Origin of the sequence: Fictibacillus solisalsi (assembly GCF_900103485.1) — a bacterium.
Classification (GTDB): domain Bacteria; phylum Bacillota; class Bacilli; order Bacillales; family Fictibacillaceae; genus Fictibacillus_C; species Fictibacillus_C solisalsi.
Window position 1 is genome coordinate 3,047,474 of sequence record NZ_FNHW01000001.1, and the last position, 57,671, is coordinate 3,105,144.

Sequence of the window (57,671 nt, forward strand, 5' to 3'; positions counted from 1 at the left end):
CCGGTCTCAAGTTTTCAAATATGGGGATGCGTTTTTGTTGCTCTGTAACTTTGTGTATATGGATTGCTGCTGTTATGGCCTCTTCTTGGTCTCTCCCCTCTGCTATAATGTTTCCATTTGGATCAATGACCATTGAATGTCCAGCGTATGTGTTGCCGACATGATTTTTATTATTCACTTTCCCCACACTGTTGCATGCAGCAACATAGACACAATTTTCTATACCTCTTGCCCTCAGAAGGGTTCTCCAATGGTCTATATTTTTGGCAGTCCATTGTGCAACGTAGAATATTATTTTTGCACCTTGAGACGTTGGATAGCGTGTGATCTCCGGAAAACGTAAATCGTAACATATAATTTGACTGGCTTTGATATCGTTAATCTCAAATACTTCTGGAACTTTATCTCCACCTGTCAGATAACGATTTTCATCCAACATCGGCACGAGATGTATCTTATCTTTTTGATAGAGCAGCTCACCGGTTTTTGATACCGCAAAGGCGGTATTATAAATGTTGTCATTCCTTTTATTCGAAACTGAACCTGCAATGATGTTCACTTGATGTTTGGTTGCTAAACTTTGAATAAAAGGAAAACTTCTTTTTAAATCAATATCTGCTTTTTCGGATACATTTTTTAAATCATAACCCGTATTCCACATTTCAGGTATCACAACAATATCAGTGTCTACATCCAGCTTCTCTTGGAATAAGGATTGAATACGTCGTTCGTTTTGCTTAACTTTTCCTTCTATAATTTCCATTTGAAATAATTGTATTTTCATTTTTCTATCTCCTATTCATATATAAATTTATAAATGGTATATAAATCATGTTTGTATTTGACATCTTCACCATGTGATGAAGAAATGATAGAAGGTTGAATTTTATCTATTACTCGCCCGCTATTAATATTTTCATCCATATTATTTGTGAACTTTCGAATCGGTGGATGTAATGATTCTGCATTAGAAAAGAATAAGTCTCCAGTTAGCAACACATTGTCATCTTTATGGTGGTATATTACATGTCCCGGTGTATGACCGGGTGTTAAATATACATCTAAGGGCAGCCTTTTAATGATCTTGTCACTTAAGCCTTCAACTTGATATTCCACCCCTGTTGTTTCCTCTTCTATTTTGTTTGGATATGGCTTTTCACCATTGATAAACGGAATTTCAATTTCGTGCGCGTAAATAGGAATATTTAAATGATTTCTTAAATACTTGGCACCATTAATGTGATCCAGATGGCCATGTGTCAATAAGATACTTTTGGGAGAACCTAAAGATTTTGCCGCATTCAATTGCGCACCTGCATAGTCTTCCATTCCGGTATCAATGATATAAACATCTTCCCCTTCCACTACGTACCATGTATTGATTTTAACTCGGATACCAACAACGGTTTCAGAAGTAAGCTTATAAACATGTTCAGAGATTTGAACAAATTCCAATGCATACACCTTCTCCTTATTTATTTGGTATCATAAGTTTAGTAAGAAAAAAAAGGCGTAACAAGAAGGCACAATTTTGTTACTACCCATTGAGGTGAGAAAATGTCAGAATTTAAAAGTGATCAATACGGCCCTTGTACGGTAACCATAAAGCATGGTTGTCCAATTGAATTAGCGATGCATATTATGGGTGGTAAATGGAAAGGTATCATTTTATCCTTATTATCAAAATCACCCATGTATTATAATGCAATACGCCGTGAGATACCGGGCATTACTCAGCGCATCCTTACCCTGCAGCTTAGGGACATGGAAAAAGATGGATTAGTCGCAAGAGAAGAAACAAATGATAGTCCTAAAAGGGTTTTATATTATTTAACAGATCTTGGAGAAAACTTTGTTCCAATACTGAAATCTTTAAAGCAATGGGGCAATATTTATATAGACAAGCAAGAAGAAGGATTAAAAAAGTGATTTCGACTAATAGTTGAAATCACTTTTTTAATTGAATCTATGTTTTTAACCAAAATCAACTCTACGTCTGTAAAAGTATGAATTTCGGTAACAAAAAAAGCTGTAAACAAGCTCTATTTTCATAGAGTTTGTCTACAGCCCGGGCACCATTTGAAAAGGTGCTCATGCAATGGTAACCACTTCATGTTCCTTTGCCGATTGATAGGCGGCTTCCACAATTTTGGTGGCGGCCACCCCGTCCCACGCATTCGCAAGCTCGGTCTGTTGATTTCCAATGGCCAGAACAAAGGCATTCATCATATACAAGTATTCAAAGTCCCCGTAATCGTGGTGAAGGGTCTTCGTATTGTTGTATTGAGCCACCTTCTGTGCGTAGGCCCGCAAATCGACCGCCCCTTGGGTTCCAGTAGCTCTGAGATCTATTCCTCCCCATGTTGGGAACCCTTCCGGCCGTGACCAGCTTGGATCAATATCGGCAATAATACCATTATCAAATTCCAGTTGAACATGTCCCACATCGTCAATGGTAATGCACGGAACCAAAAAGGAATCCGCTTCTGCATACACTTTTGAAACTTCTGCTCCGGTCAGCCATCTCATCAAATCAGCGAGATGCACGATATGATCCATCAGCGCGCCCCCACCTGAAAGCTTTTTATCGATAAACCAGCCTTTCGGGCACTGCCCCGGATTTTTCCCGTGAAAGGCCAGCACTTCTCCGATTAGTTTCTGGTCAATCACTTGTTTCAATTCCATTGCCGGTGTATTGAATCTCAGCGGAAAGGCTGTAGCCAATACCACGTCCTGTTCCACGGCTTTTTTCGCCATCCGCTCCGCACTGACAGTGGAAATGGCCAGCGGCTTTTCACACAAAACGTGCTTATTCGCTTCAATGGACGCAAGCACCAGCTCCTCATGCTTGGCATTCTCCGAACAGACCACCACCGCCTCACATACGGAGAGCGCATCATGGATATTTTCAAAGAAGACCGTCTGAAGATCAGCTGCTTTCTTTTTACCGCGGTGGGCATCGTCGTCATAAATTCCGGCCAGCTCAGTATCCGCGCATTGCTTTACAGCACTGGCAAATGCTTCAAAGTGGACGTGCGCCGTCGATAGAATAGAAATCTTCATCAGGCATTCAACTCCTTTACTAAGGAAATAGGCCGCTTCTCGTCCGCCGACTTCAAGGCCAGCAAAGCCACCCTCGTGCTTTCATAGGCATCCTGAAGTGTAATGGGAACCGGCTGATCGTAACGGATAGCATCAATAAACTCCCGCAGCTCGAGATACCAGGGGGCGTCTCGTAAAAGTACAGCCGGAATCTCGGTGGAATCCTTTGAAGTTAAGACATTCCGATGAACCTGCAACGGATGGACTTCCTGACTGTTGTAGGTAAAGAGCTCATTTTCCTGTGCGATTTCCGCCTCCTGGACAAAGCCTCCGTCATACCTCCAGCTTCCTTCCAGCCGGGTGATGGATCCGTTCTCATGACGAAGGGTCAGTAAAGCGTAGTAATGCTCGGTATCACTTTGAGCAAAGATCCGAGTAACCGGCCCAAACGCCCAGCATGCAAAATCAATGTCATGAAGCAATAGATCCAGAATAACACCTCCACTGTTCTTGCGGTCCAGGGACCAGTTTTTCCCGCTGACCGGCAGCTGTGAACGTCTTGAAAGCAGCGAAGAAGCCGGCTTCCCGGGATCAATCTTATTTTTTAACTGGCGATATTCCGGAAAATAACGAAGCACCTGGCCGACCATGATCTTGACATTCGACCGCTGCTCCAGCTCCAGCATGAACCGGCAGTCTTCCTCGGTATGCGCAATCGGTTTTTCCAGAAAAATATGCTTGCCTTTTGCCACCGCTTTTTCAAAAATCTCTCGGTGCATAAAGGTCGGCAGGCAAATATCCACCACATCCGCCAGCTCCAAGCACTCATCCAGATCGTTGTATACCTTTATTCCCTCAATGCTTCCTGTTTTGGTGGTCGAGTAAATTCCCGCAACTTCGACGTCATTCATTTTTTGATAGGCGTTTAAATGAATCGTTCCAATAAAACCATAGCCCAAGATGACAACTTTCACAGCAGGCACCCCTTTCTTGGCGAAACATCATATATTTTATACATTCCCTGTTCAACCTGGAAGACCTGCAGTATTTTTGAAATGATGGCAGCATTACTCACAACTTTCGTTGGTTTACTCACGGAACTTCTTAATTTACTCACCGTTTAGCCTAGTTGACTTACCAATCCCATTCATATAACAGCCCATAAAAAAATACCGTTCGTAAACGGTATTCCCTCTCATTCTGTTATTTTACTTGTTGCATGCGCCCCTCATACTCCTCTCTAAGAATGCTGTAGTATAAAGACATTACTTCTTTCCCATCCAGCCTCTCTAAAATCTTCTTTTCACTGAACCGGTAAGTAAATCCGCATTTTTTATTCACCCGTTTGGAGTTATGGTTAAAATCAAAATGCCCACACCATACCATATCTAAGCTCAGCTCTTCAAAACCAAATTGGAGCACAGCGTTCACCGCTTCAGGGACATAGCCGTTTCCCCAATAAGCAGGATTAAGCACATAGCCGATTTCTTTTTGCTTCAAATGTACAAGGGAAAGATCGGGTGTACGTTCATGCAGGCCGATACTGCCGATGACCTTTTCTTTTGAAAGCAGCTCAATCGCCCATGTCTCATCTTCTCTTAAAAACAAATCTATGATTTCCTTGCTTTCCTCTTCATCTTTATGTGGCCTCCAGCCGGCATTTGGTCCCACCTTCTCACTCTTCGCATACTCGTATAAATCTTTATAATCGGATGGTTTCCAAGGTCTCAACAGCAATCTCTCAGTCTGCAATTCTATCATTGGTATGCCCCCTGTTATTTTTTTCAATTATATGAACTCTGATTAAAAAAAACAACAATTGGCTTATGCAGTATGGGTACACACCTTTATTGTTTACATTAATATATAACTACTAATCTGAACCAGAAGCGACCTTTAAAAGACCGTTTCTTTTTTGTGCATGATTCTTCCGTTTATGTTTCATGGCTAGGATCTGTCATTGAAGTCTCTGTTACTTCCATAAGTTCGTATATTTTGCGAGTTGTATTGACATTCCTCACGGTTATGTGTCGATATGGCTTTGAACCAACGAGTTTAGTCATGCCTGATTTGGTTATATTCTTTTTTTCGACCGACCATAGAATAGCTCCGGGAACGTACTTCACCGTATCAATCTGTGGGTTGATGACCAGATGATTAAGCACTGACTCATTGTCCATTTCGTCCCATAAGAACAGCACATCACTTCTCATTTGCTGGTCGTTCTTCCATGTTTCTGGAAGGGATTGGATGACTTTTTTAAAATCATCCAAACTACGGACTAAAACTTTAATTTGTAACCCGAAGTCGGTATGTATTGTCTCTTCTAAAAGATGGGATAAGGTTGTTTTTGATTGGCCACTCACCGTGAAAATAATATTACCTGAATTGATATAGGTAACAACAGAGCTCATACCGATTCGTTCAAATGTTTTTTTTAGCAACTTCATGTCAATTTTATTTTTCCCGCCTACATTGATTCCTCGAAGCAGTGCGGCATAGACCATGATCATCCTCCTAAACTAAGTTATTGTAACTTTATCTAAATCAAGGGTTGCTTTTTTATGCTCTCTCATTCTGCTTTCGTTTTCTAGAAAAAACATAATATTCCTCTAAAAATAATCTCTGTGTTTTCATAAGGATCAACCGTTGGATAATTCTTTTAATAAGGACCTTTTTTGAAGATAAGTTTTCCCTAAACCCTTTTTCCTCTTAATCATGGAAAAGGATATGCTATGTTCTTTGAGACTCAAACACTTCGGCAACTTCCTTTTCCAGTTGCACATATAAAGAAAAGCCGCTGACTTTTTTGCGCAGCGCTTCAACAAGTGAGTAGTAATACCATCGCTGCTGGTCCTTTCCTCTGTTAAAATGCTTCCAGACCGCTTCTCCTTGTTTCTTCATGTCCTGTTTCAACGAATGCACATTGTGCAGCTTATCAGCACAAGCGATCTGGCAGACCTCCACGGTTGCCTCCTGTTCAATAAAAGAAATGGTATGTTTTTTTCTTTCTTCCCACGATGCTGATTTATCAGGTTCCGAGCTGCCTTGGACCAAGTTAAGCACGATCTTTCCAAACTTGTCTTCAATATCCTTTTCGGTACAACTCGTATCTTCAATAACGTCATGCAAAATGCCGGCAATTACCACATCCTCATGACAACCGGCATCCATCAGCAGTATGCCTACCATATAAGGATGAGAAATATAGGGCATACCGTTTCCTTTGCGAACCTGTGATTGATGAGCAGCCGAGGCTAATTCAATGGCTGCGGTGAATTTTGTTAACGATTGAATATTCATGAGTACACTTCCATTAGAATAATTGACTTAAAACACACTACGCACAAGGCCGCCATCTACCCGGTAAGCAGCGCCATTAATGGCTGATGATAGCGGGCTGCTTAAGAAAACGGCAAGTTGAGCAATTTCCTCCGGACGAATTAGTCTTTGAATGATAGAAGTCGGGCGGTTTTCTTGCATAAACTTCTTTTCCGCTTCTTCCAGAGACAGACTTTGATCCGGATACAGCTGATTCAGCATCTCTTCTACTCCCTCTGTCAGGGTAGAACCTGGCATGATTGTATTGACGGTAACGTTCGTACCGGTTGTCAATTCAGCCAGGCTTCTGGAAAGTGACAGCTGCATCGTCTTTGTCGCACTGTAATGCGCCATTTCCTGTGACGGCATAACAGCCGCTTCACTCGCAATAAAAATGACCCTTCCCTCTTTCTTTTCGATCATTTGCTTAAGATAACGGCGGCTCAGCCGTACTCCGCTCATTATGTTCACTTCAAAAAACCGAAACCAGTCCTCATCGGGAATGTCAAAGTATTCTTTAGGTTCAAAGATTCCGAGATTATTGATAAGAATATCAATTTCCGGATACTGGCTGAGTATCTTTTCACAGCCTTCTTCTGTTCCCAGATCCGCAACAGCTTGAGAAAGGACCGCGTCAGGGTGAAGCCCCTGAATTTCAGCTATCGTACCCTCTACGGTTTCCTCGCGGCGTCCGTTAATGATAACCTCAGCCCCCTCTTTGGCAAGCTCCTTTGCCATCGCCTTTCCAATGCCTGAAGTTGACCCTGTAACAAGCGCCTTTTTTCCACTAAGACGTAAATCCATGAATGTGTTACCTCCTTAAAATACAGTCTGAATCACACTAAATCTTTACCCGGCATAGTTTTCCTTTAAGCTTATCTCTTTTTTGCTTCTGCAATCAGTTTGGACGCTATGTCCCACCATTTATACACTGATCTTTTAGTAGTATTTTTTAATACCTCTAAATTTCTTCTAGTAGTCATATAAAAAACCCCTCACTTTTTTTCTAAAGAGGGGTTCGTATTTCACACAGAATCAAGCAGCCTTATTCTTATTATAGATATCCAACGCCACGGCAGCGAGAAGGACAAAGCCCTTGATACCCTGCTGCCAGTCAATGCCGACCCCAAGGAGGGACATGCCATTATTCATGATTCCCATAACAAGACCACCGATAATGGCTCCTGCGACGGTTCCAATTCCGCCATAGGCTGATGCTCCACCGATAAAGCAGGCTGCAATCGCATCCAACTCAAACAGGTTTCCTGCTTTAGGGGTAGCAGCGTTCAGACGGGCAGCAAACAACAGGCCGGAAAGCGCCGACAATACGCCCATGTTGACGAATACCCAAAAGGTAACCTTCTTCGTTTTGATCCCTGACAGCTGCGCTGCCTTCTCGTTTCCGCCAATCGCATAAATGTGGCGGCCTGCTGTCGTCTGATTGGTAACAAAACTGTACAGCAGAACAAGAACTCCGAGGATGACAAGAATATTGGGAATGCCCTCATAGGTGGCTAAAACATAGGCAAACAGATTCAATACGATAAAAATCACGGCAAGCTTGGCGATAAATAAGCCGGCCGGCTGTAGATCAAAGCCATAGGAGAGTTGGTTGTTCCTTGCTTTCCATTCATTAAATACATAAAGAAGAGATAACACAAATCCAATGACCATTGTGGTCACGTGCAATGAACCGCCTCCGAGCCAGTCTGGAATAAATCCCGCACTCATGCTTTGAAATGCATCTGGATACGGTGCGATGGACTTCCCTTCCAAAGCTACCATCGTCAGCCCGCGGAAGATCAGCATGCCGGCCAAGGTGACGATAAAGGCCGGAATTTTAACATAGGCGACCCAGAATCCCTGCCAGGCGCCGATCACTGCCCCAAGTAAGAGCGAAATGATGATAGCCAAGAAGGTAGGAACATTATGATTAATAATCATAATCCCTGAAACGGCACCTACAAAAGCAGCGACCGAACCAACGGACAAGTCAATGTGGCCGGTAATGATGACGAGGACCATTCCAATGGCGAGCACAAGAATATGCGCGTTCTGAAGAATGAGATTGGTAATGTTAAGCGGCTTGAGCAGCAGGCCATCAGTTAACAATTGAAAAAGAAGCATAATAACGGTCAGTGTAACTATCATCGTGTACTGCCTCATATTGTTACGGATAACCTGCCCTACGGAAAGCTCTTGCTGTTTATCTTGCTTTTTCGGTAATTCCAGCTGACTTTGCATGGTGGTCACTCTCCTTACGTTTTGTCATGTATCTCATCAGCACTTCCTGGCTGGCCTCTTCGCGCGTGACTTCACCTGTGATCCGGCCTTCGTTCATGACATAGATCCGGTCGCACATGCCAAGCAGCTCGGGCAGTTCAGAAGAAATCATAAGAATTCCTTTTCCCTGCTGAGCGAGTTCATCAATGATCGTGTAGATTTCATATTTTGCGCCCACATCAATCCCGCGTGTCGGTTCATCCAGGATCAACAGTTCCGGATTGGAAAGAATCCATTTACTCAGTACGATCTTCTGCTGATTCCCACCACTTAAAAGACCTGCCTTTTGATAGACACTCGGTGTTTTAATGTTCAGCTTTCTGCGGTATTCCTCAGCGACCTGCACCTCTTTGTTTTTGTTTACCACAAAGCGGCTGCAGATTTGCTTTAGGCTTGCAAGCGAAATATTCGTTTTGATATCCTCCATCAGAATCAGGCCACTGTCTTTTCTGTCCTCGGAAACATAAGCAAGGCCATGACCGATCGCCTTGTCGACGCCATCGAGCACCACTTCCTCTCCTCTCAGAAAGGTCTGGCCGCTGATTTTCTTCCCGTAGCTTTTTCCGAAAAGGCTCATCGCAAGCTCTGTGCGCCCTGCTCCCATCAAGCCGGCAATTCCCACAATCTCACCGCTTCGAACATGCAGATCAACTTCATCAATCACTTTGCGGTGGGCATGAAGGGGATGGTGCACATTCCATTTTTTCACCTCAAAGATCGTTTGGCGGATATTCGGGCGGCGGTCAGGATAACGGTGTGTCAGATCCCGCCCCACCATTCCTTTAATAATCCGGTCTTCATTGACCTCTGAGTCCTTCATCGACAGGGTTTCAACAGACTGCCCGTCCCTCAGGATCGTAATCGAATCAGCAACCTTTTCGATTTCGTTCAGCTTGTGGGAGATGATGATGGAGGAGATGCCCTGCTTTTTAAACTCCAGCATCAATTGCAGTAAATTCTCACTGTCTTTTTCATTAAGCGAAGCGGTCGGTTCGTCCAGAATCAACAGCTTAGCATTTTTGGATAACGCTTTTGCAATCTCCACGAGTTGCTGCTTTCCGACCCCGATGTCTCCAACCTTTGTGTCCGGATTCTCTTTCAATCCCACTTTCTTCAGCAATTCCTTGGTCTTTATCGTGGTTTGATGCCAATTGATGATCCCGCGCCGGGACTGCTCGTTTCCGAGGAAAATATTTTCGGCAATCGATAAGTAAGGAACAAGTGCAAGCTCTTGATGGATGATGACGATTCCGAGCTGTTCACTGTCCTTGATCGTTTTGAAGGCACATGCATCTCCGTTGAACAAAATTTCTCCTGAATACGTGCCATGGGGATAGACGCCACTCAACACCTTCATGAGCGTCGACTTGCCGGCGCCATTCTCCCCGCAAAGCGCATGAATTTCTCCTTCTTTCACCTTCAGGGATACACCGTCAAGCGCTTTGACGCCCGGAAACTCCTTAATGATGTTTTTCATTTCCAATAAGATGTCTGACATGGTTTTTAAACCTCCCAGCTGCTATTTGATTCCTAGCTGTTCTTTCGTATAATAGCTGCTTTTGACAAGCACATCTTCCACATTGTCTGCATCCACGGAAACCGGCTGCAGCAGGTAGGCAGGAACAACTTTTTTGCCGTTATCGTATGTTTTCGTATCGTTGACTTCCGCTTTTTTGCCATGCAGCAGAGCCGCAGACATGTTAACGGCTTGCTCAGCGAGTTTTCTCGTATCCTTAAAAATGGTTTGGGTTTGCTGGTGCTTAAGGATGGACTTTACCGAGGCAAGCTCCGCATCCTGTCCGGTAATGACCGGCAGGGGCTTGTCCGGTTTTCCGTACCCCACTCCCCTCAAGGAGGAGATAATTCCAATCGAGATGCCATCATAAGGAGACAGCACGGCATCCAGCTTTTTATCGGAATAGTGGGCACTGAGGAGATTATCCATCCGGGACTGTGCAAGCGAACCATCCCATCTGAGGGTGGCCCCCTGGTTGAATTTGTCCTGTCCGCTCGGGATCTTCAGCTTGCCTTCCCTGATATAGGGTTTCAGTACGCTCATGGCCCCATTGAAAAAGAAATAAGCGTTATTGTCATCTGGCGAGCCGGCAAACAGTTCCATGTTAAACGGACCTTTTTTCGTTTTAAGTCCAAGCTTTTTTTCAATGTACTTTCCTTGAAGAACGCCAACCTGAAAATTATCAAAGGTGGCGTAGTAATCGATATAATCCGTGTTAAAAATCAGGCGGTCATACGAAATGATTTTGATGCCTTCACGATGCGCCCGTTCAAGGACATTAGTGAGGGCTGCCGTTCCATCGATAGGGGCCACGACGATCACGTCCACTCCCTTTGTCATCATGTTTTCAAGCTGGGCGGCCTGGTTTTCAACCACATCCTCCGCATACTGAAGGTCGGTTTTATATCCCAGTTTTGTAAATTGCTTTTTCATATTTTCACCGTCATTGACCCACCGCTCCGACGACTTGGTTGGCATGGAAATGCCCACATAGCCGCTGTTGGTGCTTTCTGCTTTTTCCAAACTGCAAGCAGAAAGGACCACCATTATCATCGTAAGCAGCAGAATGACAGAAAGGATTCTTTTCATTAAAATATCTCCTTTGAAGTCTGAAATATTACTGTCCGAACATGGAAGACATCTTTCCGGTTGTGCGTTTCATGTTCTCTATTTTTCGAAACGAGTGATCACATACGCGATACATCAGATACGTTGTGGGGCTTATTACTATAAATACAAGGAACGGCAAAGTGAGGATAAGCCATGCCGAGAGTGAAAAAAGAAGCAGACAAAAAAACGCTGCCTGCGGCTGGATCACTACGAAATACAGGGTGTTTTTCACAATGCTTTTTAGTCCGAGCTCGTAATGCACCATAAAAGGAAAAGAGAGCAGCAGGACAAACACAGCGGCGATAAGCAAAGCCACGGTAACCGGCAGCAACATCCAGCGAAGCACCATGCCGAACTGCAAAATAATGTGTACGTTCAGCAGCAATGCCAGAATCCAAAGCGCCAATGCCCAGCCAATGATCAAACCGGCCTTCAGGTTTCCCCTGAAATGTGACCAGTAGCGGCTGACCAGGGGAAACCCCTTTTGAAGCCTCCAGTCCCGGATCACACCGAACATCGCAGCCGTTGCCGGAAAAATCGTGATGATGGGCAGTGAACAAATCAACCACACCGCATTTAACAAAAACAGCCGAGTCATGCCACCTAAGCCAGGTTTCATTCCCGTCTCTCCTCCTCTTCTTTTATCCCTTGATTCCCCCGGATGTTAAGCCGGAGATAAAGTACTTTTGGAAGAACAAAAAGATGATGATGATCGGTATGACCGCCAGGACCGCTCCGGAAATAAGCAAGTCATAATTATTGCCGTACGGGCTCAAGAGTGAAGCAAAGCCGATGGGCAATGTAAACATCTCTTTGGAACGAAGCACAATGAGCGGCCAGAGAAAGTTGTTCCAGCTTCCCATTGCCTGCAAAATGGCCATGGCCCCAAATGCCGGCTTCATGAGCGGCATCATAATCCTGAGGAAAATGCCAAACTCCGTACAGCCGTCCACCCGGGCGGATTCCAAAAGAGCCTTTGGAAGGCCAAGCGCATATTGGCGGAAAAAGAACACCGCAACAGGTGCCACAATAAAGGGCAGAATCACCCCCGTGTAGGAATCAACTATCTTAAGCGCTACCGTCATCTTGAAAAGCGGCAGCATCATAATTTCAAGAGGCACCATCATAATAAAAAGAACAAGAAGAAAAAGAACATTTTTTCCTTTAAACGAATACACTGCCAGCCCGTATCCGACCATCGATGAGAAAAACAGTGTGAGGGCCGTTGAGATTACAAGAAGCAGCAGACTGTTTTTAAACCACTCGAAATAAATGCTTCCCCCCTGAAACAGATAGGCGTAATTCTTAAAGCTCATGACGTGAACATCCAGTTTCATATTCAATCCAAATCTCAGCAGTTCTGTGGATGGTTTGAGTGAAGCAAGAACAAGACAGAAAAGCGGAAATAGCGTAACGAGGCACAAAAGGATAAAAAGCATGTTGACCGATACTTTTGAAATGGCTGTGTTTTGTTTTTTGTTCATCTCAATGTTCCTCCTTAAATGAACCGGAGAGCTTGAGCGAGATAACGCTTACAATCAGGATGATCATAAGTAAAACGATACCAATGGCGGCGCCTAGTCCCATATTGTTGTAGGCCAATCCTTGCTGGTAAATATAGCCCACCAGCGTTAATCCAATATCGCCAGGGGAGTAGTTTTGCCAGAATACATAGCTTTCCTCAAACATCCGGAAGCCGCCGACAATGCTGATGGTCAGCACATAAACAGTAACAGGCTTCAGGCTCGGCAGCGTGATGTGAAAAAACTTCTGGAACGTGGATGCACCGTCGATATCCGCTGCTTCATACAAATCGTTCGAAATGTTTTGCAAGCCGGCCAGGAAATAGAGCATGTTTACACCCAGCCACCGCCATGAAGCAAGCAGCACCATGACGAACATCCCGGTACCCTCACTCGACAGCCAAAGCTCCGGCTTCAATCCGAGCTTGATAAGAAAGGAGTTCATAAATGCGGAGCTCATATCGCCAAAGATCAGGCGGAAAACAATCCCCGCAATGATGGTTGACGTGAGGACAGGAATAAAAAGTGCCGATTTAAAAATGTTCTTAAACCTCGTCATCCTGGAGTTTAATAAAACGGCCAGTACTAAAGGAATCGGAATTAATACCACAAGAGTCCAAAATGTGTATTGAACCGTGTTCAGCAACGCGGTATAAAAGGTCTGATTATTTAGCTTCCTGTAATTCTCCAATCCCACAAAAGTTGTTTCACCAGGGAGGACCTCCTGAAAGCTCATAACAAAGGTCTGAACGAGCGGATATGCAAAAAACACCAGAAAAGAAATAATAAACGGAGCAACAAACACATAAGGAGCCACTTTTCTCGAATACAGCAAGCCGGAAAGCCAGCTCCTTTTCTTCTCTTCAGAAAGCATCACAGGCTGGGTATTGCTATGAACCACCTTCATCAATATCCCCCTCGCTTTGTTTCATCTTTAGAAATCAGGTTATTCGAGTTCTTTTGCTGCATCATCAAGCGCTTTCTTTGGTGTTTCGTTCCTCAGTTTAATCGTCTTGTATAAAATCTGGGTGGCCAGCTTATCCGAAACAGCCGGGAAATCCTCTGTCATATAGAGCGGGTTGATTTCATCCTTCAACTCAAGAAGCATATTAAACAGGCTGGTTCCGTTCGTGAAGTAGGCGGTATATTTATTTTCCTTTTGCAGGGCCGGATCATCCCAGACATCCCATCTGAGCGGGTCAAATCCGAGCACCGTCCACAGCTTGATGTTGCCTTCCTTGGACACTTTGGTATACTGCAAAAAGTCTTTGGCAAGATCGATATGCTTAGATGCCTTTGGAATGGCGGTCGCGGTACCGCCCATTCCGGCTGAGCGGTCGCCGCCCTTTGTCCAGGCAGGCATTGGACGAATGGCGATTTTGCCTTTTAAATCCGGCATATAATCCAGAAAACGCCCCATGTACCAGATTGGCATTAACACAGAACCTGCGCCCCCCTGATTCATGAACCCGTAGTATTCCTCCGCGTGATGGTTCCCGCCGGGAGTAGGTACAGCGACTTTGTCCGTATACACCATATCCCTAAGAAACTCGAGCGTCTTTACATTGATCTTGTTGTTCAAGATGAGCTTACCGTTTTTGTCAAAGAAACCCGACTTTTGCTGGACAATCATGGGCAGGAAATTATTCGGATCCTTTGTTTCAATCGTGGTCATTGGCTTTCCTGTTTTTTTGACCACCTTCTTTCCAGCTTTTACATAATCATCCCATGTTTGTATCCGATCGATATTCACTCCTGCTTTTTGCATGATATCCATGTTGTAGTACATGACCGTTGTTCCTACATGGGTATCAATGCCGTATAGTTTTCCGTTCTTGCTGTACATAGTGAGCCGTGATTCGACAAACTTATCACGATCCTTTGCAACCAATGAAGTCAGGTCCACAAGCGGAACCTGGTTGCCTTTAACCATCGTGGCAAACCGCTTCTGTTCAATATCCACAATATCCGGCACACCCTGATTTGCAATCAGGGAGATCGACAAATTGTCATGCATCTGGCCATAGGGATAGACAACGGAATTTAATTTGATCTTCCGGTCCGGATGCACCTTGTTCCAATTCTTTGCAGCATCCTGAAATAATGCCTCATGAAGTCCATTGAACGTCCAGTATGTTAAAGTCGTTGTTTTCGACTTGGACGGACCGCTTGCCGTATTCACGCTGCACCCGGACAAAAGGGAAATTACGAGCAACACAGCTAAAACACATGAAACCTTCCTCTTCATCATTAACCCCCTCAGTATTCACTGATTTTTACTGCTGTGGTGTTAATCTGAGCTGGTTTTTCATTTTCAAGCCGGTCCACCGGTCTCTGATGGTATGCGCATGCTGCAATGCTTCTTCCAATAGGTCTTGGGTGATTCCAAGCTCTTGTATGGTGGAGGGTCCCCCGACCTTTGCCAGCCATTCTTGCATCTGTCTTTCATTGGGCAACTCACCATACGTTTGGGCAATCTCCTTTTTATGCTGCTGATATCTTTTGTTTTTTACCGGGTCAGACAGTTCCTGATCATTGTTCATTTCTTCTATTAATCTTTTATATATTGAAGTAAGAAGTGAAGAGGCCACCCCCACCTTCGCACCATGCAAGAGTTGAGGAGCATCCTTTTTTAGCAAATCCATCTCCCAGTAGTGGGAGAGATGGTGTTCCCCGCCTGAAGCGGGCCGGGAATGATCCAGAACCAGCATAACAAGGCCGGAGATGATCAGAGATTCCAACAAAACAGTAAGACCTTTTTCACTCCGTGCTGCAATGTCCTCCAAATGGGACAAGCAGTTTTCCAATGCCTCCTTTGTAAGAGCTGCTCCTGTCGGGCAGTACGGTTCATCTGCCATCCAGCGGGATACCCTCCAGTCAGCGAGCGATGTTATTTTTCCAAGCATGTCGCCAAACCCTGCCGCAGCCAATTCCGATGGTGCCTCTTTTAAAACGTTAATATCGGTAAACAGTGCGATTGGGGCGGTACACTGAATGGTTTTCTTTTCTCCCTTCACAATCAGGGGCGCACCCGCTGAGGTGAAACCATCCACGGAAGCTGCGGTTGGAAAAGAAACAAAAGGAATACGACGCTGGTGGGAGGCAAAACGGACAATATCATGAAGGGTACCGGATCCGACCGCTACCAGCACATCCGTGTCCTTTGGTGTTTCCAGCAGCGTTTGTATCAGTGATTGTTCATCTGCTGCAACGTCCCCATGATCGTTCGGGAAAATCTGGGACAGAGAAACCGAAATCCCGGAGGACTCCAGTGTGTCCCTGACCTTGTTCCCTGCACTTTTCAGCGTATTTTCATCGCATACAAGTACGGTTTTTCTGAACCTTTGCTCTTTGATAAATACAGCCATTTCCCCGTACACCGTTTCATTAGAAATCACGACTTTTTTCATGTTAATTTCATGGTGAACCAAACCGCATGTACAGGACTGAAACGCCGATGTGACAGACTCTATGAATGAACACATGCCAGGCACCTCCCCTTTATTTGGCCAAGCGGATCACATTCCAGGACGCCTTTGACAGCTGAGCTTCAATGATCCCGTCCTTAAGCTCGGCAGAACCATTTCCATGAGGTTTAACCTTTTCTTCATTCAGCGAGTTAACCGCCTTTAGATCGTCATGCTCAAGCACAATATGCTCTACCAATCTGTAATCTGCAAAACTTCGAACATCAGCTGTCAGCGGAAGAGATTCAGAGAGATGGCGGTTTAACGCAAAAATCGTCACTTCTTCTTTTTCCTCGTTGTATACGGCAGCTGAATCGAGGTAAGGAACATCCGTATAATCCTTTGTGTCATGAAGCGGTGATGAAACAACCGGCTGCAGAGAAACTCCCCGTCCAAAAGCAGAAGCGTGCATATATGGATAGAAAATCGTCTGTTTCCAGGATCCGCCCTGCTCGGCCATGATTGGGGCAATCACATTAACGAGCTGCGCCATACAGGCCATCTTCACACGATCCGCATGCTTCAGAAGCGTGATCAGCATGCTTCCGACAAGCAAAGCATCTTCGAAATTGTAATGGTCCTCCAGCTGAGGCGGTGCGATGGTCCATGGGTCCAGCCTGGCATCCTGGTCATTGGAATGGTACCAGACGTTCCATTCATCAAAGCTTAAGTTGATTTTTTTCTTGCTTCGTTTTTTCGCTTGGATATAATCACAAGTGGAAATGACTGTTTTAATAAAATGATCCATGTCGAGTGTTCTGGCCAGATAGTTTGCCGTATCGCTGTCGCGGTTGCCATAATACTGATGAAGGGATACAAAATCCACGTAATCGTAGGTGTGATCAAGTGTCTTCGCTTCCCATTCGGGGAACGTCGGCATTTGAATGCCCGAGCTTCCGCACGATACGAGTTCAATGGACGGATCCACCAGCCTCATTGCTTTTGCTGTTTCTGCCGCAAGTCTGCCGTACTCATCCGCTGTTTTATGGCCGATCTGCCAAGGCCCGTCCATCTCGTTGCCCAGGCACCACGTCTTAATCTTGTGCGGCTCCCTGTAGCCGTGCTTAATGCGAAGATCACTATAGTACGTTCCTTCCGGATGGTTGCAGTACTCTAAAAGGTTGCGGGCCGCATCAATTCCACGTGTTCCCAGGTTCACAGCCATCATGACCTCGGAGTTGGCCTCTTTTGCCCATTGTGCAAATTCATTCGTTCCCACCTGATTGGTCTCGATCGTACGCCATGCGAGCTCAAGCCGCCTTGGCCTCTCTTCTTTTGGCCCAACGCCATCCTCCCAGTTATAGGCGGACACCATGTTTCCGCCCGGATACCGGACGATCGGTACGTTTAGCTGTTTTACAAGTTCAATAACATCCATCCGAAATCCGTTTTCATTCGCTGATGGGTGGTCCGGCTCATAGATTCCTCCATAAACAGCCCGCCCCAAGTGCTCAATAAAAGACCCGTAAATCCGTTCATCAATCTCTGCAATGCGAAAATCCTTGTCCACGATCATTTTTGCTTTGTCCAGCTGTGCCATCAATCACCACTCCTTGATATTTTATCGGTAAAGCAGGTCATTCCAGCGAAGTTCATTTTGGAAAGCATGAAATTTCGTATCATTGTTGATCAGTACACATTCGATTCCGCACATTTCTGCAAAATCTCTCATATTCTCCGGCGTTATTACGGTAGAGTAGCACGTATGATGCGCGCCTCCCGCTATAATCCATTGTTCCGCCGATTCAGCAAGCGAAGGCTGAGGCTTCCATAGCACGCGGGCGACCGGCAGCTGCGGCATGTTCACGACCGGCTGAACCGCATCCACTTCATTAATGACCAGACGGAAGCGGTGCCCCAAGTCAATGATGGAAGCATTCAGCCCGCGTCCGGCTTTGCCGTCAAACACGAGCCTGGCAGGATCCGCTTTTCCTCCTATGGAAAGCGGGTGGACTTCAATTCTTGGCTTTGCGGCTGCAATGCTCGGGCACACCTCAAGCATGTGCGAGCCAAGAACGAGCTCATTGTTCGGTTCAAAATGATACGTGTAATCTTCCATAAAGGACGTATCCTTGTTGTTGGCCATCATTTTCATCACACGCACAAGGGCCGCTGTTTTCCAGTCTCCTTCACCGGCAAACCCGTAGCCGTCGCCCATAAGCCGCTGTACCGCAAGTCCAGGCAGCTGAGGAATGCCATGAAGGTCTTCAAAGGTTGTGGTAAACGCTCTGAATCCGCCGTCTTCCAGGAAAGCTCTCATGCCGAGTTCTATGCGGGCCTGCTCCAAAATCGACGTATGCTTTTCCCCGCCTTTTCTTCCGTGTTCCGCGATATCATAAAGGGTGCTGTATTCCTCGAAAAGCTGATTGACATCCGGATCACTGACAGCATGAACATATTCCGCCAGCTCTCCCACTCCATAGCCACTGATCGACCAGCCAAATTTAATTTGCGCTTCAACCTTGTCGCCTTCGGTCACTGCAACCTCACGCATATTGTCCCCAAAGCGAGCCACCTTCAGATGCTTACTTTCTTCAAAAGCAGCCGCCGTTTGCATCCAGCCGGAAAGTTTGGCATGAACCTGCTCGTTCTCCCAATGGCCCACCACAACTTTGCGGGCCATGTTCATTCGCGAATGAATAAAGCCATACTCCCTGTCGCCATGCGCCGACTGGTTGGTGTTCATAAAATCCATATCGATGGAGTCCCAAGGGATGTCCCTGTTGAATTGTGTATGTAAATGCAAAAGGGGTTTTTGCAGGGATTTCAGTCCGGAAATCCACATTTTTGCCGGAGAAAAGGTGTGCATCCATGTCACGATGCCTGCACATTTTTTATCCAGATTGGCCTCCAAAAAGAGCCTTTGGATTTCTTGTGGCTGGGTTAGAACTTGTTTGAAGACAATTGAACCCTCCCCATCGATATGGTCGTTCAACCCTCTCACCATTATTTTGGAATGCTCCTCCACCTCGCGAATTGTTTCTTCCCCGTAAAGATGCTGGCTTCCGGTTACGAACCAAAATTCATACGATGCTGTTCCAATCATAAGCTCCTCCTCTTTTCACTCATACGGACAAGTTGATCTATTGTTTCTGGCCATAATAAGCATTCACACCGTGCTTACGCAAATAATGCTTGTCCAAAATGGCTTGGCTGATGGCCGGAATACCAGGATTCAGCTGCATGGTATGAAGCGCCATCTTCGCCACTTCCTCAAGAACCACGGCATTATGAACCGCCTGATCCGCATTTGTGCCCCAGCAAAACGGTGCATGGCTGGTGACAAGCACCCCAGGGATAGCAGTTGGTTCAAGTCCCCGCTGACGGAACGTTTCAATGATTACATTGCCTGTTTCCACTTCATAATCCTGCTGAATTTCCAGGTCAGTCAGTGCTCTCGTACACGGGATCTCCCCGTGATAATAGTCGGCATGTGTGGTGCCAAAGGGCGGTATCGCAAGGCCAGCCTGTGCCCAGCTGGTTGCCCATGGTGAGTGGGTATGGACGATGCCGCCGATATCGTGAAATGCCCGGTACAGCGCCACATGGGTTGGTGTATCAGAAGATGGATTCAAGTTCCCTTCCACCACATCACCATTCAGATCAACCACTACCATATGCTCTTTTTTCAGCTGATCATAAGGAATACCGCTCGGTTTAATAACAACACGGCCAGTCTCCCGGTCAATACCGCTTACATTTCCCCATGTAAACGTAACAAGCTGATGCTTTGGCAGCGCAAGATTTGCTTCCAGTACTTCTTCTTTCAACCGCTCAAGCATGGTGCATAACCTCCCCTGCCTGTTTCTTGATTGTTTTCAGTGTTTTCATCACATTGTTTTCTCCGCGTCCAAAATAGTCATGCAGCCTGGCATATTCATCATACAGCGCGCTGTATACCGCAACGTTTTCCTCTTGAGGCTGATACACCTGATCCTTGATCCGCGCCATATGTTTGGCCGCTTCCCGGATATCCTCATATCCTCCGTTCTCTTTGCCCGCAGCCACCGCGCCGAACATGGCACTTCCGAGCGCCGGCGTTTCCGACGAATCGGAAATCCGGATCTCCATGTTAAGCACATCCGCATACACCTGCATCATAAAGGCATTTTTTTGGGCGATGCCGCCGCAGGCGTAGAATTCATGAATCGGTACACCGGATTTTCGGAACGTTTCCACAATCATACGGGTGCCATAAGCCGTCGCTTCAATGAGCGCCCGGTAAATTTCTTCCGCCTTGGTAGCCAATGTTGCGCCGATCAACAGTCCAGTAAGGTCTGCGTCAACCAGCACGGAACGATTGCCGTTCCACCAGTCCAGTGCCAGCAGACCGCTTTCGCCGGCTTTTAGCTCACCCGCTTTTTCGGTCAGATACTGATGAATTCCCTTACCTGCTTCTTCCGCTTCCTTTTGATAGCTTTCCGGTACAGCGTTATTAATGAACCATTCAAAATGATCACCTACACACGACTGGCCCGCTTCATAACCGAGATACCCTGGAATGACGCCATCTTCTACGACTCCGCACATACCTGGCACAATCTCCTCTTTTTCACCAAGCAGGATATGGCAAGTGGACGTTCCCATCACGGCCAGCAGCTTGCCCGGCTCTGTAATGCCGACAGCTGGAACGGCGACATGTGCGTCAACATTCGCTATCGCTATGGCCGTTCCTGGATTCAACCCAATCAGCCCTGCCGCTTTTTCTGTCAGTTCTCCCGCTTTCGAACCAATCGGGACGATTGGCGCACTGAGTTTCTCTTCCACCACGTTTTCGAGTCTTGGATCAAGTGCTTTAAAAAAATCACTTGGCGGATAGCCTTCCTGCTTATGCCAAATCGCTTTATATCCGGCAGTACAGCTGTTTCGCTGAATCGATCCGGTCAATTGGGAAATCACCCAGTCGGTCGCCTCAAGCATATGAGCGGCATCTTCGTACACTTCGGGTGCTTCATTTAAAATCTGCCAAATCTTTGGAATCAGCCATTCCGATGAAATTTTCCCGCCGTATCTCGCCAGGAAGTCTTCTCCCCGCTGTTCAGCAATTTCGTTTAAGCGGTTCGCCTCCTTCTGGGCCGCATGATGCTTCCATAGCTTTACATAGGCATGCGGATGATCCTGATACTCTTCGAGCATGCATAGCGGTGTGCCTTCATGATCAACCGGCAGCATCGTGCAGGCGGTAAAGTCGATGCCAAGCCCGATCACATCATTTGCGGATATCCCTGTTTCATTTAGCACTTGTGGTATGGTGGTTTGGAGCACCTCAAGATAATCCTGCGGATTCTGCAGCGCCCAGTCCTCTTCGAGCTTTTTGCCGTTCGGCAGCTCGCGGTCCATCACTCCATGTGTATATTCCTTTACTGCAGTTGCAACCTCCCTGCCCGTGGCCACTTCCACTAAAAGCGCCCTTCCTGATTGCGTCCCAAAGTCTACGCCGATCGAGTACTTACCCATTTCATCACCTTCTTACTTTAAAAATATTTAGTAAGCGCTTACAAACGAGGAACAATGTACGTACAAGTTAAAACAAAAGCGTACGCATTGTGAGATGACAAAGGGGGAAGTCATTAATCACTTTTATACATACGCCTCATCGCACAACAACTTGTACGCATCACTTATTTTTTATTGTAGCACCGTTTCTACAGATTTCAAGGAGAAAATTCAAAAAATTCATGTAATTATTTTTGATGCCAGTCTTTTTGTCGACTCTCTTACAATCAGTTGGGGCTCATAAACGATTGAATCGGTCCCATTTTCCAACGATTTTCCTTCAATTTTGGCAATAATCCGTTTTGCTGCATCAATGCCCATCTGCGTTTTGGGATGGGAGACAGACGTAAGCTTCACTTCAGATGCTGTTGCCAGCTGAGAGTCGTCATATCCCACAATCGAGAGGTCACCAGGTACGCTTAAGTACAGGCTGCGGACAATGTTCAGCACACTTAAGGCCACCTCATCGTTATAGCAGATCATTCCGGTCGGGCGGTCTTTCCCTTCAAGTAAGGAACGAATTTCGGCAATCTTTTCTTCCTTGTTTTCCGTTGTATAGGTCACAATCATGTCCGGGAAAAAGGGAAGATTGTATTTCCGAAAAGCATCAATATAGCCTTTCATCCGGTTAACACCTTGCAGATCATCACTTTTAAAAATCCCAATGATCTTTTTATGGCCGTATTGAATCAAATGCTCGGTCGCCAAAAAGCCTCCCTTTTCATCATCGATTACAAGATGCGGCGGATTGATTTCTTTATAATACTGGTTGATCATCAGGTAAGGTATATGATGCTGCTCCAGGTTCAAATAATAGCTGATGTTCGGGTTGGCCGAACTGCTCTTTGTCGGCTCAACGATCAAACCATCAATATTTTTGCTGAGCATCGTCTGCAAGCATTGTTTTTCTTTTTCCAAATCATTATTGGTGCTCGCCATGATTAACGAATACCCCTGGCTGGAAAGATACTGTTCAATCCCGCGGATAATCGATGGAAAAATATAATCCGACATGTAGGTGGTAATAACTCCGATGTTCTTGCTGCTCTCCCGTTTTGTTTGCTGAAGCAGCCGGTTGGAACAAAACGTTCCTGATCCGTGCTCACGGTACAGCCAGCCCTCATGAACGAGCACGCCGATCGCCTGCCTTACAGTATGGCGGCTCACCCCAAATCGTTTCACCAGCTCATTTTCCGAATAGATCTTTTCTCCCGGTTTCACCTTCCCTTCCAGGATCCAATCTTTTATCTGATTTTTCACTTGTATGTACTTTGAATTTTCCTTCACCCTTCATCCATCCTTTATTTCTTTACTTGTATGCTTAAATGTTAAAGTTGTACGTAACTCTGATATAGTAAAAATAACACAGACCGGGGAAGGTTTACTAGTTTTTTCTGACAGAATGATGATGGAGAAATTGGGATGAGCGGGAGGTTGGTTAGTTGCGGTTCGACAAGAAATACTTGCGGTAAATCGTGAAATACTTGCGGTTCGACACGATTTAGTTGCGGCACTGCCGGATTTACTTGCGGTTCGACAAAGAATACTTGCATATCACGTCATTTTCATAAAACCATAACGTAAAAAAAGGCCAACCATACTTCTTGGATGGCCTTTTTGAGTTCCCTATTAATCATCAAGGGACATCATGTAACGTCTATTTTTATATGAGCCTGAATATGGGAGATTCATCGAATGAAGAATTCTGGAGCTTGCATACATGGAGGACAAATGAAGAAAATCTTTCAGTTCGCGGTTTGAGATGGTGAGATTAATGAGGAGCTTGTAGTCGTTGAGGGCAGAGAAATGGGCGTCTCTTGACAAGGAACCGCAGCTTGGACAAATCCACTTGGCATGCAGTCTGATCATCGGCAATAACGAACATTCGGGACATTGGACACCCGTTAGAATTTCATGTGGCTGGATTTGAAGCTGTGGAACAACGGCTGGGTTAGAAATGGTATGGCTCATGAGGAGTTTTCTCGAAATTTTTTTAAGTTGCTGGGGAGTCAGAAGAGGCTTACTGTGAAGGGTTTCAAGTGCCTTGATTTTTGTTAGTAAGTGGCCACTATGAATGACTTTTTTTGATAAATGGGGCGCCAAATTCAAAAGTGTGTTTTTAATTACTGTATTGGGATAGCTGATCACTACCAGTGTTTCGATCGGAATTTTTTCAAGTTTTTGTCCCGAAAGCCAGCCCGATAATTGATCACGATGGCGTTCTACCTGTAGGATCGGGTCCGGAAAGCCCTCCTCTTTTTCTGGAGTAACGCGAATCAGCTGTTTAAAGTGATCATCAAAAATGAGGGTGCCTGAAATGTTTTTCACTTCTAATATTAGAATGAAATAAGGAGAAATGAGAAGCGTATCAAGCTGGAAGTGATGATCCCGATCTGGGAGCCGGAGATCATGGAGAATGAAATAATTAATCAGAAACCCAAGATAATAGTCCAGGGATTGCTCTCCCCGGTATCCAGCCCTTCGGCGGGCCAATTGTTCTTCAATCTCTTTTCGTTTCACATGTTGCGCAGGTAATCTCCGTAATAATGCCTCTAATTTTCGTATATAGATCGGTAATTTACGGTTTTTCACAATCAAATGCACATCAGCTCCTCTATTTATTGATGAAAAAGTTCGCGCTTCATATTGGTTTATCCTTCTTTTTAGCGTTGTGGGATGTGACTAGGCCTTTACTTGTGGTTCGACATGAAATACTTGCGGTAGATCGTGAAATACTTGCGGTTCGACACAATTTAGTTGCGGCACAGCAGGATTTACTTGTGGTTCGACATGAAATACTTGCATTTCACGTCATTTTCATAAAACGGTATACAGCTCCCACACTCAAATTTTTCAACTATTTTGATATAATAGGCAAAACAGACAAGGGACGGGTGTGATGAAAAACATGCAGCATACGAACTTCTGGAAAAAGTATATGACGAATGCTCAACTGGACTTGTCCATTGCCAGATATACGAAGGTTCCCGTAACTTGGGCCGAGGGCAGCTATGTTCCCGAGTTTAACAAGCTGTATTTTATTATGGAGGGTGAAGGTTTTGTAAAGGTCAACGGCAAGATCTATTATCCCAAACCGGGTGACCTTTATCTTCTTCCGGCGGGTTCCACCCAGGCGTATGGAACCCTTAACGGCCATAATACGTTCGGAAAATATTGGTGCCACTTCAGCTCAAAGGTTAATGATGCTCATTTGTTTCAAATCATCCATGCGCCGGTATTTATTCAACCCGACAATCCAGAGCTGTTAATCCAAAAATTTAAGCAGCTGGTCTTCTATTCCGAGAAAGGGGACTTATCCAGCAGCTTTCGAATTCACTCCATACTGTTTGAAATCATGGCCGATTTTATTGAAGAAAGCAATGAGATTTACTTTAATTTCCGTACGGTTCCCTCATTTGAAAAAATGGAAAAGGTGTTGCAGTACATCGAAAGCTATTTACATGACTCCTTATCGGTAGAAGACCTGGCCCGCATCGCCGGTTTTCACCCCAATTACTTTATTTCTGTTTTTAAAAGGTATACGGGTCTGTCCCCCATCCAATTCATCAATCGCCAGCGCATGGAAAGGGCTAAACATTTATTGGTGTTCACCGATCAGAGTGTATCTGGTATCGCTGATTCGCTTGGTCTGGAGGTTTCCTATTTCTCACGGATGTTCCGCGAACAGCTTGGATTTTCACCAAAAAACTATCGGGAGATGATCTCACGCTCCGGAGCTACAAGCACCCCAAAAAAGCTCCGTATGGATACGGAGCCAGATTATTTCAAGGATAAAACGGATTTGCCGGAGTAGTGGTCGGGCACCATCGAGATTTAAAAAGAAATTGGATGAGGGTATCCTTTGCTTGCTCCGTTCCAATATAACGGAGCGCCTCTGCCGCATGGGCCCGTACATACCGATTCTCATCATTCAGTGCTTTTTCCAGCGATGGAACTGAGGCGGAAGCAGTTGGACCAAGGCGTGCAAGAGAGAGACCGGCCATAAAGCGAACCTGCACATCTGAATCCTCCAGGCATTGAGCGAGCCCCTGAACCACTTCCTCTGACGGTTCACCAATCATGGAAAGCACCTCTGTTGCAGTGCGGCGAACCTTCTCTGATGGATGACGTAAACATTGAATTAACTGAGGCACTGCTTTTGCTGCTTGAGGTCCTTGCTCACCCAATGCAAAAGCCGCATGCACGACCGTTTTCCGACGGCCATTCTCCAGAGCAGAAATTAATCCGGAAACTGCCTCAGGTCCAGCAATGGAAAGGCCGTAAGCCGCAAGCCGTGAAACCCTGATATTTTCATGATACAGGGCTTGCAACAATTCATAAACACCATGTTTCCCACTGCAGGCAAGCTCATAAGCTGCATTTAATGCCTGTGGTTCGTATTCATCCTCCAGTTGCTGAATGAGCGCTTGAACTACAGCTTCATCCATCGGTTTTGTACCTGCGAGGCTTCCCGTCTTTCCAGCCAGCCAGTTCCACGTATCTTCCCACATCACCTCATGCTGTTCCGGGAGAGCTTGAGAAGACGTTGGCCTGCTCCAGGTTTGCTCTTCATGAGCCCAACTTGGAACTGCCGGTGCTTTCATTCTCATAAACTCAAACTTCAGCATAAAGCGCGGTTCACCCAGCACATTTGCGGTTGCTCTGTGCCAAATATCATAATGGATCAGTGCAAAGGTTCCTGCCTTTCCACTGGCTAAGGCTTCTTCCTTTGTATCATCACTCTGAAAAATACGGGTTTCATAATTTTGCGTACCAGGCATAATCCCCGTCGGTCCGAGTTCCCGAGGCGTATCCTGCGGAAAATACATGATCATCGCCCACCATGGATGATGATTGCGCATTCGTTGATATCCCCAGTAGCTGTCTTTATGCCACCCTCCGGCTTCCGGAGAAGCATTGTAATGGCCATGGCGGTGAGCATGAAGCATATAATCTGAACCCAGAACACTGGTTAATGCCCCTGTAATGACAGGATGTTCTAACACTTTTTGCAGTTCCGGAATTCTTGGCAAGAGATTGTTCCCCGGGTTTCCTTCTTCCTCATATACCATTCTTAATTGCGTGTTTAACGTTTCATGAAATTCCTTGGAGAAGTCTGTTTTCAGGATGAGAAATCCGTCTGTAATAAACTTCTTGATTTGGTCATCTGTCAACAAAAGCCGTGAAGCCACTTTCAACTGCGTCGCCATGTAATCTGCCTCCTTTTCATTCATTTCCCTTCGATTATAAGCAAATCAAATTCTAATCAGAATAGTGAAAGCTAAGACAGATTGGTACAAAATTAAGGTATAAAAAAAAGAGAAGGGCCAGTAGCCCCTCTTTTTATGACTTAGGTGTCCAGATAATCGATGAAACAGGTTGAACCAAATGGCTGGCCCAACCCATTAATTTTCTTCTTTGTATTCCGCTTTATTTACTCAGCAATGATGATGGTATCCGCGTTTTGATCCTCGAAACAAAGGTTTACAGTTCTTTTTTTAGCTCTGGTTCTATGTGTAATTCCAGCTGGAATAAGTAATGTATCATTCGGCGAGATTCTGTTCATTGTAGCTCAAACCAATTTTTAAATTCCTGAAATGCCAGAGTCGATAAAACATCCTTTCTATGAATAAATACGGTTACTATGCCCGAGTATTCTTTAGGAATAGAGTACAGGTTCAGCTCATCTTTTATAGGTAGGCGGCTAACATAAGATTTTGATAAGAGTGATATCCCAAGACCAGATTTTACGCAACCAACAATTCCTTCTAAGGAAGAGAATCGCATTCTCCTTTTTGGATACAGGCCTTCCGTTTCCATCCACGTTTCAAAACGTTTCCTATACTTACAACCTTGCTCCAAAGTAAGAATCGTCCTTTGACTGATATCCTTAAAGGACTCTATTTTAGAGTGTACTTTATCGGTAATTAATACTAATTCTTCTTCTCTGAATGTATATTGAACCAGATCTGGATGGTCTACAGGACCAGTAACAAACGCACCATCCAATTTATATTCCAATACCTCATTGATTAATGCCTCTGTCGTCCCACCCTTTAGGGATAAATCAACTTGTGGAACTTTGGTCATAAAGGATGTCAGCAACTCAGGCAGTCTGATTGCAGCTACATTTTCAATGCTCCCTATCGTTAAGGAACCACGCGGTATTTCATCGTTATAAATTGCATTTTTTGCTTCCTCCAGGACGGAAAATAACTTATCTGTATAAATCAGCAATGTCTTACCTGTAGACGTTAATGTAACGCCTCTTGTATGACGGTAAAACAATTGTGTTCGTAATTCTTTTTCTAATCGTTTAATCCTGACCGTGACATTAGATTGAACATAATTAAGCCTTTTGGCTGCTTGGGAAATGCTCTTTTCATCGGCCACTATTTTAAATACTTCCAGATCACTAATTTCCAAATTGCAGCTCTCACTTTCGATATGATTTTTATTAATACCAGCCATCAAATACATTCAATTCTTTTCATATGAATCTTCCACTACAATGAAATTAATCTTTATTATATAAGATTTAAAATAACAAAAAAGTGGTTGCTATGATGTTATCTTGAGCAAATGAACCTTGAGAACATCTGCCACTATCATAGCAGGAGGGAAAAATGCAGATGAATAATTGGTTATTTCTATTATTAAGCATTGGCGGTGGAGCTGGCTTAGCCTTTCAAGCAGGGGTTAACAGTCAATTGGGGAAAAAGATAGGTAAGATAGAGGTTGCTTTTTTAGCATACTCTGTGGGAGCTGCGGCTCTACTTTTATTAATGCTAGTCTTAGGAAAGGGAGATCCATCTGCCATGTCCTCTTTTCCTAAATGGAAACTGTTTGTGGGAGTTCTTGGGGCTGCATATATTTTTGCAACAATATTATGCATTCCTAAAATTGGAACAGCATCTACAATCGTCGCGGCAATGGTTGGTCAAGTAATAATAGGTTTAATCATTGATCACTTTGGATTATTCGGTGCACAAGAAAACCCCATTACGCTGTCTAGATCTATAGGGTTCATCTTATTACTTTTCTCTCTGTTTTTGTTATTTTTAAAGGGATAAATTTCTTTACTCTGTTTGGATTAATTTAACTCACATAAGGGTTTAATTTCTTAATACTATTTTATAGAAATAAATTTTAGCATATTGTATCCTTCTTACCCTATCTATTTTGATAAAACGGGTTCTTTAAAAAAATTCTCGTCAAATGGAGGTTGTGTTAAGATGCTAACCCCTGTAACTCTTTACGGTTCTTTAGTCTGTTTAGAACCAATGAAAATTGAACATATCCCTGATCTTTGTGAAGCTGCTTCTGAAAACAGATCAACTTATGCATATACCTCTGTTCCAAACGGAATAGAAGAGACTAAGTACTACATTGATAAAGCTCTTACCGCCTATTCAAAAGGCCGTGAATTGCCCTTTGTTGTTCGGCACATTGAAACAGGTCGTATTGTCGGAACTACAAGATTTCTTGACCTTGAAGCTTTCTCCTGGCCACCGCCCTGGCCGCCAGGTGTTGGTGTTGGAGCTTTACCAAAAGATACAAATCCACCAACAGTAGCTGAAATTGGCAGCACTTGGTACGCGCATTCAGTCCAGCGTACCGGTGTCAATACAGAGTGTAAGCTCCTTATGCTTGCCCATGCGTTTAATGTCTGGCATACCATTAGAGTCACTCTGAAAACAGATGCTCGTAATGCACGATCCCGTTCGGCCATACAGCGACTTGGCGCCACCTTTGAAGGGATTCGAAGAGCCCACGTTCCAGCAAATGATGGCAGTGTTAGAGATACAGCCTACTATTCAATCCTCCGTGAAGAATGGCCATTAGTATGTAAGAATCTCCAAGAAAGGCTTCGGAGAGGAATAAGTAGTAAAACCAAGTAGATATACATTTTGAGGATACACATGAAATATAACGTTGTAGGGGAATGTAACCTATACAAATTTTATAGGGCTTTATAGCTCTCAGTATTGAGGCTGTCGAGAATCTCTCGGCAGCCTATTTTTTTATTTATTCACCGTTTAATGATCAAGAGAAGTGTTTTTACTGGAAGGCTTTCAGCAGCCCTGTGAAATCCTAATGGGGTTAAAAAAGAGCAGTTTAACTTTAGCTGATGTTTCATTCCGCTTAAAAGGGTTAGAAACATAACCTTTACTTTGTTACAAAATGTCGTTATCAAACCAGCTTAAACATCTGCATCAGGCTAAATGATTTGCTATGTAATAAGCATCTCTTCCTACACCACAAACAAGTGAGGAACCGCGCTGATTCTGCCAGGGCAATCCGATAAAATACAATCCCTTAACCGGACTAATGCCCCTATTATGAATTGGCCTGCCATTTGATAATAATGCCCCTTCAATTCGAATCCACTCATAAGAAGGGACAAATCCGGTTGCCCATACAATATTTTTGATTTGAACCTTGCTGCTATCGGCGAATTCGACTTCATCTCCCTTGACCTTAACCACTTTTGGCTTAATGGTTACTTTTTCTGTCGCTATTAATTTTTTTAACTCGCGGCCAAAAATGGGGTCTTTCTGATTGTAAAACCATTTTCCCTTCTTCGTATTCATGCCAGCATATAGTAAACCCATTTTATCTAACCAGTAAAACGTACTTTTTCCCAAGACCCTTAGTGGCAAAAATTTAAAAGGATGGCTGGCTGCTAACCATACATTTCTTTCATTAGCTAATTCCACTGCTATTTGAGCACCAGAATTTCCACCTCCAACAACCAAAACTGATCCCTCGTCCAATCTTGCCGGGTTGATATACTCGGATGAATGAATGTGAAAAACATCCTTTCCACCCACTTCTGCTATTGGCGGTATAAAAGGCTTCTGAAAGGCTCCAGATGCAACAATTACATTCTTTGATGTAAATTCTCCATGGTTTGTCACTATAGAGAAGTGTTCTGCTTTTTTTGTTACACTTTCAACGCGTATATTCAATTGATACGGTAATTCAAAATAAGATACATACTTTTCCAAGTAAGCAGCCATTTCATCTTTTGTAGGAAAGTCTTGTTGATTCCCTTCCATCGTAAGACCAGGAAGAGAACTATATTCTTTTGGAGTAAATAATACAAGAGAGTTATAACGCTTTCTCCATGAATCGCCGATTCTTGAATTAGAATCAATCATTAAAGTATGCAATCCTTTATTTCTAAGAACATAATTCATTGCTATTCCCGCTTGTCCGGCTCCTATTATAAGAACATCTACTTTCATTCACAATATACCCCCCATACGTATTTCACTACAGATAGTATACCGGAAATTTTTTACTTTTTGTATTTTTTCGAAAAAAATGATGAATCAAAGCCAAAGTAGTTATAGGGTCACTGAATGAGCAGTTAATTTACTTTGTCTGCCGAATAGTTTTCTAGGAACGTATTAACCATATGACTTTATATTATACTTGTTATATAATATTATATAATGACTTAATATTAGGAGGAAGTTTAATCCATGAAATTAAACAATGCCAGTTCCCTTCCTTTATATGAACAGCTTATGATCAACATGAAAGATGAGATGGATAAAGGGATATATAAAGCAGGGGACAGAATCCCAAACGAGGCTGAACTTTGTGATCTTTACAGTGTGAGCCGGATTACAGTGAGACGAGCCATTCAAGAATTGGTAGAAGAAGGGCTTTTGGAACGAAAGCAAGGCAAAGGTACGTTTGTTTCCCGAAAAAAAGTGGCGCGAGAGCTGATTACCGTTGAAGGATTTTCAGATTTCAGCAAGCAAATGGGAGTGAACTCCTCTAAAAAAGTTTTGGAATGCAAGGAGATTAAAGCGACAAAACAAATCGCCGAGGCGCTACAAATTGAAGTCGGGTCGCCTGTACTAAGCCTTTCGCGACTGATGTTTATTGATGAAATGCCATTTACGATTGATATTGTCCATTATTCCTTGATTCGCTTTCCAAAACTGATGGAGAATATTTTTGAATATGAATCCACCTATGATGTTATGAAAAATATTTATCAGGTGAACATGCAATCTACCTCTTCCACCAAGATTTTGACCGCTGTACCTGCGTCTGCTACGGAGGCCGAGTATCTGGATTGTGATCCCGGGGCTATGGTATTTAATATTGATAAAACTGTATTTGACGATCAAGGAGTGCCCATTCATATTTCCACCTTTAAAGTACCTACGACTCATATTGCATTTACCATTTCAACCTAAAAGAATGGAACTAAGCCATTGCTGGCTAGTTCCATTTTTCATACCATCAACGATTTGCCATGGCCAAACGCCCCCATAACTTCGCAGGTTCTTGCGGCATTTAAGGCAGCGAACTGCAGGGACTCTTCAATAGAAGACTGGTTAAAGAAGCTTGTTAAAAACCCGGCAATAAACGAGTCTCCGGCTCCGAGTGTATCAATGACCTCCGCCTCTTCAATGCCTTGAATGTACCGGTTGGATCCATTTGACATGATGACGCCACTGGAGCCCCTGGTGACCACCACATTGGCGGTTCCAAATGAATGAATTTTAGCGATCAATGCATCGATTTCCAGTTCCGATAAATCGCTTCCCGAAACAAAAGCAAACGTAAGATACGGACAAGCTTTTTTGAACAATTCATCGGTATAGTGATTTGAAAAGTCATACGATAGTGGGATGAGTTTCTGCAGCCGGGGCAATTCATCCTCCAGACTGCTGTAAATGCTGGTATGAAGTACATCATAGTGTGTAATAGATTCATAGTCTTCTTCCGTTAATCTCAGCTTTAATGCAGACTGTATGCCTCCTTTGTTAGACTTTACAAAAATCCGGTCGCCTTCTTCATCCAGATTAACGTATGCTTTTCCGCTCTCCCCAATTGCACGGCGGACCCTGCTGGCATCCACATTTTCCTTTTTCAAAGAGTCAAGGATATGATCTCCCTCTGTGTCATTTCCTACGATTCCTATAAAAGCCGTTTCCACAGCTCCGCACTGCCGTGACAGTACCGCTACATTCAGTGCGTTCCCACCCGGATACATTTCATTTCGTTCCAGGTAAACATCAACTACGTTATCACCGATCGCTATTAATTTCATTTGTATTTCAACCCTTTCTTATCCTTTTACACTGCCTGCTGCCAAGCCGCGAATGAAATATTTTTGCATAAATAAAAATAAGAGAATAACAGGTGCTGCCGAAATCATCAAACCAGCCAGCAGAACTCCCCAGTTGGTCTGCAGTGCATCCCTGAATTGCATCAGCCCGGCGGGTATGGTTTTCAGCGATTCTGAATCGACAAAAATAAGAGCGAACATAAATTCATTCCATGTAAAATACGCTGTAAGAATAACCCCGGTCAAGAGAATGGGATAATTAAGCGGTAAAAATATCTTGGTGAACACGGCCCATGAACTACATCCATCAAGAACCGCAGACTCTTCAATTTCCTTTGGCACCTCAAGGAAAGCGGCACGGATGAGCAAAATGGTGATCGGGATTCGATAAGCGACATAGGGAAGAATCATCGCCAAATACGTATCATGGATACCCAAAGCCTGAATCAGTTTATATAAAGGAACGAGGCTGACTTGCGGGGAGAGCATCATTCCACCCATGCAAAGAATAAGAAGCGCATTTTTTCCTTTGAAGGAAAACCGCGTTAATCCATAAGCACCCAGTGCACTAATAAACACGGTTCCTAAACAGGTGCTGACAGTAACGACTAAGCTATTCACGAAATATCCTGAAATTCCTGTCTCCCAGGCGTGGGAATAGTTGGAAAACAGCCATTTCTCCGGCATAGCCCAGCTGTTGGAGAAGATCTCGTCCGTGGTTTTAAAGGAATTCATAATCATCCAGAACAGCGGGTACGCCACCACTATAAAGTAAACCATTAAAATAAAATAAAGCGGTACAGCCCCTTTGATTTTCGCTTTCTTCCATCTTCTTTTGGCCGGTACATTGTAGGTATAATCAATCGTTGCTTTGGTTTCCAAATCAATCATCCTTCCCTGTTCGGAATAGCTTCATTTGAACTAAGGACACGAGCAATGTGAGAACGAGAATAACGGTGGCAATGGCGGATGCATAGCCCATCTGGTCTTTGGCGAAAGCCGAGTTGTAAAGAAGAGTTCCAAGCACCTCACTGGCATTTCCGGGACCGCCTCCCGTTAAAATATACGGTTCATTAAAAACAGTAAAAGCGCCTGTCAGTGTAATAAGTGAAGCCACAAAAAACATCTCTTTCACCTGTGGAACCGTAACAGAAAGAAACCTGCGGATTTTACCGGCTCCATCCATTTCCGCTGCTTCATAAATTTCCTTCGGGATCGCCTGAATGGCAACAATAAATAACATCATGATGTAGCCAATACTTTGCCATTGAGATACGGCAATCACTGCGAAAATCGCCGTTTCTGAGTCACCGAGCCATTCTCTTGTCCAGGAGTCCAGTCCCAACCCATGCAGGAAACTGTTGAGAATCCCCATGTTTGGTTCATACACAAAGGTAAAAAGCAATGCGATGACCGTAACCGAGATAACCACCGGCAAAAAGAACACCGTCCGAAAAAAACTGCTGATAAACCGGGTAATGGGATCCTCCAGAATAGCCGCCAAAATCAGCCCGCCAAACACCTGGCATACGATTGAAATGACAGCATACCAGACGTTATTTTTTAACGCGGTATAGAACACCGGATCTTGAAAGAGGTTGCTGAAATTGGTAAACCCGACAAATGCCTTGTCCGGGGAGAAAGCCGAGAAATCATAAAAACTGAATCTGAAGTTTTCCACGATTGGATAATATACAAAAAGCCCCATCATCACTATGCAAGGTGCAAGATACAGGTACGGGACGAGTTTTCTGATCGGCAATGGATTCACCTCTTCTTTTTTTAAAAGAAGGTGGTTAACGTACAACCACCTTCACATCATCGTTTTTTATTTTTTTTGCAATCCGCTGGCGGCTTTCTGGACGTCCGCCATCACTTCTTTTGGTGTTTTCTTTCCATTGAGCATCAGTTGTGACCCTTTTAAATAAGCATCAACAATCTTGATATCTACGGCTGTGTCGAACCAAAGATAGGTTTTGTCGGCATTTACAATAAGATTAATTGCATCTTGCTGAAGCTTGGAAGCATTCTTTTCATTGGTCGTTCCCTTAACAGCGCTATATTCACTGACCTTTGTCAGCTGTTCAGTACCTTTCTTTTTGGAAGTGAGAAATTTAATAAACTCCATTGCTTCTTTTGGATGCTTGGTCTTGGAAGAAATCATGATTCCTTCTGGTGCAGCAGTGATCGAGTTTGGATTTCCTTCTCCCCCTTGAATCCCCGGTGTATTGAATACTCCAAGATTTTTCTTCAAGCTTGGCTCGATCATTCCGATCTCGGCCAACTGGAAATAGCCCATCGCTGCTTTTCCGCTATTAAACAATTGGCGTGCATACTCGTGATCCACAGAGTTAACACCCTTATTAAAGTAAGGTTCAAGCTCTTTAAACTTCTCCAGGGCTTTCACATAACCCGGATTGGTAAATTCACCATCCGAATTTTTCAGATTATAGTCTTTTTCGATTACATCTTCCGGTACCATCTGAGCATTCAATGAGCCGATATAGTGAGAAATCGTCCAAGGTGCCTTGCTGCCGAATGCGACCGGTGTAATGCCCTTTTTCTTAATTTCTTTTGAAACAGAAAGCAATTCGTCCCATGTGGTCGGCGCCTTTAAACCGAGGTCTTTAAAAATCTTTTTGTTGTAAAAAAAGGCTTTGCCGTCTGTGGACCAGGGAATTCCGTAAATTTTCCCATCCAGGGTAAAGGGCTTAAACTGAGAAGAAATGATTTGATCTGACCACTTTTTATCATCGTTTACAAACTTGGTTAAATCATAGGCTTGTCCCGCACGGGCGAAATTGTAGGCAAATTCACCGCTCCAGGAGAAGTACACGTCAGGAGGATTATCCGAGCCAAGCAGCACCCGGATTTTGTCTTTGTAGGAGTCATTCAAAACGGCTTCCGTTTGGATTTTGATGTTCGGATGGGACTTTTCAAACTCTCTCACCGCGTCTTCAAAGTATTGCTTTTTTGGCTCTGTCGGCCAACGATGGAAAAAACGGAGTACAACGGTGTCATCGTTGCTTCCTGATGATGAACTGGAGGTACAACCCGCCATGAATGAAAGCATCATGGCGGTAATCATGCCTATAAGTAGCAGTCGTTTCATTTCCTTTCCTCCCCCTGTAAAAGCTTGATAGATTTAATATTCAACCTTCCACATGTATCTTCTCGTTGATAGTGGATGATTGCGCTCTTCAGCCAGGCAATCTGCATATTTTCTCAGCACATAGTTAAGGACTAATGGAGCGATGTAACCCTTCACTTCCTCACGTACACCCGTGAAATCAAAATCAGCTGCATCAAGCACAATCAATTTTTTTCCATAACGCTTGGAAAATTCCAATGCACGTTCTTCAAGATGTCTCGTTTCATCCAGACCAAGGAGGATAATGAACGGCGTTTCCTGGTCAATAATTTCGAATGGCCCATGGAAATATTCACCCGCATGAATAGCGTGGGAATGTATCCATTGCATTTCCATCAGGATGCAGATCGCAAACGAGTAAGCCACTCCATAGTTGGCTCCACTGGCCATCGTGTAAATAATATTTTCATTTTTGTACATTTGGCCGAAATCTTCTGCATTTCCCTTATAAAGCTCTGCTGCTTTTTCGTATACCTGCTGAAGGTTCTCAAGGCTTTCTTCGATCAGTGCAAACTTGTCATTGTTTTCAATTGTTTTTAATACGCCAAAAACAAGCTGATAAAGAACGGAATAGTTCGTTGTGAAGGCATTCGCTTCCTCTCCCCACTCGTATTTGAGAACAACATCAGAAGCTTGAGCCAGCGGAGAACCTTCCACATTCGTCAATGAAATGGCCAGTGCTCCTTTTGATCGTGCAAATTTCGCTGATTCTACAGTTTCCGGCGTATTGCCGGAGTGGGAGCAAAGAATGACCAAGGAGTTTTCACCCAATTTATTATGATTACGGTGGATAAATTCATTAGAGCTGTATAAGTGGGCATCGATTTTTTTCGCCTCACGGTCAATGACATATTTGCTTGGATACATAAGTGCGGAGGATCCTCCACATGCAACAAAAAATACGTTTTCTATTGTCTTTTTCTTAACTTCCTCAAGGGCTGCCTGAACTTGGTTTTTTACGTCAACAACTAAATCTGTACTCATGAATAGTGCCTCCAATGTTTGAATTTTGGGTGCGCGCATACCCAGAACAATACACAACATTATAATACGTTATATATTGTTATATTATTAGGTATTAATTTACCATCGGTTTCTTTGGAAGTCAATATTGTTTTCTGAATATTTAGTCGACATTTTTCGAGTGATTTTCTCATGAAGACGTAAAAAACGCCCGGAAGTGGCCGGACGTCATGGTGTATACCCTTCTTCTTTTTTCTTATAAGCCGGAAGATTGATCGTAAAGCATGTTCCTTTCGTTAACTCGCTTTTAATCAAAATTCGTCCACCCATCTGCTTTACGATTTGATGGCAAACGGTTAATCCCAACCCGGTTCCCTTTTCCTTTGTTGAATAATAGGGGCTGCCCAGCTTTTTGATTTGGTCCTTGGTCATGCCTACTCCATTATCTTTAATTTGAATAGAGATGAAGCCATTGGACAATTTCCTGCCTGCTATCTCTATTTCACCATCGCTTTTGATCGCTTCAATCGCATTTTTGATGATGTTAATGAACACTTGCTGGACTTCGAGCTTCAGCCCTTCAATTTCAAGAGATGACTCCACTTCTTGTTTGATATGAATGCTGTTGAGAATAGCATATGATTGCATCACGTCAATCGATTGCTGAATGAGGGAGGTTAAATCAATGGTCTCATATTGATCAATTTGGGGCTTCGCGAGCGCCAGATATTGATTAATGATTTCCTGCGCCCGATCCAATTCCTCAATGGAAATGTTTATGTAAAATTGCTGATCCTTTGTTAACTCTTCTTTTTGCAATAATTGCATAAATCCACGCACCGATGTCATAGGATTGCGGATTTCATGTGCAACAGAAGCTGCCAGCTGGCTCACCACATTCATTTTTTCCGCCTGCATCAGCTCTTGTTTCATTTTAATCTGCTCGTTCATGTTCTCAATTAAATAGACGATAGCAATCAGAGTGGCTAAAACAATAAGAGAAGAGCCTAATTCGAAATAGGTTTGCCGTTGATCTCCCTTCAGCTCAAGAAAAATCCCCCTGGTTATCGGGATCATCATATAAAACAAGCTGATCACCAGGACCTTGCCTCTTATCTGATACCGGTGGAACATGCGGGTGACCGGGAGCAACAAAAGGCAATACACTGAATAATTGCCTAAAAGGATCAACAGCTTCTGGGCTGTCAAAAAACCAATGACAAGCAATGCCAAAAAAGCAGTAAATCCTACCTTTTTTCCTCCGTATAAAAAGGACAGAATAATCACGATTGCTTTAAAGTCATACTTATAGGTTTCCGAATAAAGAACAGGCTGGCTCATTGTAAAAACCAAGATAATGAGCATGAACAGAAAGAACTTCGAACGAATTTTTTTCCGTTCCTCTTCTCGTTCTTTAAAAAAGACTTGATAGATTAAAATCGTAAAAAGAATGAAAACCACATGCAAGCACATGCTCTGAATAGACTCCCACATACCGTTACCTACTTCCTGGATTTACATGGCTAATTTGAACTTCGACACAGAGGAAGAAACCCCTTGTGACAGGACCAGGATTCCACCCGTAAAATTAATTCAGCGAATCTAGTATCCCGCCATATTTTTCCTGCCAGATCATTAATGATCCTATAGTAGCATCCCAGAAAATTAACAACAATAAAAGCCAGAAAAGGAGACTCTCTTTTCTGGCTTCATAAGCAGCCCAACTTTGTATTATATAGTAATATTTTGTCTCTCCAATTCCTCTCGTAAAACCTCAGCCATGATATCATACCCGAGCACATGTGGGTGAAGGCCATCGTCGGCAAGTTCCTGACGAAGCGTTTTGCCATCCAATTCGGTCAGATGAGGATGGTAATTCACAAAGGGAATGTTTTCGTTGCGTACGAGTTCTTTTAACTGCTCATTGATTTTCAGCACGAGCTCATTGCGAATCACTGTCTGCATATTTGTTTCAATATTCGTTGGAAGCAGTGAGCAAACTACCGGTATAATCCCGCCGTCCTTTGCTTTTCTGACCATCTCCGCAATATCAGAAACCACCTCTGCCAACAGCTTGGTCTGTTCCTTTCGTTCCTCTTTTACCGGAGCATCGAGGGTCCATAAATTGTTGATGCCAATTTTCATGATGGCATATTTCGGTTTAAGCTGAACGCAATCCGCATCAAAGCGTTTCAGCATGTAGGGGGTCATATCTCCCCCAATTCCCCGGTTTACGATCCGGTTTCCTTTTCCGCCAAAATACGTTTCTGTATCCCACATTTCCGTAATGGAATCTCCAATAAAAAGAAAATCAATGTGTGCCTGTTTGGCAATTAGCACTTCATTGTGGAAATCAAATACCGTTCGTCTGGAATCGGCGGCAATCACGCTGCCAAAAAATCCAGGGGATATGACTTTTGGGCGTTGCATTGTTTTCATGATTTATCTAGCCTCCAACGTTGAATTGAGTGTATCTTTATACATTCGCCCTTACAGCCACCCATACCTTCATTTCCCTTTAGAACAGGCAAAATACGGGATAAAACTTTAACCTAGCCGTCTATGAAAGTGCCCACATAAGCTGGGATGAAGTATTAAATAATGAAATTACATCACCTGTAATTCCAATGACACAGGTTCTGGGCGATCACAGGTGCTTTCCATGATATAGTGTCTTCCGCTAACAGAGGAATCATGGAATCCGTGCATGGCCTCCAGAACGTGGTAAGCCAGTCTGCCATTTGCCCGATATTCCCCGCCTTCAAGGATAGCCATGGCCATATCGGCAGCACCCAGCCCCCTGCTGTTTTGATCGTTGCCAAATGTGAGAGGTACCTCCTTAAATTCTATTTCGTCACGCTTTCTAATTTTCACAGGACCCCCGAACGTATTAGGGTCAGGTACCAGAAGGGTGCCTTCGCTGCCGTAAATTTCGATTGGCGGAAGTGATGTACCGCCAATGGCATCAAAGCTGGTTGTTATATTTCCGATGACTCCCGATTCAAAATCAATCACGCCTGAAATATGAGTCGGGGTGGATACTTTAATTTTCGTTCCTGCTTTTGGCTGGCTAAGCACTGTTCTTTCGGGGTAACTAATACGGGCAGAACCAGATATTCGTTTAATTGGTCCTAAAAGAGCCACCAAGGCCGTTAAGTAATACGGTCCCATATCAAACATTGGTCCACCGCCAAGGTCATAATAAAATGCAGGATCTGGATGCCAATGCTCGTGTCCGCGGGAAATCATGAAAGCAGATGCTCCAATAGGCACACCAATTTCTCCTTGTTCGATTAATTGAACCGCCGTTTGAATGCCTGCTCCAAGGAAAGTGTCCGGTGCACTACCAACAAGGAGATTATGTTTTTGGGCCGCTTCTAAAATTTGTCTTCCCTCTTCACGTGTAACCGCCAGTGGTTTTTCGGTAAATACATGCTTTCCTGCCTCCAGCGCCTGGATGCATACAGAAGCATGTGCTTTTGGGATGGTTAAATTAATAATCAACTCGATTTCCGGGTCAGAAAGCAGTTCTTCAACTGAACATGATTTAGGAATTTTAAACGTATCTGCTTGCGCTTTTGCCCGCTCTACATCGAGATCAGCACACCCAACCAGCTCCAAGTGCTCAAATTTCGGACAATTTTGCATGTATATAGAACTAATGTGGCCGCAGCCAATAATGCCGATTTTAAGTTTTTTCATTTTATGACCTCACCATTTATAAGATTTATGAAAAGATTTTCAGCAAAAACTAAGGATTATTGACTATCTCCCATTCCCGTATAGATACGGCCGTTACTGTTACCTGATGCTCCATAGGCTGATACTAACCGATCGTTGGCTCTTTTTTTGCCTTCAGCAGCCCAGAGAAAACCTCGCCGCATCATAAGAGAAACTTCAGGCATAGCCACAATATTTGCTTTATGGCCTAAGGAATTATAGAAGACATATCCCTCACCCCAGCGTTTAGTCCAGACAACAGGCATGTCCACTGCATTATTGGCCGCATGCGGTCCGTCAACAACCGGGAAGCGCGTCGTTGCCAACACTTCAACAGCTGGATCAACGTGGAGATAATATTGTTCACTCACCACTTTAAAATCAGAGAGGCCTTCCAAAAGAGGGCTGGTGGAATGCTTAATGTTTACCATGTATTCCACACCATCATTTCCAGGGTGCGCCACCCAGTTTCCGCCCGTCATGAATTGCCAGTCCACATTGTTTCGGAAAGAGTCGCACATCCCGCCATGGCACCCGGCCAATCCGACACCATTCATTACCGCTTCAGAAATATTAAGGACATATTTCTTTTCAATATCGCCCATTGTCCAGTGCGGAACGATCAAATCCAATGATTTTAGTTTTTCCGCATCCGCATAGGAATCAAGAGAATTTGAAACCTCTACATTGAAATTTTCTTCTTCAAGGATGCCTTTAAAAATATGAGAAATCTGTTCAGGCTCATGACCATCCCAGCCACCCCAAACAATTAATGCGTTTTTTTTCATGGTATAATCGCTCCTTTTTTTGTATTTTGAACATCAGAAATTCGGATCCATTGTTCTTTTTCGATTGATAGATCAACTGCTTCCAATACTTCCTGACACTTCACGCCGTCGTGAAAGTTGGGAACTGGCTGACGTTTTTCTCTGAATGACTCCATTAGCTCTACTATTTCATGGATGAATGTATGTTCATAACCAATCGTATGCCCTGGCGGCCACCAGTTTTCTGCATAAGCATGCGAAGGATCTGTCGCCAGGACACGACGAAATCCCTGGACATCGTCTCTGTCATCGGCAAAGTAAACCTGCAGCTCATTCATTCGTTCGAAATCGAAAATGACGCTGCCCTTGCTGCCGTTGATTTCAAACGAATTTTTGCACCGGTGTCCTGTTGCAAAACGAGTGGCTTCAAAGCTTCCCAGAGCACCGTTAGCAAATCGAGCCAAAAATAGAGTTGCATCATCTACCGTAACTTCGCCTTTTTCATTACTGTCACTTCCTTTTGCAGATAAACCAGTCATTTGAGAAGGTAATGGTCTTTCCTTAATAAACGTTTGATTCATGCCTATTACTTCATTGATGTCCCCAATTAAATAGTGGGCTAAATCGATAAGATGAGCTCCCAGATCTCCGTGAGACCCAGAACCGGCAATATCCTTCTCAAGCCGCCAGACACGCGGGAAATCAGGATCAACGAGCCAATCCTGCAAAAACCAGGCACGAAAATGATGGATCGTACCTAACTGACGTTCGTCAACAAGCTTTTTAGCCAGCATAACAGCTGGGGCAAAGCGGTAATTAAATCCAACCATATGCTTAACGCCTGAGGCTTCAACGGCCTCAAGCATTTCCCTCGAATCCTCCAGTGTAAGCGCTAACGGTTTTTCGCAAAAAACATGTTTGCCAGCCTGCGCTGCTGCTATTGCTATTTCTTTATGTGTGTTACTAGGAGAATTAATATCAATTAAATCAATATCATCTCTTTCTAAAAGACTCTTCCAGTCAGTTGAATATTCTTCAAAGCCAAATTGCTTAGCAGCAGCGGCCACACCTTCAGGATCACGGCCGCAAATCACCTTCATTTCAGGATGAACCGTGTTTGGGAAAAAGAGAGGAATATCCCGGTATGCATGACTGTGTGCTTTACCCATAAATTTATAGCCAATCATTCCAATATTTAGTTTTTCCATAGCCTATCTCCTTGAATAGTAGTTTAAGAGAATCATTCATAGTTATCATTACTTGTATCTGCCGAAGCTCTCTTACTCGTTCAGTTTGATGTGAAAATTCCAGTCTGTCCGAGACAGGGATTTATTTTGTGGACAATAGATACGGCACTCGTAAATTTCGGTAATCATTCAATCTGACCATCCTTGAATTTCAGCCCTCCCTATTCACAATTAAACTTTTTGAATAGTATAACATTTTACACTAAGTTTGGATATTAAATAAACAAAGTTTTTCATTTCGATTTTGACTAGAAAAGAACTTTTGCCGGCTGAAATCGGAAGGCCTGTTTATTTGCGTGTGGTGGCGCGTTAGATCCTTACTCCAAAACAGTACGGGCCGTCTCTCCCTCAGACGGCCTTTTTTTGTGAGTTTGGTGTCGGCGTTTGCTGCGGTTCGACAAAGAATAGCTGCAAATCACGTCATTTTCTTAATTGAGCAAACAAAAAAGCTGACGTTGTTGGTCAGCTTTTTCCTTGGTAACCCAATTCATTAGAGACTTCTAAAGCGACATCTTTGACCATTTCCTGATACGTTTCCACAATATCCGGAGTAAATCGTATACTTGGTCCCGATATGCCAATCGATGCCTTTACTTCTCCTTTTACATTGAATACGGGAGCCGCAGCACCAGATACCCCAATTCCCCGTTCATCAAAACTATAACTTGAATGCGTCTGGCGAATTACCGCTAGTTCATTTATCAATTTCTCTCCCTGCTCCCCAGGTACACTTGTCAATTCCCTCTCAATAAAATCCTCATCCTGAAAAGCCAATATCGCTTTCCCGCCTGCTCCTGCCCATAACGGCAGCTGTTCACCGACCTTAACAATATGCTGAACCGAGTGCTTGCTTCCAAAGCGTTGCACACATACACGTTGATGTCCTTCAAGTAAATATAACGTTACGGTCTCTCGTGTATCGTCTCTTAACTTTTCCATAAAAGGCTTTGCAGTTTCTTTAATTTCAATGGTTTTTTCGGCAATTTGGCCCCAAAAATAAAGTTTTTTTCCGAGTCTGTATTTAAGGGTATTTCCATCTTTTTGTACGAGTCCATTTTGTTCTAAAGTAGCTAGCAGCCTAGTTGTAGTAGATTTCGCAAGTTCAATTTTCTTGGAAATTTCAGTGAGCGTAAGTTCGGGCTGCTCATAGGTAAAGCACTCTAAGATATCAATCGAACGCTGCAGGGTTCGAATCCCTTTCCCCGTATCATTATCATTCATTAAACAACAACCTCCACTTCCTCCGTCCATATCTATAGCCATTTTATCGTTCAATTTCCAATTAAACCAGTCAGGCATCCTGAAAAAATTTTCTTAAAATTCTTATTTATCATAGACTTTTTCACTTCTCTTCACTATAATCCTATTTATAGTTCCATTAAATGATACTTAGTTCCACTAAGTGGAACTATTGAAGAGGAGGTAAATTATGAACACTGGGCCTTTACATGGAATACGCATTATTGACATGGCAACAATGATTGCGGCCCCTTATGGAGCAACATTATTAGCAGACCTTGGAGCTGATGTAACAAAAATTGAGATGCCTGGAAAAGGCGATACACTAAGGTCTGTCGGCCCGTGGAAAGGCAAGGAACCTTTAAGATGGCCAGGTATGTCCCGCAATAAGAAATCCATCACATTGGATCTTCGTACAGAAGAAGGAAAAGAAATCCTCAAGAAATTAGTCGTTCATACGGATGTAATAATAGAAAATTTCCGTCCCGGGACTTTAGAAAAGTGGAACTTGGATTATGACGTTTTGAAAAAAGCAAATCCTAAACTAATCATAGTAAGTGTGTCCGGATACGGAAAAACAGGGCCATATAAAGAGAAGGCGGGATTCGGTACACCTGGTTCCGCTTTTAGTGGCTATACCTATCTCCAAGGCTATCCTGATCGTCCGCCAGTAAGTCCTGCCTTTTCACTTTTAGATTATGTAACCGGCGTATATGTGGCTTTCTCTACTGTAAGCGCTCTCTATTATCAAGAAAAAAATGGTGTTGATGTTGGCCAGCTCGTTGAATTAGGATTGTATGAATCAATGTTCCGCATGATGGAATTTTTGGTGGCGGAATATGACCAGATGGGGGTTGTAAGAGAACGGGCACCCGGACTTAAAGGACACTCCAGCCCTGCCGGCACGTATGAAACAAAGGATGGAAAATTTGTGGTGTTGGTTTGCAGCACAGACCCCACATTCAACAGGTTGGCCAAAGCAATGGATCGGCTGGATATGCTAGAGGATGAACGATACGATACTAATGCCGCAAGACTTCAAAATGATGCAAAAGTACAGGAAGTTGTTAAAGAGTGGATCTCACAATTCACTCAGGCAGAGCTTCAAAAGAAGCTTGATGCCTTCGGAGTGCCGGTTAGCCCTATTTACAGCATTGAAGACATTTTCAATGATGCTCAATATCAAGCCAGGAAAAATATTATTGAAGTGGATCACCCCCGTTTAGGAAAAATCAAGGTGCCCAATGTTATTCCTAACTTTTCAGCGACACCTGGCAGCATCCGATTCCGCGCACCTGAACTCGGTGAGCATAACAAAGAAATTTTGATAGATTTACTCGGTCTCTCTACCGAAGAAGTAAATCAATTAGAAAAGAAAGGAGTTATTTAAAACATGAACTATGTTCTCCCATCAGAAGTAGAGATTTGCGAAGTTGCGCCGAGAGATGGTTTTCAAGCTGAAAAGGAATGGATTCCGACCTCTAAAAAGGTAGAAATTATTCGCCGCTTGGCTGCAAGTGGCATTACCTCTATGGAAATCACCTCTTTTGTTCACCCGAAAGCAATACCTCAGTTGAAGGATGCAGAAGAAGTTATAGCATGTGTAAATGATTTGACCAATATAAAATTTCGTGCGCTTATACCGAACAAAAAAGGTGCAGAGCGTGCAATAAACGCAGGAATCAAAAAAGTTAAGTTACTATTGTCTGCTACAGATTCACATAGCCTTTCCAACGCAAACAGCCTTGTAAAAGATGTACAGGAAAGCCAATTAGAAATTGTAGAACTCGCCAACAAAAAGAACGTTAAAATATCAGGTTCCATTGCGGTTGCCTTTGGTTGTCCATATGAAGGCCAAGTTTCTATAGATCAACTGCATCGTATACTTCAGAGGTATTCCAATATGGGTGTTCTTGAAGTTTCATTGGCTGACACAACCGGCATGGCCAATCCTAAGCAAGTTTTTGAAACGCTAGGGAACGTAAGAAATGCGTTTCCCCACATGGCTTTTTCGATGCACTTTCATAATACGAGGGGCATGGCTTTTGCAAATGTAATTGCATCGATGCAACAAGGGATTACGAACTTCGATAGTTCTATTGCTGGTCTTGGAGGGTGCCCATATGCCCCGGGAGCTTCAGGTAACATCGCGAGTGAAGATCTGGTGCATTCTCTTCACGAGATGGATGTTAAAACAGGAATTCACCTGCCATCACTACTCGAAACTGCAAGATTTGTGAAAGAAGAAATTGGACACGATGGAGGAAGCTTTGTATTAAATGCCGGGCCATGTTCCCAACTCCATGAAAAACCCAGTGGACAGGAGAAGCTTATACAACATTAGGGAGGTGCCTTCCTAACAGAATACTGAAAGCGCATTCAAAGGAGGTTTTATCGTGATAACATTTTTGAGTTTTGCCATGATCATCGTTTTTATGTATTTAATCATGAGTAAAAAGTTATCTGCATTAAATGCTCTAATTCTTGTCCCTGTGGTTTTCGCCTTGCTTGGCGGCTTTACGAATTTAGGTCCCATGATGCTTAAGGGGATAGAATCGGTGGCTTCAACAGGGATCATGCTTGTGTTTGCCATCCTGTACTTTGGAGTCTTAATCGATGCGGGCATGTTTGATCCACTTGTTAATAAAGTGGTTCAGCTTGTTAAAGGTGATCCGGTGAAGATTACGATAGGTACGGCCGCCTTATCTTTGCTAGTAGGATTAGATGGTGATGGAACGATTACCTATATGATCGTTGTTACTGCTCTTTTGCCAATCTATAAGCGGCTGGGAATGAATCCTTTAATATTGGCCTGTCTTCCTGCATTGTCCATGGGCATCATGAACATTCTTCCTTGGGGAGGGCCAACTGCCAGAGTTTTATCCGTTTTAAAACTGGATACCTCCGAACTTCTAGTCCCCATCATTCCAGCGATGATTGCCGGTGTTCTTTGGATTTTTGCCGTTGCCCTTTTCCTTGGAAAACGGGAAAGATCCAGACTGGGAATTACTAAAGACCACTCCCTTGCAATTCAGGAACTGGCAATTTCCACTGCTGATCATCAACAGGATCAAAGTCTAAAGCGTCCAAAACTCTTCTGGTTTAACCTTTTGTTTACCTTTTTTCTGGTGGCAGCACTGTTAACTAACCTGCTTCCCATTCCTGTATTATTCATGCTCGGTTTTTCTATCATTCTGGTCGCCAATTATCCCAGGCTTGAGGATCAAAAGGAACGGCTACAGGCACATGCAGGCAACATATTAACTGTTGTTCCTCTCGTTTTTGCTGCAGGAATTTTCACCGGAATATTAGAAGGAACCAAAATGGTTGATGCCATGGCTGGGGCACTGGTCTCTATTATCCCGGACTTTATGGGACCACAGTTGCCGTTAATCACTTCTATTACCAGCATGCCATTTACGTTTATTATGGCCAATGATCCCTACTATTTTGGTATTATTCCGATACTGGCCAAAACAGCTTCACAATTCGGCATAGAGCCTATTGAGATCGGCATGGCTTCTTTACTCGGACAACCTCTTCATTTGCTTAGCCCACTGGTGGGTTCCGTATATGTATTAATAGGCTTAGCTGGAATTGAATTCAGGGATCATATTCGATTCACTGCGAAATATGCAGTTGGCACCGCGCTGGTCATGACTATTGCTGGAATTTTAAGTGGGGCACTCTCTATCTTTTAACAAGGAAATCCAAAAAAAAGAAATGACCTCTACTTATTCGGTCATTTCTTTCCACTTTATGAAACCTGCTTTACAGTTGGCATAGCCTCTGTCCGTCCAGGGTGTGTTTTGATAAACAGGGAGACCACGAAGCCTGCCGCCATAACCAGGCTCAAGATCTCAAAGGCACTCTGATAGGAAACGTGGCTCATTAAATAGAGTGCGGCGGTGGGTCCTGTGCTCGCGCCTAAAAACAAAATAAAAGCGTTGAAGGAAATGGCGCTTCCCTTTGCAGGTCCTGCCAAATGATTTATGAGCGTTATCGAAATTGGCGTGATCAACGCGATTCCGGCAACAAAAAGAACTGTGGTGAACACAAGCATCGGCAAATTATGGCTGAAACCAAGTCCAACCAGACCGGCAACACTTAACACCAGACTGCCGCGGAGCATCAGGCCATTCCCCAGTTTTTTCGCCATTCCCCCGGCAAATGGCGACAGCAGCATCCCAATAATGCCGAAGGCCCGTACCCACAAGATCTGCTGGGCAGACAGTTCCCATTCTGGAGAAGCGAGATAATTCCCTAAAACGGAATACATGCCAACCAGTGACAGCAGAAGAGTAAATGTAATGATGTAGATCATCATCAGCTGTCCATTTCGGAACAACAGTTTCGTTTGCTTGAATTGTGCGAACACACTGCCCTTGGCTCGCGGAAGATTATCCTTCGGTAAAAAGAAAATAACCAGCAGGCTTGAAACCAGGTAAACCACACCCAAAATGGTAAAGATGGCGTGCCATCCATACGCATGGTTAACGGCCCCGCTAAACACCTGCCCCACCACACTTGCCATCAAAAGGCCCGAGCTGATAAAACCGACTGCTGTCAGCCGTTTTTTCGGTGGAAACATTTCTGCGGCATATACAAAAGAGATTGGTGCAAACGCGGCTGCAATCAATCCTTCAAGCGCCCGAAGCGTGACCAATCCGGAAAAATGATCCACAAATCCAATAACAAAAGAAACGATTGTTAACGCACTAATGCTGCAGGCAAGGAAAACCTTACGGCCATACTTGTCGGAAAATGGCCCGTACAGCAGGCATCCGACCGCGTAACATAACGAAAACGCACTGCCAATCCAGGCTGCCTGATTGGCCGTAACATGAAAAGTGTCCGTGAACACGGTGGTGAGCGGGATGGTCACATACATACTCGAGATGATGACCAATCCGCTCCACAATAAAATAAGGGTCATAATTGAATATTTCTTTTCCACTACCGATCTCCTTTACTTTCTTACTTACCACTGCATGCCGGCAAAATACCAGCAATGACATGATCCACCAGTTCAGAAATAAAACATTCATCTGGTGTTTGTTTATAGATGAGGATACGAAAATAGATCGGACCGATCAGCATATCAAGCAGAATATCAATATTTACTTCCGCTTCAATCCCTTCTCTTTCCATGGCCTGCCCTAAAAAAGAGGCTGAATCCATTCGGCGCAAACTTAAATACGAGGTATAAAATTCATCCGAAATTTCTTTATCCTCCACAATGATGGCCAGCATCGATCTTCCGAGCGTTGTGCTGAACACATCCGCCAGGTTTTTTAACTGCTCCACAAAATTCTTCTTAATCGAATCATTGGAATCAAATTGAAACGCAGACTCTGTCACCATTAAAAAAGCATCCAGTACAAGATGCGCTTTCGTTGGCCACCACCGGTAAATGGTCGCTTTACCGACCCCGGCTTTTGCTGCTATCCCCTCAATCGTCAAACACAAATAGCCTTTATGGTTCAACTCACTGATGGTTGCTTCCAATATTTTTTCCTTATTCCTCGGCTGTTTGGTTTGAATCATGATTTACAACCTCCAAAACCTTCTCCAATGAAACGATACGTATCGTTTCATTCTTTTGCTATTATAGCCGTCTTGAACTACAAAAGCAATTCATCCGTATACTCCATTTAGAGATAATTCTTTCAAATAGGATGACAATAATTCAATCCCTATCCTTTTTTTAATAGTAATTGAAGTTTTTCGTCGAGATAAATGGGGGTAGCCGGTCTGGAGGATTAGAATATTTGTCTTTTTCAGTTCCTGCTTCATAAAGGAAGGGACTTGCAAGTCATTCGTTGGTTATTACTCCATAACTCAAACATAAAATCAGGAATACAGAAATATAATAAAGGAGTAACTATGACACTTCTGAAATCTGCTAATGGCGTATATGACGAAAGCAAGAGAAAGATATAAATATACTAGCTTGTTGGATGGATGCTCCTCAATCTTTATAAGGAGGTAATAGATGAAGTGCGTAATGGTTTGAAATATAATATTAGAAATCAATTCATGATTATAGTTGATGATCGTACACTTGCAAGATTACTAAGGAGATTAGCCCTAAACGGTATCAATATTAACGGATTCCAAGAATATAAGACTCCTAATAATCAAAATATATTTAGATTCGTAGTGGGAAAAACGGCAGGCGAAAATAATAGCGAGCTGCTTATCGTAAGAGACATTTTACAAAACCTTCAAGTTCATTGGCAGGAAAAGCAGGTAATTCAAATACTGGAAATTTCCTCAGGGGCTCCAGGACAATTAGGAATAATCTATGGAGCATTGTGGTGCAAAGTAAAAATTGAGGCGATTTACTTTGGAGAAGACACAAAATTATTTTTGGATGTTTCAGCTAATCAAAACGCCTTGTATATTCTATCTGCTCCTGAACTTAAACTTTGCAAATAAAAATTTATAGCCATATTTTAATTTTTGCAGTCAAGTGGAGGGGAAGGGCAGGAACCACTATTATGGCGACAGGTGTTCGCAAATTTTCTCTAATTTAAACAAGGATGATGTTGTCTGATCATCCTTGTTTTTTCATGTAAATCACAATTTCCAGAAGTCAGAGTTGCGGCATAAAGACTTTTGTTCAACGGGTTTTTTAAAATTTTTCGAGGCAGACAGGGTTTTAGTCCAAACTCCATTAAAACAGGTGAATAAGATATTGGAAGGGCTATAGTCCTATTTGTTATTAATTCGTTAAGGGAGGTTATCTTATGCCAAAAAAACCACCTAGAACAAAAAGTTCTAGTTCTAGTTCTAGTTCTAGTTCCTCTCATCATAAACGTTCTTCTAGACGATCCTCCAAACATTCATCAAAACGATCCCGTTCTTCTTTATGTAGCAGCAGTTCATCCAGTTCAAGTTCCTCTCCACATAAATTTTCTAAAAGACAATCCTCTAAGAAATGCAGGCGACATAAAAAACGTTGTTGCCGTGATGCTTGGGAATGGATTTTTTAAATTTAGAGCCTGCCCATCATAGACACGCCATAGAGTGGAACAATGTCAGCAAGTACTAGGAACAAACATGTAGTCTCTAGTACTTGCCCAATTTCTTATAAGAAAAAAGTTTTTATTTAACAATTTAGCACGCAATATACATATTGTTAGGACATTCTTCTGTCTATCTAAAAGTATTTATGTCAATGTCAATCACATAAGAATATTAGCCTGAAGTAGAAGTGCAGGCCTTCCCTCTTATATACTTTCCAGCCTGCGGTCATTTTGGCAGTTTTCACAGAGATGAAGTATTTTCGGGGAATCTTCCATCTCGCTTTTTTCCAGCTGCTCTTCAACCCCGCAAATTTCACATTTTTTCATGCGTTCCTCCTCCTTTCAATGAAGCTCGTCCAAGACAGCATATCCACTTTCCTGAATAGCCTGAAGAAAATCCTCATAGGACGCCATGTTGGGATCAAAACTGATACTTGCCTCTCCCCGGCTGATGTTAACATCCACCTTTTCAATTCCCCATACATGATGAAGGGCATTTGAAATCGTATTGGCGTCCTGCTCATTTTCCAATCCTTTAATTTTGATGCTTTTTGCTTCCAATTCGGGTTCCATCCTTTATTTATTGTGTCTTGGGACCTCATTCAGGCCTTCGCCCATGCCCTGCAAAAACTCCATCATCATGGCCATAGTTGCTCTCGTTTCCGGAGTGCGCATGCTTTTTCCCAGCTGCCATAAACTTGGTGTTTCCTCGTTTTCTGCAGAATCCGCTGCTCGCTCCATCCCCTTACTGAGTCCGGAGAGCATGGTTTTAAGCTGGTCAGGGTTCAATGTTCCTAAAAAGTTAAAGGCATTGATTCCGTTTTTTATCGTTTTGTGCATTTGAGGCTTGTTCAATTGCTGGACGGCGATTACTCCTACATCGTTACGTTTTTCAATAAGAGCGGATAAGGTATCCAGCGCCCCCATTTCATGAAGATTTTTCACGATGCTAATCATGGTCAGAATTGCTTCGCTGTTGTCCGCCAGTTCCCGAACAATTCCTGCCACTGCTTCCGCCTGTTCTTCTTCCCGGGTGCGGCCTTCCTTTTTAATTTGCCTGATTGCTTTCGCCATATTCGTCCCCCCTTATCAACTCTTCGATTGGCGTGAAATCGTCACGCTTCCACTTGGCTTCCACACGAACACTGATTTGCGGAATACGATTGCCAAACCGGTGATTCACCTTTGGCAATGGAGGCTCTCCAGAAGTTTCGAGCACTTCCATTCTGACGTCCATTTCCTTGTATGCCGGTGTATGAGTCGTAATGTCGTGGTAGCTGCTCGTCAGCTTGTTAACCGCTTCAATGTCCTCAGAAGTGTTCATGGTGAGATACAGCTCATTGCCTTTTACCCGGTCGGTGACGATTACACGGACCTCCACATGGCCATATGGAGAAGTCAGGCCAACGAGTGCACCGTCCTCAAGCTCCCGTTCACGGGCAAGCTCTGGCGAGACTTCCACCCAAGGATGAGGAACTTTGTGTGTAAGCCCCTCTGAGCGATAGGTCATGTTTCCCTCATGGAAATGCTCAAGCAAACGGCCGTTATTTAAATGCAGGTCGAACTCTTCACCCGGCTTAAACGGCTCAGTCCATTCCACAACAACCAGCTTCGCCTTGCCGTCAGGAAATGCAAACCTCTCCTCGTATAAGAGCGGAGAATCGGTACCATCTGCTGCTACCGGCCAAAGCTGGCTGTTCCATCCTTCCAGCCGCTCATAACTTACACCGGCAAAGATCTTGGCGAGACTGGCCGCCTCTTTCATGATTTCTCCAGGATGAGTATAGTTCCAATTGGCTCCCATGATATTGGCCAACTCCTGAAAGATTTCCCAATCCGGTTTCGACTGGCCAAGCGGCTCAAGCACCTTGTAAAAACGCTGGATGCGGCGTTCCGTGTTGACGAACGTACCGTCCTTCTCCAGACTTGGTGCTGCCGGTAAAACCACATCCGCAAATTGTGCTGTTTTACTGAAGAAAATGTCCTGCACCACAAAGAATTCCAGCTTTTCAAAGCCAGCATCCACAAAATTCGAATTGGAATCCACCAGTGACATGTCTTCACCGAACAAATAAAGTGCCTTTAACTTTCCTTTATGGATACCTTCCACCATTTGATGGTTATCCAGTCCCGGCTCTTCCGGAAGCTTGACGCCCCATGCTTTTTCATAGCGTTCGCGCACTTCTTTGTCCTGGACAGGTTCATAACCCGGCATCCAAGCCGGCATTGTGCCAAAATCACACGCCCCCTGAACGTTGTTGTGTCCTCTAAGCGGATACGCACCTGTTCCGGTTCGTCCGTAATTTCCTGTCACGAGCAGCAAATTGGAGATGGCAGTACTCGTATCGGTCGCTCCCATATGCTGGGTGACACCCATTGCCCATAGAGCACAGACCGATTTTGCCTCATGAATCATGGTTGCCATCTGGATCAACGTTTCTTTGGATAACCCTGTTTTTTCCTCGGCGTATTCCAGTGTGAACTTATCCAATGATGACCGGTATTCTTCAAATCCATTAACCCGTTTCTCCAAAAATGCTTTGTCTTCCCATCCTTGATCAAGAATGTACTTGGTAACTGCTGAAAGCCAAATTAAATCTGAACCCGGTTTGGGGTGAACATGCAGATCAGCCCGCTCAGCCAGTTCATTTTTCCTCAGATCGACGACCATTAGTTTTTGCCCGTGCAATTTGTGGGACCGTTTAATTCGGGTAGCCAGAACAGGATGGGATTCTGCCGGATTGGCCCCAATAATCATGACCAGCTCAGATGCTGCAATATCCTTAATTGTTCCGGCATCACCGCCAATTCCAACTGTCCGCAACAGTCCTGCCGTTGCCGGAGACTGGCAGTATCGTGAGCAATTGTCCACATTGTTGGTTCCCATAATGGATCGCACAAACTTTTGAAAAAGATAATTCTCTTCGTTCGAGCATTTGGAAGAGGCGATATAGCCGATGGAATGAGCACCATGCTCTTCCTTAATGCCTGTCAGCTTTTCTGCAATGAGTTTCAACGCTTCTTCCCAGGTGGCCTCAACAAACTCTTCTCCTTTTCGAATCAAAGGCTTCGTCAGCCGCTTGTCACTGTTGACGAAATCCCATCCCCATTTTCCTTTGACACAGGTGGATATTCCGTTAACCGGTGCTTCCTCACTCGGTTCAATCTTCAGGATTTCCCGGCCCTTCGTCCAAACTTCAAAACTGCAGCCTACCCCACAGTAAGTACACACGGTTTTAGTCCGTTTAATCCGGGCTTTCCTCATGGCTGCTTCCATTTCGGATATGGCGAAAATCTCCTTATACCCTGGCTCGACTTCCTTCGTAAGATCGATCATCGGTCCAAGCATGTTGGCCGGAATGCCAGTCAGATACCCCGCCTCTCCGAGCATCGACTTTTCCATTAGTGCATTACAGGGACAGACCGTGACACAGTGGCCACAAGAAACACATGATGATTCATCGATTGGAACATCGTTATCCCAAATCACGCGCGGTGCTTCACGTTCCCAGTCGATGGTCAGCGTCTCATTCACCTGCAAATCCTGACAGGCTTCCACACATCTTCCACACAAAATGCACTGATCCGGTTCATAGCGGTAAAAAGGATGTGAGTTATCCGGCGGGTAAGGTTTCGCTTCAAATTTATATTTCTGATGCTCAATCTCCAGGTATTCAGCCGTATTATGCACCACGCAGTTGCCGTTATTGTTATCGCAAACGGTGCAATAGAGCTCATGATTTTTTAAAATACGCGACATTGCTTCGTACTGTGCATCCTTAACGTTTTTTGACAGTGAATCGACCTGCATCCCGGGTGTAGCCTTAGTGGAGCAGGCACGAACCAGTTCGCCTTCTACCTGCACAAAACAGGTATCACACGTTTGAATCGTACCCAGGTCAGGGTGATAACAAATGCTCGGAATCTCATAGTCCTGTGATTTGGCCACCTGCAGAATGGTTTGGCCTTCTGTAGCAGGAAATTCTTTTCCGTTGATTTGTATGGAAAAATGGTTGTCTTCCATTGAATAAATCAGCCTCCTTTAGTCCAATTTCGTTTCTTTTTAACAAGCATTTCCAAAACCGAAAGCAATTAAAATAGATTGCATAGGAAAAGTAGAGATTGGTTAGGATTTTGATAGAAGTGATAAAGGAGTGGATCAAAAAATGGAGAAGGAAGAATTACTTTCGCATGTCACCGCGATGATTGTATCCTCGGCCAAGGTGCCGAAGCATATGGCCGTTTCACCTGTAAAAATGGCCGATTTGTATGGAGTCAAAGCAATCGAAGTGGAAAAGGGACTTAATGAATTAGTAGATGAAGGAAAGCTAAGAAGAGAGCAATTGCAGGATTATCCGCACTATATGGTATATCTCCTGCCTTAAAAATCTATATAAAAAAACAGGCTGTTCGTTTTCAACAGCCTGTTTTCTTACGTTATAAAGCCTTTTTCTGAAGAACATCAGTATCTTTCTCAACGCTCACATAACGATTGCTTCCCGCTCCCATGCCAACGAAAAAAAGTAGAACGCCGGCCACGACCAAAACTGTAAGGGGAAGGGTCCAGCTATGGGTTTTATCATGCAAAAAGCCAAAAAGGGCCGGTCCAATCGCAGCCAGCAAATAACCGACCGATTGGGCCATTCCTGATAGCTCTGCCGCCTGATGGGCATTTTGCGTCCGAAGCACAAAAAACATGGTCGCCAGGCCGAATCCTGAGCCGATGCCGATCCCAATCAAAATGACATAGAGCGGAGCGAGCCAGGTCAATCCGCTAAGAATCCCGGCATAGCCCAAGAGTAAAAAGAGGACCGTAAAGGCTACGAGTTTTCGCTGATCGGCGCTCCTGCCCGCCAAAACCGGAACGAAGAACGTTGGGAGCAGACTCGCAAATTGAGTCAGTGACAGCAGCCAGCCGGCTTTTGAAGGACTCAGTCCCTGCTGATGCAAAATGGCCGGAAGCCAGGTAATAATCGAATAAAAAACGGTGGACTGCAGCCCCATAAACAGTGTCACCTTCCAGGCAAGCCCTGAACCCCACATGGATGTGCCTTTTACAGAAGATATGGGAACATGCTTCATCCTTAGCTGAGGAAGCCAAACAAGAATGGAAACGAGTGAGATGAGCACCCAGCACACTAGCGCAAAGCGCCAGCCATAGCCCAATCCTTTTGAAATGGGAATACTCACTCCGGAGGCAACGGCTGCCCACATGTTCATGGAAACCGAATAGGTTCCTGTCATCAGACCTACCTTGTTCGGGAACTCTCTTTTGATTAAACTCGGAAGCAGAACGTTGCATACCGCTATGGCAACTCCAAGCAATACCGTCCCGCCAAACAATCCGGATGAGAGAGGAACAGACCGCAATAATATACCTGCCCCCAGTAACAGCAATGCACCAAACAGCGTGTGCTCCAGGCCGAATTTACGTGCCATTTTAGGCGCCAGTGGCGAGATCAGAGCAAAAGCGAGCAGTGGCACGGTCGTCAGCATACCCGCGAGTGTGTTGGACATCCCTGTATTCTCCCTTATCATCTCGATGAGCGGCCCTACACAGGTTAATGGCGCTCTCAGATTAGCGCCGGCAAAGATAATACCCAAAATCAAAAGCCATCCACCCGGCTTGGAAACAGACAACATATGAACGTGTTGATTTTTCATCCTATTTTTCCTCCAATAAGAAAAGGCCCGGCTCCTCACATCCAATGGGGGGCCGTGGCACAATGTCATTAGTCTATTTGCATCAAAACACTTATGTATTCGCCATAAGAGAATAGAGCTGAAAAAGTGTCATACCTATAGTATAACAGAAATCCAATTCCTTTAAAGGGGTAAAGGATGTAAACATTCGTTTAACAAAAAAAGCAGCCCCCTCTTCGTCCCTATGCGAGGTGGCTGCTTCTATCTGTTATTGCACTTAATAGACCCTTTGCTTTTTAAGAATCGTAAAATCCTTATCAACCAGCCAAATCTGATGAACCCGGCGCACAGGATCGGCTTCCTTATTAAAATGATCAAGACTTACCGTAAAGAACCTTTCCACTTGTTGGTTATATGCCTCATTTTTCGATCGAATAATAAAGAACGTTTCCTTTTTACCAAGAACCGCCTGCGTATCCAGAACCGAATGGTATCGGTTTAAATCCCCAAAGGTATAGAACATCGATGAGCGGAACTCCTCTTCGATATCCAGCTTCAGCTGATTTTTCGCCTCCCGCCCCAGCTGCTTCGGATTCTCCTCATTCACTGTCACACCCAGCGGGGATGTCTCATTATCTTCATATGTTTCAAAAAGCAGCTGATTGATTTTCAAACCCGTAAAAAGACCGGTTACGATGATGAACGTCATCAAAAGGAATAATAATCCCCGTTTCATACATTCCCTCCATTCTGGTTGCTCAAATCTCTTATTACAACCTATGTCAGGGTGAAGGGAATTAGTAGTGAAAATCTAGCAATTTTTATGTTTCTATCAGTTCATAAGACACAAAAAAAGAAACCACCCTGTCCCTGACACGATAGAGGTGGTTCCTTTTGTTGCTTCATCCCTATTCTAAAAAAGGATTCCTCCACTCCATCAGCGCAGCACAATTCCTGGATTCTTCATCCTCCAGGTAGTTTTCCACAACCTTGACAGGAACGCGTCCGCAGCTCATGAGAAACGTAATGACCGGATCATGAAACTCTCCCTTCA

Annotated in this window: 55 protein-coding genes and 1 pseudogene (2 of these 56 running past the window's edge); 10 read left to right on the plus strand and 46 right to left on the minus strand. The window is 43.9% G+C overall.

Annotated elements, in window-relative coordinates:
* Window positions 1-784: the 5' portion of a carbon-nitrogen family hydrolase gene (locus BLT53_RS15410; protein WP_090236043.1), read on the minus strand. 23 nt of this gene lie to the left of the window's left edge; 784 of the gene's 807 nt are visible here — the first part of the coding sequence; the start codon lies at window positions 782-784; its stop codon lies off the left edge, out of view.
* Window positions 785-795: 11 nt separating this feature from the next.
* Complete coding sequence (locus BLT53_RS15415) at window positions 796-1,455, minus strand: MBL fold metallo-hydrolase (RefSeq protein WP_090236044.1); 660 nt, start codon at window positions 1,453-1,455, stop codon at window positions 796-798.
* A gap of 102 nt (window positions 1,456-1,557) precedes the next feature.
* Between BLT53_RS15415 and BLT53_RS15420 the strand changes: the two genes are divergently transcribed.
* Entirely contained in the window at window positions 1,558-1,929 is a 372-nt protein-coding gene (locus tag BLT53_RS15420; RefSeq protein WP_090236046.1) for a winged helix-turn-helix transcriptional regulator, read from the plus strand.
* 162 nt (window positions 1,930-2,091) lie between these two features.
* Here the strand turns inward: BLT53_RS15420 and BLT53_RS15425 are convergent, their stop codons facing one another.
* The 20 genes from BLT53_RS15425 to BLT53_RS15520 all read right to left on the minus strand — a co-directional run bounded on the left by BLT53_RS15425 (window position 2,092) and on the right by BLT53_RS15520 (window position 24,350).
* Entirely contained in the window at window positions 2,092-3,063 is a 972-nt protein-coding gene (locus BLT53_RS15425) for a Gfo/Idh/MocA family protein (protein ID WP_090236047.1), read from the minus strand.
* Window positions 3,063-4,016, minus strand: coding sequence for a Gfo/Idh/MocA family protein (locus BLT53_RS15430; RefSeq protein WP_170834369.1), 954 nt, complete (start codon window positions 4,014-4,016; stop codon window positions 3,063-3,065). Before BLT53_RS15430 ends, BLT53_RS15425 begins: the two co-directional genes overlap by 1 nt.
* Window positions 4,017-4,245: 229 nt before the next feature.
* On the minus strand, window positions 4,246-4,803 hold the full coding sequence (locus BLT53_RS15435) for a GNAT family N-acetyltransferase (RefSeq protein WP_090236050.1): 558 nt from the start codon (window positions 4,801-4,803) through the stop codon (window positions 4,246-4,248).
* Between the two features lie 173 nt (window positions 4,804-4,976).
* On the minus strand, window positions 4,977-5,549 hold the full coding sequence (locus BLT53_RS15440; protein ID WP_090236052.1) for a DUF1697 domain-containing protein: 573 nt from the start codon (window positions 5,547-5,549) through the stop codon (window positions 4,977-4,979).
* A gap of 226 nt (window positions 5,550-5,775) precedes the next feature.
* Complete coding sequence (locus BLT53_RS15445; RefSeq protein ID WP_090236054.1) at window positions 5,776-6,345, minus strand: HD domain-containing protein; 570 nt, start codon at window positions 6,343-6,345, stop codon at window positions 5,776-5,778.
* Window positions 6,346-6,372: 27 nt separating this feature from the next.
* A complete protein-coding gene (locus BLT53_RS15450; RefSeq protein ID WP_090236055.1) occupies window positions 6,373-7,167 on the minus strand; it encodes an SDR family NAD(P)-dependent oxidoreductase in 795 nt (264 codons plus the stop codon).
* 231 nt (window positions 7,168-7,398) lie between these two features.
* Window positions 7,399-8,607: a multiple monosaccharide ABC transporter permease gene (gene mmsB / locus BLT53_RS15455; protein WP_090236057.1), complete on the minus strand. Its 1,209-nt coding sequence runs from the start codon at window positions 8,605-8,607 to the stop codon at window positions 7,399-7,401.
* Complete coding sequence (gene mmsA / locus BLT53_RS15460; RefSeq protein WP_090236058.1) at window positions 8,570-10,144, minus strand: multiple monosaccharide ABC transporter ATP-binding protein; 1,575 nt, start codon at window positions 10,142-10,144, stop codon at window positions 8,570-8,572. Before mmsA ends, mmsB begins: the two co-directional genes overlap by 38 nt.
* A 21-nt stretch (window positions 10,145-10,165) precedes the next feature.
* Window positions 10,166-11,251 carry a multiple monosaccharide ABC transporter substrate-binding protein gene (gene chvE, locus BLT53_RS15465; protein ID WP_090236060.1) on the minus strand — a complete coding sequence of 362 codons (1,086 nt, stop codon included), beginning with the start codon at window positions 11,249-11,251 and terminating at the stop codon, window positions 10,166-10,168.
* 28 nt (window positions 11,252-11,279) lie between these two features.
* On the minus strand, window positions 11,280-11,891 hold the full coding sequence (locus BLT53_RS15470) for a YesL family protein (RefSeq protein ID WP_090236062.1): 612 nt from the start codon (window positions 11,889-11,891) through the stop codon (window positions 11,280-11,282).
* 22 nt (window positions 11,892-11,913) lie between these two features.
* A complete protein-coding gene (locus tag BLT53_RS15475; protein ID WP_425284708.1) occupies window positions 11,914-12,711 on the minus strand; it encodes a carbohydrate ABC transporter permease in 798 nt (265 codons plus the stop codon).
* Window positions 12,712-12,757: 46 nt separating this feature from the next.
* Window positions 12,758-13,702 carry a carbohydrate ABC transporter permease gene (locus BLT53_RS15480; RefSeq protein ID WP_425284690.1) on the minus strand — a complete coding sequence of 315 codons (945 nt, stop codon included), beginning with the start codon at window positions 13,700-13,702 and terminating at the stop codon, window positions 12,758-12,760.
* A gap of 39 nt (window positions 13,703-13,741) precedes the next feature.
* Complete coding sequence (locus BLT53_RS15485) at window positions 13,742-15,043, minus strand: ABC transporter substrate-binding protein (RefSeq protein ID WP_090236065.1); 1,302 nt, start codon at window positions 15,041-15,043, stop codon at window positions 13,742-13,744.
* A 28-nt stretch (window positions 15,044-15,071) separates the two neighbouring features.
* Complete coding sequence (locus BLT53_RS15490) at window positions 15,072-16,280, minus strand: sn-glycerol-1-phosphate dehydrogenase (protein WP_090236066.1); 1,209 nt, start codon at window positions 16,278-16,280, stop codon at window positions 15,072-15,074.
* 16 nt (window positions 16,281-16,296) lie between these two features.
* Window positions 16,297-17,802, minus strand: a complete 1,506-nt coding sequence (gene arfA, locus BLT53_RS15495; RefSeq protein ID WP_090236067.1) for an arabinosylfuranosidase ArfA — start codon at window positions 17,800-17,802, stop codon at window positions 16,297-16,299.
* A gap of 21 nt (window positions 17,803-17,823) precedes the next feature.
* Window positions 17,824-19,308 (minus strand): L-arabinose isomerase, encoded by a 1,485-nt coding sequence (gene araA, locus BLT53_RS15500; RefSeq protein ID WP_090236069.1) that lies wholly within the window; start codon window positions 19,306-19,308, stop codon window positions 17,824-17,826.
* Between the two features lie 37 nt (window positions 19,309-19,345).
* Entirely contained in the window at window positions 19,346-20,044 is a 699-nt protein-coding gene (gene araD / locus BLT53_RS15505; protein WP_090236071.1) for an L-ribulose-5-phosphate 4-epimerase, read from the minus strand.
* Entirely contained in the window at window positions 20,037-21,719 is a 1,683-nt protein-coding gene (gene araB, locus BLT53_RS15510; RefSeq protein ID WP_090236073.1) for a ribulokinase, read from the minus strand. Before araB ends, araD begins: the two co-directional genes overlap by 8 nt.
* Before the next feature lie 219 nt (window positions 21,720-21,938).
* Complete coding sequence (locus BLT53_RS15515) at window positions 21,939-23,045, minus strand: GntR family transcriptional regulator (protein ID WP_090236074.1); 1,107 nt, start codon at window positions 23,043-23,045, stop codon at window positions 21,939-21,941.
* 342 nt (window positions 23,046-23,387) lie between these two features.
* Window positions 23,388-24,350 carry a nuclease-related domain-containing protein gene (locus BLT53_RS15520; RefSeq protein WP_244520491.1) on the minus strand — a complete coding sequence of 321 codons (963 nt, stop codon included), beginning with the start codon at window positions 24,348-24,350 and terminating at the stop codon, window positions 23,388-23,390.
* A gap of 307 nt (window positions 24,351-24,657) precedes the next feature.
* On the opposite strand from BLT53_RS15520, the gene BLT53_RS15525 reads away from it, so the two are divergent.
* A complete protein-coding gene (locus BLT53_RS15525) occupies window positions 24,658-25,572 on the plus strand; it encodes an AraC family transcriptional regulator (RefSeq protein WP_090236078.1) in 915 nt (304 codons plus the stop codon).
* Here the strand turns inward: BLT53_RS15525 and BLT53_RS15530 are convergent.
* The 3 genes and pseudogenes from BLT53_RS15530 to BLT53_RS15540 form a co-directional block, all read right to left on the minus strand.
* Window positions 25,544-26,968: a HEAT repeat domain-containing protein gene (locus BLT53_RS15530; protein WP_090236080.1), complete on the minus strand. Its 1,425-nt coding sequence runs from the start codon at window positions 26,966-26,968 to the stop codon at window positions 25,544-25,546. The genes BLT53_RS15525 and BLT53_RS15530 overlap by 29 nt on opposite strands.
* A gap of 224 nt (window positions 26,969-27,192) precedes the next feature.
* Window positions 27,193-27,315 (minus strand): annotated as a pseudogene (locus BLT53_RS25455) (cupin domain-containing protein); the annotation flags it as partial.
* A gap of 5 nt (window positions 27,316-27,320) precedes the next feature.
* On the minus strand, window positions 27,321-28,229 hold the full coding sequence (locus BLT53_RS15540) for a LysR family transcriptional regulator (RefSeq protein ID WP_244520427.1): 909 nt from the start codon (window positions 28,227-28,229) through the stop codon (window positions 27,321-27,323).
* Window positions 28,230-28,384: 155 nt separating this feature from the next.
* On the opposite strand from BLT53_RS15540, the gene BLT53_RS15545 reads away from it, so the two are divergent.
* Both BLT53_RS15545 and BLT53_RS15550 read left to right on the plus strand, forming a co-directional pair.
* On the plus strand, window positions 28,385-28,831 hold the full coding sequence (locus tag BLT53_RS15545; RefSeq protein WP_090236081.1) for a DMT family transporter: 447 nt from the start codon (window positions 28,385-28,387) through the stop codon (window positions 28,829-28,831).
* Window positions 28,832-28,993: 162 nt separating this feature from the next.
* On the plus strand, window positions 28,994-29,659 hold the full coding sequence (locus tag BLT53_RS15550; protein ID WP_090236083.1) for a GNAT family N-acetyltransferase: 666 nt from the start codon (window positions 28,994-28,996) through the stop codon (window positions 29,657-29,659).
* A gap of 315 nt (window positions 29,660-29,974) precedes the next feature.
* Here the strand turns inward: BLT53_RS15550 and BLT53_RS15555 are convergent, their stop codons facing one another.
* On the minus strand, window positions 29,975-31,009 hold the full coding sequence (locus tag BLT53_RS15555; protein ID WP_090236084.1) for a flavin-containing monooxygenase: 1,035 nt from the start codon (window positions 31,007-31,009) through the stop codon (window positions 29,975-29,977).
* 240 nt (window positions 31,010-31,249) lie between these two features.
* Here BLT53_RS15555 and BLT53_RS15560 point away from each other — a divergent pair, with 240 nt between their 5' ends.
* Window positions 31,250-31,978, plus strand: a complete 729-nt coding sequence (locus tag BLT53_RS15560; protein ID WP_090236085.1) for a UTRA domain-containing protein — start codon at window positions 31,250-31,252, stop codon at window positions 31,976-31,978.
* Window positions 31,979-32,016: 38 nt separating this feature from the next.
* Here BLT53_RS15560 and BLT53_RS15565 read toward each other — a convergent pair whose 3' ends face one another.
* The 11 genes from BLT53_RS15565 to BLT53_RS15615 form a co-directional block, all read right to left on the minus strand.
* Complete coding sequence (locus tag BLT53_RS15565; RefSeq protein ID WP_090236087.1) at window positions 32,017-32,838, minus strand: PfkB family carbohydrate kinase; 822 nt, start codon at window positions 32,836-32,838, stop codon at window positions 32,017-32,019.
* Between the two features lie 18 nt (window positions 32,839-32,856).
* Window positions 32,857-33,669 (minus strand): carbohydrate ABC transporter permease, encoded by an 813-nt coding sequence (locus BLT53_RS15570; protein WP_425284709.1) that lies wholly within the window; start codon window positions 33,667-33,669, stop codon window positions 32,857-32,859.
* 70 nt (window positions 33,670-33,739) lie between these two features.
* Window positions 33,740-34,567 (minus strand): carbohydrate ABC transporter permease, encoded by an 828-nt coding sequence (locus BLT53_RS15575; RefSeq protein ID WP_090236933.1) that lies wholly within the window; start codon window positions 34,565-34,567, stop codon window positions 33,740-33,742.
* Window positions 34,568-34,684: 117 nt separating this feature from the next.
* Window positions 34,685-35,968: an ABC transporter substrate-binding protein gene (locus tag BLT53_RS15580; RefSeq protein WP_090236090.1), complete on the minus strand. Its 1,284-nt coding sequence runs from the start codon at window positions 35,966-35,968 to the stop codon at window positions 34,685-34,687.
* Window positions 35,969-36,001: 33 nt separating this feature from the next.
* Window positions 36,002-36,991, minus strand: coding sequence for an SIS domain-containing protein (locus BLT53_RS15585; protein WP_090236092.1), 990 nt, complete (start codon window positions 36,989-36,991; stop codon window positions 36,002-36,004).
* 207 nt (window positions 36,992-37,198) lie between these two features.
* Entirely contained in the window at window positions 37,199-38,443 is a 1,245-nt protein-coding gene (locus BLT53_RS15590; RefSeq protein ID WP_211516913.1) for an ATP-binding protein, read from the minus strand.
* A gap of 258 nt (window positions 38,444-38,701) precedes the next feature.
* Window positions 38,702-39,409, minus strand: a complete 708-nt coding sequence (locus tag BLT53_RS15595) for a GDSL-type esterase/lipase family protein (protein ID WP_090236095.1) — start codon at window positions 39,407-39,409, stop codon at window positions 38,702-38,704.
* A gap of 168 nt (window positions 39,410-39,577) precedes the next feature.
* Window positions 39,578-40,672 carry a Gfo/Idh/MocA family protein gene (locus BLT53_RS15600; RefSeq protein WP_090236097.1) on the minus strand — a complete coding sequence of 365 codons (1,095 nt, stop codon included), beginning with the start codon at window positions 40,670-40,672 and terminating at the stop codon, window positions 39,578-39,580.
* A 56-nt stretch (window positions 40,673-40,728) separates the two neighbouring features.
* Entirely contained in the window at window positions 40,729-41,478 is a 750-nt protein-coding gene (locus BLT53_RS15605) for a ThuA domain-containing protein (protein WP_090236098.1), read from the minus strand.
* Window positions 41,475-42,665: a Gfo/Idh/MocA family protein gene (locus BLT53_RS15610; RefSeq protein ID WP_090236100.1), complete on the minus strand. Its 1,191-nt coding sequence runs from the start codon at window positions 42,663-42,665 to the stop codon at window positions 41,475-41,477. The genes BLT53_RS15605 and BLT53_RS15610 overlap by 4 nt, the downstream gene beginning before the upstream one ends.
* 501 nt (window positions 42,666-43,166) lie before the next feature.
* The gene (locus tag BLT53_RS15615; protein WP_090236101.1) at window positions 43,167-43,925 is read right to left on the minus strand and encodes an IclR family transcriptional regulator; all 759 of its coding nucleotides are present in this window, start codon (window positions 43,923-43,925) and stop codon (window positions 43,167-43,169) included.
* Window positions 43,926-44,133: 208 nt separating this feature from the next.
* On the opposite strand from BLT53_RS15615, the gene BLT53_RS15620 reads away from it, so the two are divergent.
* From BLT53_RS15620 to BLT53_RS15630, 3 genes are read left to right on the plus strand one after another with little or no spacing between them, the layout of a single operon-like run.
* The gene (locus BLT53_RS15620) at window positions 44,134-45,333 is read left to right on the plus strand and encodes a CaiB/BaiF CoA transferase family protein (protein WP_090236102.1); all 1,200 of its coding nucleotides are present in this window, start codon (window positions 44,134-44,136) and stop codon (window positions 45,331-45,333) included.
* Between the two features lie 3 nt (window positions 45,334-45,336).
* Window positions 45,337-46,287 (plus strand): hydroxymethylglutaryl-CoA lyase, encoded by a 951-nt coding sequence (locus BLT53_RS15625; protein ID WP_090236104.1) that lies wholly within the window; start codon window positions 45,337-45,339, stop codon window positions 46,285-46,287.
* 52 nt (window positions 46,288-46,339) lie between these two features.
* Window positions 46,340-47,644: a CitMHS family transporter gene (locus BLT53_RS15630; RefSeq protein WP_090236105.1), complete on the plus strand. Its 1,305-nt coding sequence runs from the start codon at window positions 46,340-46,342 to the stop codon at window positions 47,642-47,644.
* 56 nt (window positions 47,645-47,700) lie between these two features.
* Here the strand turns inward: BLT53_RS15630 and BLT53_RS15635 are convergent, their stop codons facing one another.
* The gene (locus BLT53_RS15635; RefSeq protein ID WP_090236107.1) at window positions 47,701-48,900 is read right to left on the minus strand and encodes an MFS transporter; all 1,200 of its coding nucleotides are present in this window, start codon (window positions 48,898-48,900) and stop codon (window positions 47,701-47,703) included.
* Between the two features lie 20 nt (window positions 48,901-48,920).
* Window positions 48,921-49,490, minus strand: coding sequence for a TetR/AcrR family transcriptional regulator (locus tag BLT53_RS15640; protein ID WP_090236108.1), 570 nt, complete (start codon window positions 49,488-49,490; stop codon window positions 48,921-48,923).
* A 453-nt stretch (window positions 49,491-49,943) separates the two neighbouring features.
* Between BLT53_RS15640 and BLT53_RS15645 the strand changes: the two genes are divergently transcribed.
* Window positions 49,944-50,384 carry a hypothetical protein gene (locus BLT53_RS15645; protein WP_090236110.1) on the plus strand — a complete coding sequence of 147 codons (441 nt, stop codon included), beginning with the start codon at window positions 49,944-49,946 and terminating at the stop codon, window positions 50,382-50,384.
* A 794-nt stretch (window positions 50,385-51,178) separates the two neighbouring features.
* Here BLT53_RS15645 and BLT53_RS25645 read toward each other — a convergent pair.
* Genes BLT53_RS25645 through fdhF form a run of 4 tightly spaced genes read right to left on the minus strand, consistent with a single transcriptional unit; the run spans window position 51,179 to window position 54,998 of the window.
* Entirely contained in the window at window positions 51,179-51,301 is a 123-nt protein-coding gene (locus tag BLT53_RS25645; RefSeq protein ID WP_280138808.1) for a hypothetical protein, read from the minus strand.
* A 15-nt stretch (window positions 51,302-51,316) separates the two neighbouring features.
* Complete coding sequence (locus BLT53_RS15650; protein ID WP_090236111.1) at window positions 51,317-51,535, minus strand: heavy-metal-associated domain-containing protein; 219 nt, start codon at window positions 51,533-51,535, stop codon at window positions 51,317-51,319.
* Between the two features lie 15 nt (window positions 51,536-51,550).
* On the minus strand, window positions 51,551-52,048 hold the full coding sequence (locus BLT53_RS15655) for a helical membrane plugin domain-containing protein (protein ID WP_090236112.1): 498 nt from the start codon (window positions 52,046-52,048) through the stop codon (window positions 51,551-51,553).
* Window positions 52,023-54,998, minus strand: a complete 2,976-nt coding sequence (gene fdhF, locus BLT53_RS15660) for a formate dehydrogenase subunit alpha (protein ID WP_090236114.1) — start codon at window positions 54,996-54,998, stop codon at window positions 52,023-52,025. Before fdhF ends, BLT53_RS15655 begins: the two co-directional genes overlap by 26 nt.
* Before the next feature lie 142 nt (window positions 54,999-55,140).
* On the opposite strand from fdhF, the gene BLT53_RS15665 reads away from it, so the two are divergent.
* Window positions 55,141-55,359, plus strand: a complete 219-nt coding sequence (locus tag BLT53_RS15665) for a hypothetical protein (protein WP_090236116.1) — start codon at window positions 55,141-55,143, stop codon at window positions 55,357-55,359.
* 52 nt (window positions 55,360-55,411) lie between these two features.
* On the opposite strand, the gene BLT53_RS15670 is transcribed toward BLT53_RS15665, so the two are convergent.
* From BLT53_RS15670 to BLT53_RS15680, 3 genes are all read right to left on the minus strand, one after another.
* A complete protein-coding gene (locus BLT53_RS15670; protein WP_090236117.1) occupies window positions 55,412-56,638 on the minus strand; it encodes a CynX/NimT family MFS transporter in 1,227 nt (408 codons plus the stop codon).
* Window positions 56,639-56,894: 256 nt separating this feature from the next.
* Window positions 56,895-57,353 (minus strand): hypothetical protein, encoded by a 459-nt coding sequence (locus tag BLT53_RS15675; protein ID WP_090236118.1) that lies wholly within the window; start codon window positions 57,351-57,353, stop codon window positions 56,895-56,897.
* A 172-nt stretch (window positions 57,354-57,525) separates the two neighbouring features.
* Window positions 57,526-57,671: the 3' end of a GNAT family N-acetyltransferase gene (locus tag BLT53_RS15680; RefSeq protein ID WP_090236119.1), read on the minus strand. It continues 520 nt past the right edge of the window; only the last 146 of its 666 coding nucleotides appear in the window; the start codon falls outside the window, past its right edge; the stop codon is at window positions 57,526-57,528.

Excerpts from the sequence above, each read along its gene's own strand:
- BLT53_RS15420 (WP_090236046.1), top strand. The coding sequence starts at position 1,558 with ATGTCAGAATTTAAAAGTGATCAATACGGCCCTTGTACGGTAACCATA.
- BLT53_RS15425 (WP_090236047.1), bottom strand. The coding sequence starts at position 3,063 with ATGAAGATTTCTATTCTATCGACGGCGCACGTCCACTTTGAAGCATTT.
- BLT53_RS15435 (WP_090236050.1), bottom strand. The coding sequence starts at position 4,803 with ATGATAGAATTGCAGACTGAGAGATTGCTGTTGAGACCTTGGAAACCA.
- BLT53_RS15440 (WP_090236052.1), bottom strand. The coding sequence starts at position 5,549 with ATGGTCTATGCCGCACTGCTTCGAGGAATCAATGTAGGCGGGAAAAAT.
- BLT53_RS15445 (WP_090236054.1), bottom strand. The coding sequence starts at position 6,345 with ATGAATATTCAATCGTTAACAAAATTCACCGCAGCCATTGAATTAGCC.
- BLT53_RS15450 (WP_090236055.1), bottom strand. The coding sequence starts at position 7,167 with ATGGATTTACGTCTTAGTGGAAAAAAGGCGCTTGTTACAGGGTCAACT.
- mmsB (WP_090236057.1), bottom strand. The coding sequence starts at position 8,607 with ATGCAAAGTCAGCTGGAATTACCGAAAAAGCAAGATAAACAGCAAGAG.
- mmsA (WP_090236058.1), bottom strand. The coding sequence starts at position 10,144 with ATGTCAGACATCTTATTGGAAATGAAAAACATCATTAAGGAGTTTCCG.
- chvE (WP_090236060.1), bottom strand. The coding sequence starts at position 11,251 with ATGAAAAGAATCCTTTCTGTCATTCTGCTGCTTACGATGATAATGGTG.
- BLT53_RS15470 (WP_090236062.1), bottom strand. The coding sequence starts at position 11,891 with ATGAAACCTGGCTTAGGTGGCATGACTCGGCTGTTTTTGTTAAATGCG.
- BLT53_RS15475 (WP_425284708.1), bottom strand. The coding sequence starts at position 12,711 with ATGCTTTTTATCCTTTTGTGCCTCGTTACGCTATTTCCGCTTTTCTGT.
- BLT53_RS15480 (WP_425284690.1), bottom strand. The coding sequence starts at position 13,702 with ATGAAGGTGGTTCATAGCAATACCCAGCCTGTGATGCTTTCTGAAGAG.
- BLT53_RS15485 (WP_090236065.1), bottom strand. The coding sequence starts at position 15,043 with ATGAAGAGGAAGGTTTCATGTGTTTTAGCTGTGTTGCTCGTAATTTCC.
- BLT53_RS15490 (WP_090236066.1), bottom strand. The coding sequence starts at position 16,280 with ATGTGTTCATTCATAGAGTCTGTCACATCGGCGTTTCAGTCCTGTACA.
- arfA (WP_090236067.1), bottom strand. The coding sequence starts at position 17,802 with ATGGCACAGCTGGACAAAGCAAAAATGATCGTGGACAAGGATTTTCGC.
- araA (WP_090236069.1), bottom strand. The coding sequence starts at position 19,308 with ATGATTGGAACAGCATCGTATGAATTTTGGTTCGTAACCGGAAGCCAG.
- araD (WP_090236071.1), bottom strand. The coding sequence starts at position 20,044 with ATGCTTGAGCGGTTGAAAGAAGAAGTACTGGAAGCAAATCTTGCGCTG.
- araB (WP_090236073.1), bottom strand. The coding sequence starts at position 21,719 with ATGGGTAAGTACTCGATCGGCGTAGACTTTGGGACGCAATCAGGAAGG.
- BLT53_RS15525 (WP_090236078.1), top strand. The coding sequence starts at position 24,658 with ATGAAAAACATGCAGCATACGAACTTCTGGAAAAAGTATATGACGAAT.
- BLT53_RS15530 (WP_090236080.1), bottom strand. The coding sequence starts at position 26,968 with ATGGCGACGCAGTTGAAAGTGGCTTCACGGCTTTTGTTGACAGATGAC.
- BLT53_RS15540 (WP_244520427.1), bottom strand. The coding sequence starts at position 28,229 with ATGGCTGGTATTAATAAAAATCATATCGAAAGTGAGAGCTGCAATTTG.
- BLT53_RS15545 (WP_090236081.1), top strand. The coding sequence starts at position 28,385 with ATGCAGATGAATAATTGGTTATTTCTATTATTAAGCATTGGCGGTGGA.
- BLT53_RS15550 (WP_090236083.1), top strand. The coding sequence starts at position 28,994 with ATGCTAACCCCTGTAACTCTTTACGGTTCTTTAGTCTGTTTAGAACCA.
- BLT53_RS15555 (WP_090236084.1), bottom strand. The coding sequence starts at position 31,009 with ATGAAAGTAGATGTTCTTATAATAGGAGCCGGACAAGCGGGAATAGCA.
- BLT53_RS15560 (WP_090236085.1), top strand. The coding sequence starts at position 31,250 with ATGAAATTAAACAATGCCAGTTCCCTTCCTTTATATGAACAGCTTATG.
- BLT53_RS15565 (WP_090236087.1), bottom strand. The coding sequence starts at position 32,838 with ATGAAATTAATAGCGATCGGTGATAACGTAGTTGATGTTTACCTGGAA.
- BLT53_RS15575 (WP_090236933.1), bottom strand. The coding sequence starts at position 34,567 with ATGATGGGGCTTTTTGTATATTATCCAATCGTGGAAAACTTCAGATTC.
- BLT53_RS15580 (WP_090236090.1), bottom strand. The coding sequence starts at position 35,968 with ATGAAACGACTGCTACTTATAGGCATGATTACCGCCATGATGCTTTCA.
- BLT53_RS15585 (WP_090236092.1), bottom strand. The coding sequence starts at position 36,991 with ATGAGTACAGATTTAGTTGTTGACGTAAAAAACCAAGTTCAGGCAGCC.
- BLT53_RS15590 (WP_211516913.1), bottom strand. The coding sequence starts at position 38,443 with ATGTGCTTGCATGTGGTTTTCATTCTTTTTACGATTTTAATCTATCAA.
- BLT53_RS15595 (WP_090236095.1), bottom strand. The coding sequence starts at position 39,409 with ATGAAAACAATGCAACGCCCAAAAGTCATATCCCCTGGATTTTTTGGC.
- BLT53_RS15600 (WP_090236097.1), bottom strand. The coding sequence starts at position 40,672 with ATGAAAAAACTTAAAATCGGCATTATTGGCTGCGGCCACATTAGTTCT.
- BLT53_RS15605 (WP_090236098.1), bottom strand. The coding sequence starts at position 41,478 with ATGAAAAAAAACGCATTAATTGTTTGGGGTGGCTGGGATGGTCATGAG.
- BLT53_RS15610 (WP_090236100.1), bottom strand. The coding sequence starts at position 42,665 with ATGGAAAAACTAAATATTGGAATGATTGGCTATAAATTTATGGGTAAA.
- BLT53_RS15615 (WP_090236101.1), bottom strand. The coding sequence starts at position 43,925 with ATGAATGATAATGATACGGGGAAAGGGATTCGAACCCTGCAGCGTTCG.
- BLT53_RS15620 (WP_090236102.1), top strand. The coding sequence starts at position 44,134 with ATGAACACTGGGCCTTTACATGGAATACGCATTATTGACATGGCAACA.
- BLT53_RS15625 (WP_090236104.1), top strand. The coding sequence starts at position 45,337 with ATGAACTATGTTCTCCCATCAGAAGTAGAGATTTGCGAAGTTGCGCCG.
- BLT53_RS15640 (WP_090236108.1), bottom strand. The coding sequence starts at position 49,490 with ATGATTCAAACCAAACAGCCGAGGAATAAGGAAAAAATATTGGAAGCA.
- BLT53_RS25645 (WP_280138808.1), bottom strand. The coding sequence starts at position 51,301 with ATGAAAAAATGTGAAATTTGCGGGGTTGAAGAGCAGCTGGAAAAAAGC.
- BLT53_RS15655 (WP_090236112.1), bottom strand. The coding sequence starts at position 52,048 with ATGGCGAAAGCAATCAGGCAAATTAAAAAGGAAGGCCGCACCCGGGAA.
- fdhF (WP_090236114.1), bottom strand. The coding sequence starts at position 54,998 with ATGGAAGACAACCATTTTTCCATACAAATCAACGGAAAAGAATTTCCT.
- BLT53_RS15665 (WP_090236116.1), top strand. The coding sequence starts at position 55,141 with ATGGAGAAGGAAGAATTACTTTCGCATGTCACCGCGATGATTGTATCC.
- BLT53_RS15670 (WP_090236117.1), bottom strand. The coding sequence starts at position 56,638 with ATGAAAAATCAACACGTTCATATGTTGTCTGTTTCCAAGCCGGGTGGA.
- BLT53_RS15675 (WP_090236118.1), bottom strand. The coding sequence starts at position 57,353 with ATGAAACGGGGATTATTATTCCTTTTGATGACGTTCATCATCGTAACC.